Origin of the sequence: Pseudomonas sp. Q2-TVG4-2 (assembly GCF_013620795.1) — a bacterium.
Classification (GTDB): domain Bacteria; phylum Pseudomonadota; class Gammaproteobacteria; order Pseudomonadales; family Pseudomonadaceae; genus Stutzerimonas.
The window spans coordinates 57,526-103,498 of sequence record NZ_LGLW01000010.1 but is presented as its reverse complement, the minus strand read 5'-3'; the positions used below and the strand labels follow the sequence as shown (position 1 = coordinate 103,498).

41 protein-coding genes, 1 tRNA gene and 1 pseudogene (1 of these 43 cut by a window edge) are annotated in these 45,973 nt (G+C 60.3%); 33 read left to right on the top strand and 10 right to left on the bottom strand.

All coding sequences use genetic code 11. From position 1 onward, the window contains the following. Positions 1-78: 78 nt before the first annotated feature. Entirely contained in the window at positions 79-264 is a 186-nt protein-coding gene (locus tag H3028_RS19085) for a hypothetical protein (protein WP_181298798.1), read from the bottom strand. A gap of 166 nt (positions 265-430) precedes the next feature. Between H3028_RS19085 and H3028_RS19080 the strand changes: the two genes are divergently transcribed. The 3 genes from H3028_RS19080 to H3028_RS19070 all read left to right on the top strand — a co-directional run bounded on the left by H3028_RS19080 (position 431) and on the right by H3028_RS19070 (position 2,142). Continuing rightward, complete coding sequence (locus H3028_RS19080; protein WP_181298797.1) at positions 431-754, top strand: hypothetical protein; 324 nt, start codon at positions 431-433, stop codon at positions 752-754. A gap of 29 nt (positions 755-783) precedes the next feature. Next, entirely contained in the window at positions 784-1,086 is a 303-nt protein-coding gene (locus H3028_RS19075) for a hypothetical protein (protein WP_181298804.1), read from the top strand. An 81-nt stretch (positions 1,087-1,167) separates the two neighbouring features. Further along, positions 1,168-2,142 carry a tRNA-dihydrouridine synthase gene (locus tag H3028_RS19070; RefSeq protein WP_181298796.1) on the top strand — a complete coding sequence of 325 codons (975 nt, stop codon included), beginning with the start codon at positions 1,168-1,170 and terminating at the stop codon, positions 2,140-2,142. Here the strand turns inward: H3028_RS19070 and H3028_RS19065 are convergent. Further along, on the bottom strand, positions 2,139-2,885 hold the full coding sequence (locus H3028_RS19065) for an SDR family oxidoreductase (protein WP_181298795.1): 747 nt from the start codon (positions 2,883-2,885) through the stop codon (positions 2,139-2,141). The two genes, H3028_RS19070 and H3028_RS19065, sit on opposite strands and share 4 nt — an antisense overlap. Positions 2,886-2,999: 114 nt before the next feature. On the opposite strand from H3028_RS19065, the gene H3028_RS19060 reads away from it, so the two are divergent. Further along, positions 3,000-3,446 (top strand): Hsp20 family protein, encoded by a 447-nt coding sequence (locus H3028_RS19060; protein ID WP_181298794.1) that lies wholly within the window; start codon positions 3,000-3,002, stop codon positions 3,444-3,446. A 51-nt stretch (positions 3,447-3,497) separates the two neighbouring features. On the opposite strand, the gene H3028_RS19055 is transcribed toward H3028_RS19060, so the two are convergent. After that, complete coding sequence (locus tag H3028_RS19055; protein ID WP_181298793.1) at positions 3,498-6,434, bottom strand: GGDEF domain-containing phosphodiesterase; 2,937 nt, start codon at positions 6,432-6,434, stop codon at positions 3,498-3,500. 128 nt (positions 6,435-6,562) lie between these two features. Next, complete coding sequence (locus tag H3028_RS19050) at positions 6,563-7,429, bottom strand: LysR family transcriptional regulator (RefSeq protein ID WP_181298792.1); 867 nt, start codon at positions 7,427-7,429, stop codon at positions 6,563-6,565. Between the two features lie 183 nt (positions 7,430-7,612). Between H3028_RS19050 and leuC the strand changes: the two genes are divergently transcribed. The 14 genes and pseudogenes from leuC (at position 7,613) to H3028_RS18985 (ending at position 23,697) form a co-directional block, all read left to right on the top strand. Then, positions 7,613-9,040 (top strand): 3-isopropylmalate dehydratase large subunit, encoded by a 1,428-nt coding sequence (leuC, locus tag H3028_RS19045; protein WP_181298791.1) that lies wholly within the window; start codon positions 7,613-7,615, stop codon positions 9,038-9,040. Positions 9,041-9,050: 10 nt separating this feature from the next. Then, positions 9,051-9,698, top strand: a complete 648-nt coding sequence (gene leuD / locus H3028_RS19040; protein WP_181298790.1) for a 3-isopropylmalate dehydratase small subunit — start codon at positions 9,051-9,053, stop codon at positions 9,696-9,698. A gap of 108 nt (positions 9,699-9,806) precedes the next feature. Continuing rightward, positions 9,807-10,889 carry a 3-isopropylmalate dehydrogenase gene (leuB, locus tag H3028_RS19035; RefSeq protein ID WP_181298789.1) on the top strand — a complete coding sequence of 361 codons (1,083 nt, stop codon included), beginning with the start codon at positions 9,807-9,809 and terminating at the stop codon, positions 10,887-10,889. 179 nt (positions 10,890-11,068) lie between these two features. Next, on the top strand, positions 11,069-12,181 hold the full coding sequence (gene asd / locus H3028_RS19030) for an aspartate-semialdehyde dehydrogenase (protein ID WP_181298788.1): 1,113 nt from the start codon (positions 11,069-11,071) through the stop codon (positions 12,179-12,181). Positions 12,182-12,591: 410 nt separating this feature from the next. Then, positions 12,592-12,689 (top strand): annotated as a pseudogene (locus H3028_RS21665) (N-acetyl-gamma-glutamyl-phosphate reductase); the annotation flags it as partial. Positions 12,690-12,837: 148 nt separating this feature from the next. Next, complete coding sequence (locus H3028_RS19025) at positions 12,838-15,549, top strand: FimV family protein (RefSeq protein WP_181298787.1); 2,712 nt, start codon at positions 12,838-12,840, stop codon at positions 15,547-15,549. Between the two features lie 2 nt (positions 15,550-15,551). Beyond that, the gene (gene truA / locus H3028_RS19020; protein ID WP_181298786.1) at positions 15,552-16,415 is read left to right on the top strand and encodes a tRNA pseudouridine(38-40) synthase TruA; all 864 of its coding nucleotides are present in this window, start codon (positions 15,552-15,554) and stop codon (positions 16,413-16,415) included. Positions 16,416-16,549: 134 nt separating this feature from the next. After that, complete coding sequence (locus tag H3028_RS19015) at positions 16,550-17,173, top strand: phosphoribosylanthranilate isomerase (RefSeq protein ID WP_181298785.1); 624 nt, start codon at positions 16,550-16,552, stop codon at positions 17,171-17,173. Positions 17,174-17,396: 223 nt separating this feature from the next. Beyond that, complete coding sequence (gene accD / locus H3028_RS19010) at positions 17,397-18,290, top strand: acetyl-CoA carboxylase, carboxyltransferase subunit beta (RefSeq protein ID WP_181298784.1); 894 nt, start codon at positions 17,397-17,399, stop codon at positions 18,288-18,290. Further along, positions 18,287-19,591, top strand: coding sequence for a bifunctional tetrahydrofolate synthase/dihydrofolate synthase (gene folC / locus H3028_RS19005; protein WP_181298783.1), 1,305 nt, complete (start codon positions 18,287-18,289; stop codon positions 19,589-19,591). Before accD ends, folC begins: the two co-directional genes overlap by 4 nt. Continuing rightward, the gene (locus H3028_RS19000) at positions 19,575-20,201 is read left to right on the top strand and encodes an SPOR domain-containing protein (RefSeq protein WP_181298782.1); all 627 of its coding nucleotides are present in this window, start codon (positions 19,575-19,577) and stop codon (positions 20,199-20,201) included. The genes folC and H3028_RS19000 overlap by 17 nt, the downstream gene beginning before the upstream one ends. Before the next feature lie 131 nt (positions 20,202-20,332). Then, a complete protein-coding gene (locus H3028_RS18995; protein ID WP_181298781.1) occupies positions 20,333-20,845 on the top strand; it encodes a CvpA family protein in 513 nt (170 codons plus the stop codon). An 87-nt stretch (positions 20,846-20,932) separates the two neighbouring features. Continuing rightward, positions 20,933-22,438: an amidophosphoribosyltransferase gene (gene purF / locus H3028_RS18990; RefSeq protein ID WP_181298780.1), complete on the top strand. Its 1,506-nt coding sequence runs from the start codon at positions 20,933-20,935 to the stop codon at positions 22,436-22,438. 47 nt (positions 22,439-22,485) lie between these two features. Beyond that, positions 22,486-23,697 (top strand): O-succinylhomoserine sulfhydrylase, encoded by a 1,212-nt coding sequence (locus tag H3028_RS18985; protein WP_181298779.1) that lies wholly within the window; start codon positions 22,486-22,488, stop codon positions 23,695-23,697. Between the two features lie 117 nt (positions 23,698-23,814). On the opposite strand, the gene gspD is transcribed toward H3028_RS18985, so the two are convergent. Both gspD and H3028_RS18975 read right to left on the bottom strand, forming a co-directional pair. Further along, the gene (gspD, locus tag H3028_RS18980) at positions 23,815-26,085 is read right to left on the bottom strand and encodes a type II secretion system secretin GspD (protein ID WP_181298778.1); all 2,271 of its coding nucleotides are present in this window, start codon (positions 26,083-26,085) and stop codon (positions 23,815-23,817) included. 3 nt (positions 26,086-26,088) lie between these two features. Then, positions 26,089-26,733, bottom strand: coding sequence for a type II secretion system protein N (locus H3028_RS18975; RefSeq protein WP_375154434.1), 645 nt, complete (start codon positions 26,731-26,733; stop codon positions 26,089-26,091). Positions 26,734-27,070: 337 nt separating this feature from the next. On the opposite strand from H3028_RS18975, the gene H3028_RS18970 reads away from it, so the two are divergent. From H3028_RS18970 to H3028_RS18955, 4 genes are all read left to right on the top strand, one after another. Continuing rightward, positions 27,071-27,147: transfer RNA gene (locus tag H3028_RS18970), tRNA-Asp, on the top strand. 416 nt (positions 27,148-27,563) lie between these two features. Beyond that, complete coding sequence (locus H3028_RS18965; protein WP_181298777.1) at positions 27,564-29,003, top strand: cytochrome ubiquinol oxidase subunit I; 1,440 nt, start codon at positions 27,564-27,566, stop codon at positions 29,001-29,003. A 3-nt stretch (positions 29,004-29,006) separates the two neighbouring features. Beyond that, positions 29,007-30,014 carry a cytochrome d ubiquinol oxidase subunit II gene (gene cydB / locus H3028_RS18960; protein WP_181298776.1) on the top strand — a complete coding sequence of 336 codons (1,008 nt, stop codon included), beginning with the start codon at positions 29,007-29,009 and terminating at the stop codon, positions 30,012-30,014. A 24-nt stretch (positions 30,015-30,038) separates the two neighbouring features. Next, positions 30,039-30,197: a DUF2474 domain-containing protein gene (locus H3028_RS18955; RefSeq protein WP_181298775.1), complete on the top strand. Its 159-nt coding sequence runs from the start codon at positions 30,039-30,041 to the stop codon at positions 30,195-30,197. A gap of 283 nt (positions 30,198-30,480) precedes the next feature. Here the strand turns inward: H3028_RS18955 and H3028_RS18950 are convergent, their stop codons facing one another. After that, complete coding sequence (locus H3028_RS18950) at positions 30,481-31,518, bottom strand: AraC family transcriptional regulator (protein WP_181298774.1); 1,038 nt, start codon at positions 31,516-31,518, stop codon at positions 30,481-30,483. After that, positions 31,515-32,519, bottom strand: coding sequence for a carbon-nitrogen hydrolase (locus H3028_RS18945; RefSeq protein WP_181298773.1), 1,005 nt, complete (start codon positions 32,517-32,519; stop codon positions 31,515-31,517). Before H3028_RS18945 ends, H3028_RS18950 begins: the two co-directional genes overlap by 4 nt. Positions 32,520-32,736: 217 nt before the next feature. On the opposite strand from H3028_RS18945, the gene H3028_RS18940 reads away from it, so the two are divergent. From H3028_RS18940 to H3028_RS18920, 5 genes are all read left to right on the top strand, one after another. Beyond that, positions 32,737-34,767: an NADPH-dependent 2,4-dienoyl-CoA reductase gene (locus tag H3028_RS18940; protein ID WP_181298772.1), complete on the top strand. Its 2,031-nt coding sequence runs from the start codon at positions 32,737-32,739 to the stop codon at positions 34,765-34,767. Between the two features lie 54 nt (positions 34,768-34,821). After that, positions 34,822-35,253, top strand: coding sequence for a nuclear transport factor 2 family protein (locus H3028_RS18935; RefSeq protein ID WP_181298771.1), 432 nt, complete (start codon positions 34,822-34,824; stop codon positions 35,251-35,253). Positions 35,254-35,448: 195 nt separating this feature from the next. Then, entirely contained in the window at positions 35,449-36,810 is a 1,362-nt protein-coding gene (locus H3028_RS18930) for a chromosome partitioning protein ParA (protein WP_181298770.1), read from the top strand. Positions 36,811-36,859: 49 nt separating this feature from the next. Then, a complete protein-coding gene (locus H3028_RS18925; protein WP_258237849.1) occupies positions 36,860-37,768 on the top strand; it encodes a 1-aminocyclopropane-1-carboxylate deaminase/D-cysteine desulfhydrase in 909 nt (302 codons plus the stop codon). A gap of 22 nt (positions 37,769-37,790) precedes the next feature. Continuing rightward, a complete protein-coding gene (locus tag H3028_RS18920; RefSeq protein WP_181298769.1) occupies positions 37,791-38,900 on the top strand; it encodes a cyclic nucleotide-binding domain-containing protein in 1,110 nt (369 codons plus the stop codon). Positions 38,901-38,921: 21 nt separating this feature from the next. Here the strand turns inward: H3028_RS18920 and chrA are convergent, their stop codons facing one another. Next, positions 38,922-40,142 carry a chromate efflux transporter gene (gene chrA / locus H3028_RS18915; protein ID WP_181298768.1) on the bottom strand — a complete coding sequence of 407 codons (1,221 nt, stop codon included), beginning with the start codon at positions 40,140-40,142 and terminating at the stop codon, positions 38,922-38,924. A gap of 93 nt (positions 40,143-40,235) precedes the next feature. Beyond that, the gene (locus tag H3028_RS18910) at positions 40,236-41,165 is read right to left on the bottom strand and encodes a DUF1853 family protein (protein WP_181298767.1); all 930 of its coding nucleotides are present in this window, start codon (positions 41,163-41,165) and stop codon (positions 40,236-40,238) included. 208 nt (positions 41,166-41,373) lie between these two features. On the opposite strand from H3028_RS18910, the gene H3028_RS18905 reads away from it, so the two are divergent. The 6 genes from H3028_RS18905 to pepN form a co-directional block, all read left to right on the top strand. Then, positions 41,374-42,270, top strand: coding sequence for an NAD(+) kinase (locus H3028_RS18905; protein ID WP_181298766.1), 897 nt, complete (start codon positions 41,374-41,376; stop codon positions 42,268-42,270). Next, the gene (locus H3028_RS18900; protein WP_181298765.1) at positions 42,260-43,219 is read left to right on the top strand and encodes a metallophosphoesterase; all 960 of its coding nucleotides are present in this window, start codon (positions 42,260-42,262) and stop codon (positions 43,217-43,219) included. The genes H3028_RS18905 and H3028_RS18900 overlap by 11 nt, the downstream gene beginning before the upstream one ends. Then, entirely contained in the window at positions 43,220-44,077 is an 858-nt protein-coding gene (locus H3028_RS18895; RefSeq protein WP_181298764.1) for a rhomboid family intramembrane serine protease, read from the top strand. Positions 44,078-44,209: 132 nt separating this feature from the next. Beyond that, a complete protein-coding gene (locus H3028_RS18890; protein WP_181298763.1) occupies positions 44,210-44,485 on the top strand; it encodes a YeaC family protein in 276 nt (91 codons plus the stop codon). A 267-nt stretch (positions 44,486-44,752) separates the two neighbouring features. After that, complete coding sequence (locus tag H3028_RS18885; protein ID WP_181298762.1) at positions 44,753-45,586, top strand: DUF2797 domain-containing protein; 834 nt, start codon at positions 44,753-44,755, stop codon at positions 45,584-45,586. Positions 45,587-45,704: 118 nt separating this feature from the next. Continuing rightward, positions 45,705-45,973, top strand: the 5' portion of a protein-coding gene (gene pepN, locus H3028_RS18880; protein WP_181298761.1) for an aminopeptidase N. The gene runs 2,389 nt beyond the window's last position; 269 of the gene's 2,658 nt are visible here — the first part of the coding sequence; its start codon is at positions 45,705-45,707; its stop codon lies beyond the right edge, outside the window.

Here is a 45,973-nt window from a genome sequence, read left to right as displayed (position 1 = left end):
CATCCCGCGTCTGTGAGGCGGCATTCTACAGCTTTCGGCCGTCCTGTCACGGCTTAATTGCGTAAAGCTTCTTTTTCTTCAAGCGCTTAGCGAAACGTTGATGCCTGACGCCGTCTTCCCGGCCGGAAGTTGCCGGCACTGGGGCGCTTCCGGAGCGGGCTTGTGATGATAACGAGCGATCCGCAACATCCCCCACAGCATCGCGAAGGCCGCGGCGCCCCAGCCGATGATGATTAATAGGATTACCAGTGCCGGTGTGATCATTGTTGGATTCCTTTCTAACCTGACAATCAACTGCTCTCTGTCAAGTGGGACCCCAGCCCTGGGCTAACGGTTCCGCTTGCCATTGGTCGGCCACCTGGATCGACGGGTGCACGGCTGGAGCGTCCAGCTGCCTAAAGACTGTCGCAAACTCTGTAAAGGAGGAGGTATGCGGACTTATCTGCTGATCGCGCTTGGATCCGTGGCTGGGCTCTTCGCGATGACAGGCGCTGCTGCCGAGCCAATTGATCCTGCAGTTTCCAATGGCACTCAGTTGACGCAGAACACTGGCGCGGCCGATCGCACCTTGGGCAATAGCTCCATGGGCCTTGGCGAGGGGATCAAACGACTACCCGAACGCCCCGACGAGGATCGCGACGAAGGCGGGGACCAGCGGACGCATAAGACCTATGACGAATCGGGTCATGGCGACAACGACACTGATATGGAGCATCGCCCGCGTCGGACCCTGAATGATCGAAACGACGATTGATCGAATCGATAGAAGCGGAGGAGCACGTAATGAACAGAATCCTGTTGATGGGCGCCGGCCTGATGTTTGCCTCTGGCGTTACGTTGGCTGATGCTGATGGCGACCTGACCAACCCGTCCACCACCGGAACCGAGGCGATGGAACAACCATCCTCAGAAATCCGGGATGCGGGGCTGGGCGAGCCGGGCAACGTGAATGACCGACCCGGGGAAGACGGGGCCGAGGCTGGAGTCGGCACGATGGGTACCGGAACCACCGGAACCACCGGCGGTATGGGTGCAACAACCGGAACCGACACCATCGAAAACCGCGAAGACGAGACGGAACAGTAGCCTTCCAGAAGGCATGCGCGGAACGTTCCTAAGCGCGCCATGGCTCCGTACAATGCGGCCTTTTTCCGATGGGCCGATCTGATGCAAATTGCCTTGGCGCCGATGGAAGGGCTGGTGGATGAGATCCTTCGCGACGTCCTGACCGGAATCGGCGGAGTCGATTGGTGCGTGACTGAGTTTATTCGCGTCTCGGATCGATTGCTGCCGGCGTCCAGCTTCCACAAGCTCGCGCCGGAGCTCGATAGCGGCGCCGTGACCCGAGCCGGCACGCCGCTGCGTGTCCAATTGCTGGGCTCTGATCCGCTTTGCCTGGCCGACAATGCCGCCTTCGCCTGTACGCTCGGTGCGCCCGCCATCGACCTCAACTTCGGTTGCCCGGCCAAAACTGTCAATAAGTCGCGTGGTGGTGCTGTGCTGCTCAAGGAGCCCGAGCTGCTGCACTCGATTCTGCGGGAAGTGCGCAAGGCGGTACCCGCGCATATTCCGGTTACGGCCAAAATGCGGTTGGGTTTTGACAGTCCAGATGGCGCGCTCGACTGTGCCCGCGCATTGGTCGACGGCGGCGCCGAGCAGCTGGTGGTGCATGCTCGGACCAAGGTGGATGGCTACAAGCCCCCCGCGCACTGGGAGTGGATCGCCAAAGTTCAGGAAGTGGTCACGATACCCGTGTTTGCCAATGGCGATATCTGGTCGCTGGAAGACTGGCGTCGCTGCCGCGAGGTCAGTGGTGTCGAGGACATCATGTTGGGTCGCGGATTGGTCTGCCGGCCGGACCTGGCCCGTCAGATCAGTGCAGCGAAAAGCGGTGCAGCCGTCGAGCCGATGAGCTGGGAAGAGTTGCAGCCGTTGCTCGCCGATTTCTGGCTACAGGCGCGCCGCAAGATTTCCCCGCGCTATGCTCCGGGCCGCCTCAAACAGTGGCTGTCCATGCTCACCCGCAGCTACCCGCAAGCGGTTTCGCTCTTCGCCCTGTTACGGCGGGAGAACGATTGCGAGCGACTCGACGCACTGTTGGGTATCGACAGCAAGGCGCCGGGTTTCGACGCGGCCATCTAGCGCCCGCCACTAACGTCCAACAGAGCGCCGCTGATGTAACTGGCCTTTTCGCTGGCGAGCCAGAGAATCGCTTCAGCCACTTCTTCGGCCTCACCACCACGGCCCATGGGCACGCTGACCTTGACGCGTTCAACGCGCCCGGGCTCACCCCCGCTGGCGTGGATCTCCGTGCGGATCACCCCAGGCCGCACGGCGTTGACCCGAATACTTTCGGCGGCCACCTCCTTGGCCAGGCCAAGGGTCATGCTGTCGATCGCGCCTTTGGCGGCTGCGTAATCGATGTATTCGTTGGGCGCGCCGAGTTTCGCTGCGATCGACGAGACGTTGATGATGGCTCCGCCGTCTCCGCCGTAGCGGGTCGACATGCGTTTTACTGCCTCACGCGCGCAGAGAAAACTGCCGGTCACATTGACTGCGAACACCCGCGCCAGCCGCGCCGCATTCATTTCGTCCAGGCGCATCTGGGGCTCCAACATGCCGGCATTATTGACCAGCACGTCGAGCCTGCCGAACTCGTCATCGATCGCGGCGAACAGGCTCGCGACTTGCGCCTCGTCAGCAACGTCGGCGGCGATCGCGATGGCTCGGGTGCCGTTACGTTGAAGCTCTTCGAGCAGTTGCTGTGCGGCGTCCTGGCGGTGGTGGTAATTCAGACACAGCGCATAGCCTTCGCTCGCTGCAAGCCTGGCAGTGGCGGCGCCTATCCCTCGGCTGGCACCCGTGATTAGCATGACTCTGGACATAGAAAACTCCGACGAACGGTCTTGAAAATCTACGGGCGGTTCCTATTTAGGGCATCACAGGATGCCAAATTCGGGTCCTGGATGAACCACTCGCTGATATCAGGAGATAGCAAGATGACTAGTTTTTCGATGGCTCCACTGTTTCGCCAGTCCATTGGCTTCGATCGTTTCAATGACCTGTTCGAGTCGGCTCTGCGCAACGATGCGAGCAGCTCATTTCCACCTTACAACGTGGAAAAGCACGGCGATGATCAGTACCGCATCATCGTAGCAGCCGCCGGTTTCCAGGAATCTGATCTGGACTTACAGGTTGAACGTGGCGTACTGACCATCAGTGGCGGCAAGCGCGAGAACGGCGGTGACGATGTCACCTACCTGCACCAGGGCATCGCCCAGCGGGCCTTCAAGCTCTCGTTCCGCCTCGCCGACCATATAGAGGTCAAAGGCGCGGCGCTCAACAACGGCCTGTTGAGTATCGCACTCGAACGCGTCGTGCCGGAGGAGGCCAAGCCTAAGCGCATCCCGATCAACGGTGAGCACCTGGCGCTGGAAAAGGCCTGATCTGGCAAGTGAGGGCGTCGTAAAGCGCCCTCCGGCTGATGACGAACCCCGCTACCCGGCGGGGTTTCGTTTTTCAGGTTCAGTCATTGCCGAGCGGTCGTCTGTATGGCGTCTCAGGAGGTGAGTGAACTCGGCCAACGGCAGCGGACGGCTGAATAAATAGCCCTGATACAAATGGCATCCCTGCAGTTGCAACAGATCGAGCTGCGCCTGTTGCTCGACACCTTCGGCGATCACTTCCAATCCGAGGCTCCGGGCCATTGCAACGATTGCGCGAATGATCTCGGCGTCATTGGGGTCCTCCAGCGCGTCTCGAACGAAGGACTGATCGATCTTCAGTAGATTTACCGGCAGGCGCTTCAGATAGGTGAGCGAGGAGTAGCCAGTGCCGAAATCGTCCATCGCAAAGCTCACCCCGTGTCGGCAGAGGCGTCGCATCTTGGCAATCGTGTCGTCCAGGTTCTGAATCACGATGCCTTCGGTGATTTCAAGCTTGATCATCTTGTATGGAAACCCGGCGGCCTTCAGCGCCTCGAGGGTGCGTTCGACAAATTCGTTCTGACGGAATTGGCGCGGGCTGATGTTGACGCAGAGGCTGAAAGTGTCGGGATGCACAAGCCCGCCGGCTAACAGCGAAGCCCCGATTCGGCAGGCTTCCTTTATCACCCAGTCGCCGACTTCGACGATCAGGCCGCTTTCTTCCAGCACATCGATGAACTGGGCAGGCGAACGCACGCCATGTTCCGGGTGCTGCCAACGCAGGAGGGCCTCGGCGCCAATCACTGCACCTGAGCGCGCATCTACCTGGGGTTGCAAATGCAGTTCCAACTCGTTGCGTTGCAACGCCAGGCGCAGTTCGCTCTCCAGCATCAGACGCGCGCTAGCGGCCTCCTGCATCGTCGTACGAAACAGCTGGATGGCGTTGCGTCCGGCGTCCTTGGCCCGGTACAGCGCGATGTCGGCCCGCTTCAGTAGATCGGCCGGGGTGTCGCCGTGGTCCGGCATCAAGGCAATGCCGATGCTTGGGGTGACCTGCAGCCGGTTGCCCTCGAACACCATGGGCTCGGCGAGCAGGGTACGCAGCTTTTCAGCGACCTGACGAACATGGCGCTTCACCTCCGAGCGCTTGCCGCTCAGCCCGGTCAACAGCACGACGAACTCATCGCCACCGAGGCGGGCGACGGTGTCCTCTTGGCGGGTGCTGGCTTCGAGGCGGGCGGTGATCATCTTCAACACGGCATCGCCGACGGGATGCCCGAGCGAGTCATTGATGTGCTTGAAGTGGTCAAGATCGAGAAACAGCAAGGCGCCACGCAAATCGTGACGTTTGTGTAGCGCGGTCTGCTGGGTCAAACGATCCATCAGCAGTGCACGGTTGGGCAGGTTGGTCAGTGGGTCGTGATAGGCCAGGTGTTGAATCTGCGCGTGAGCAGCCTTCAGCTGGCTGATATCTCGTGCTGACAACAGCAGGCAATCAACGTTGTTGAGTTCAATCGGCTCGACCGATACTTCGATGTGCTTGGGTCTGCCATAACGATCCTGGCCAACCATCTCCCAGTTGGCTACCCGACCGTCGCGCTCCAACAGTGCGAGCAGTTCCTGACGTTGGGCGCCAGGCCAGACGCCCAGCTCGGCGGAAGTCCGACCGATGGCCTCCTCTGGACGGTAGCCGGAGAGGCGGTGGAAACCCTCGTTGACCTCGATGAAACGCCCCGTGCTGCGCTCGCTGATGATGATGGCGTCGGGGCTGGAGTGAAACGCTGTCGCGAACTTGGCTTCGCTGACCTTCAGCGCCGCCTCGGCCTGCTGGCGCTTGGTGATGTCGCGAAAGGTCGTGACGATGCACAGCCGCCGATCGATTCGGATGAAACGGCTTGAGACCACGCAGGTGACGTACTGACCGCTCTTGGTGCGAAACTGCGCCTCGGCGTTCTCCAGGCGCTGATCGCGAGTCAGCTGCTGGTAGAGCGCCTGTCGCTGTGCCTCATCGCGCCAGATTCCCACTTCGGGGGCTGAGCGACCTACGATCTCACTGCTCTGCCAGCCGAACACGGCGCTGAAGCTCGGGTTGATGTCGATGAACATGCCGTCGCGGATGCGCGAGAGCGAGATGGGATCAGGGCTGCCCTGGAACAAGGCGGAGAACTTGGCTTCGGATGCGGCAAGGTGTTGTTCGCGAAGGACCCGCTCGGTGGCGTCGATGATAATGCCGGCCATCCGCAGCGGCGCGCCGTGTTCATCACGGTACAGTTTGGCGGTGCTTTCCAGATGCCGTGCCGTGCCGTTCGGATGTTCCGCCTGGTAGGTAGCCTGATATGTCTGGCGCCGCCCGGCGAGCAGGTCGCTGTAGGCGTCGCGCATGGTCTGCCGGTTGTCGGCCGCGACGCTGCGGAAAAATTCGCGAAACGACCCGTCAAAGGGCCCGTCGACGATGCCATGCAATTCAGAAGCCCGAGCCGAGGCATAGAGTCGGTCGCCGGGGATATGCCACTCCCAGTGGCCCAGCTCTGCCGATGCCAGCGCCAGTTCCAGGCGCTCTTGGCTGTCTTCGAGGGCTTGGGCCTGGACATGCTGATCGGTGATGTCGCGAATGATGCCCACCAGCATCGAGGGCTTGGTGCCGCTGTTCTGTTGTTGGCCTTCAATCTCCAGCCAGCGCTCGCTCGAGTCCGGCCAGCGTACCCGGTGGCGAAAGCGTAAACGCGACTCGCGGCCCTTGAACGCGGAGCGGACGATGGCCTCGATCAGGGGGCGGTCTTCCGCCGCGATGAGGCTCAGGTAAAAATTCTCGGTAATTTCGACGAGTGGTTCCGTGAGTCCGAAAAGCCTGCCGGTGCCGAGGGACCAATGCACGATGCCGCGTTGAAGGTCCCAGGACCAGACGCCGAGCCCTGCATCGTCGAGTACCGACAGCAGGCGGGCGGCATCCTGCCAGGGCGTCGCTGCTTCGTTTGCGCTGGCGTTGTGTCGCGGCTCAGGAGGCAGCATGAACGGCCTCGATCGGGTGGATCAAGAAAGCGCGGTTTGGTCGATGACAGACGATGCTCATGGAATTCGGATGACCTTGTTGTTATGTCCCGAACTTATCCGTTGCTAATGGCAAAGTGCAAGTGCGGTTAGTCGGCATCCAACAATGACATGAAGGCCTTGGCCGCATTCGATAGGGTGCGCTCGGTATGCGTGATGTAGCCGAGCTGCCTTGATAGCTGGATTCCCGGCAGGGGCAAGCGCACCACCTGTTCGTCGAGCATGGTGCGGGGCAGCACGCTCCAGGCGATGCCAATGGATACCATCATTTTGATCGTCTCCATGTAATTGGTGCTCATCGTGATGTTCGGCGTAAGGCCCTCGCGCTCGAACAGCCGATGAGCGATATGGTGGGTGAAGGTGTTGCCGCCCGGGAATACCGCGGGATAATCGGCAATGTCCGCCAGGCTGATACTGGCTTTTTGCGCCAATGGATGTTCGGGCGCCACGACGAAGTCCAGCGGATCGTCCCAAACCTTCTTGGCACGCACCGGCGCCGCCGTTTGTGGCGCCAGGGTGATCACCGCGAGCTCGGCGCGGCCATGCAGAATTTCTTCGTAGGCGATTTCCGAATCAAGAAAGCGGATATCCAGATTCACGTCCGGGTAGGCGCGGGTGAACGCCCTCAGCAATGGCGGCAGGCGATGCAGACCGATGTGGTGGCTGGTTGCCAGGCACAGCCGCCCGCTGACGTCACCGTTGAGGTTGGTCAGCGCACGGCGGGTATCGTCCAGTACATTGAGAATCTGATAGGCGCGAGGAAGCAGTGCTCTGCCTGCCTCGGTCAGCCCGATCTCACGCCCCAGTCGATCGAATAGCCGGACATTCAGCTGTGATTCCAGCGTCGCCAGGCGTTTGCTTACGGCAGGCTGAGTCAGATGCAGGCGCTCGGCAGCCAGCGAAAAGCTGCCCATCTCGGCGATGGCGATAAAGGCGTTGAGGCTGGCGAGGTCCATCAGCTTAGCTCCGGGCGGGTCGGTTTGGCGCATGTTTGCGACGACGTCGGAGCAGCATAGAGCTATTCCAGTATGGAATGCATCGAATGAAAAATATGAATTTGAGTAATTCGACGCTAGCCCATAGGATCAACCCCATAAGCAAAAGGGCCATTGCCCAACGCACTGATGAGGAAACGTCCGATGGCCGGCAAAACGCTCTACGACAAGCTTTGGGAAATGCATGAGGTCAAACGTCGCGATGATGGCTCGTCGCTGATCTATATCGATCGTCATATTCTCCACGAAGTGACCTCGCCACAGGCCTTCGAGGGGCTGCGTCTGGCCGGCCGCAAGCCGTGGCGCATCGACGCCAATATCGCGACCCCGGATCACAACGTGCCGACCACCAAGGCCGAGCGTCAGGGCGGCTTAGAAGCCATCGCCGACGAGGTCTCGCGTATTCAGGTGCAGACGCTGGACGAGAACTGCGATGACTTCGGCATCCTTGAATTCAAGATGAACGACGTACGCCAGGGCATCGTCCATGTCATCGGCCCGGAGCAGGGCGCGACGCTGCCGGGCATGACGGTCGTCTGTGGCGATTCGCACACCTCAACGCACGGCGCATTCGCCGCGCTGGCCCACGGCATTGGTACTTCCGAGGTCGAGCATGTGCTCGCCACCCAGTGCCTGGTCGCCAAAAAAATGAAGAACATGCAGGTGCGCGTCGAGGGCAAGTTGCCCTTCGGCGTGACGGCCAAGGACATCGTCTTGGCAGTGATCGGCAAGATCGGAACCGCTGGCGGCAACGGCCATGCGCTGGAGTTCGCCGGTAGCGCGATCCGCGACCTGTCGATGGAAGGCCGCATGACCATCTGCAACATGTCCATCGAGGCCGGCGCACGCGTGGGTGTGGTGGCAGCCGACGAGAAGACCATTGCCTATGTCGAGGGACGCCCCTATGCACCCAAAGGGGCCGATTGGGAGCGCGCCGTGGTGGCCTGGAAGGACCTGGTCTCCGACGAAGATGCGGTATTCGATACCGTTGTCGAGCTGAAGGCCGAAAACATCAAGCCGCAAGTGAGCTGGGGCACCTCGCCGGAAATGGTCCTGGCAGTCGATCAGAGCGTGCCGGATCCGGCTGCCGAGGCTGACCCAGTCAAGCGCGACTCCATCAGCCGTGCGCTGAAGTACATGGGCCTGCGCGCCAATCAGCCGATCACTGATATTCAGCTCGATCGCGTATTCATCGGCTCATGCACCAACTCGCGCATTGAAGACTTGCGCGCTGCTGCCGAAGTGGCCAAGGGCCGCAAGGTCGCTGCTACGGTCAAACAGGCGATGGTCGTGCCGGGTTCGGGGTTGGTTAAAAAGCAAGCGGAGGCGGAAGGGCTGGACAAGATCTTCCTCGAAGCTGGTTTCGAATGGCGCGAACCGGGTTGCTCCATGTGCCTGGCCATGAATCCGGACAAGCTGGGGAGTGGCGAGCATTGCGCCTCCACGTCCAATCGCAACTTTGAAGGCCGCCAGGGAGCTGGTGGCAGAACGCATCTGGTGAGCCCAGCGATGGCTGCCGCGGCTGCCGTAACCGGCCGTTTCATCGATGTACGTGAACTGATCCAGGCCTGAGGAGACCGACATGAAAGCATTCACCCAGCACACCGGTCTTGTCGCGCCGCTCGATCGCGCCAACGTCGATACCGATCAAATCATTCCGAAGCAGTTTCTCAAGTCGATCAAGCGCACCGGCTTTGGTCAGAACCTGTTCGACGAATGGCGTTATCTGGACGTCGGGCAGCCCAATCAGGACTGCTCGAACCGCCCGGTGAATCAGGAATTCGTGTTGAATTTTCCGCGTTATCAGGGCGCCAGTGTCCTGCTCGCGCGCGAAAACTTCGGGTGCGGCTCCTCCCGTGAGCACGCACCCTGGGCGCTCGAAGAGTATGGCTTCCGCACGATTATCGCGCCGAGCTTTGCTGACATTTTCTACAACAACAGCTTCAAGAACGGCTTGTTGCCCATCGTGCTGGAAGAAGAAGAGGTCGACGAGCTGTTCGAGCAGGCCGAAGCCGCTAAGGGTTATCAGCTCACCGTGGATCTGGCAGCGCAGACCGTAACCCGACCGGATGGAAGGCAGTACAGCTTCGAAGTCGATGCGTTCCGCAAGCATTGCCTGCTCAATGGCTTGGACGATATTGGCCTCACACTGCAGGACACCGATGCCATCAGGGCCTTCGAGGCCCGGCATCAGCAGAGTCAGCCCTGGCTGTTCGGCGCTATTAAGTAAGCGCAAGTCGAACCCATAGGTAGGTGGGCTTCAGCCCACCAGTCACCAAAATACCGCACGGTGGGCTGATGCCCACCCTACGACGCATCACTTTTCAAAGGACAACAAATGTCTAAACAGATTTTGATCCTCCCCGGCGACGGTATCGGCCCTGAGATCATGGCCGAAGCAGTCAAGGTGCTGGAGCTGGCTAATGACAAGTTCCAGCTCGATTTCCAGCTGAGCTATGACGAGCTGGGTGGGGCTGCGGTCGATAAGTACGGCGTGCCGCTGGCCGATGAGACTCTGGAGCGCGCTCGCGCCGCGGATGCCATCCTGCTAGGCGCGGTCGGCGGGCCTAAGTGGGACACGATAGACCCAGCCATCCGCCCCGAGCGCGGTCTGCTGAAGATCCGTTCGCAGCTGGGGCTGTTCGGCAATCTGCGTCCGGCGCTGCTGTATCCACAGCTGGCCGAGGTCTCCAGCCTGAAGCCGGAAATCGTGTCCGGTCTGGATATCCTCATCGTTCGTGAGCTGACCGGCGGTATCTACTTTGGCCAGCCACGCGAGAGCAAGCTGTTGGAGAACGGCGAGCGCATGGCGTACGACACACTGCCCTACAGTGAAAGCGAGATCCGTCGGATTGCCAAAGTCGGTTTCGATATGGCACGGGTCCGCAGTAAGAAGCTTTGCTCAGTGGACAAGGCCAATGTACTGGCATCTAGCCAATTGTGGCGCGCGGTGGTCGAGGAGGTCGGCAAGGATTACCCGGATGTCGAACTCAGCCACATGTACGTCGACAACGCAGCGATGCAGCTGGTACGTGCACCGAAGCAATTCGATGTGATCGTCACTGACAACATGTTTGGCGACATCCTGTCGGATGAGGCTTCCATGTTGACCGGCTCCATCGGCATGCTGCCGTCCGCGTCCCTCGATTCCAACAGCAAGGGTATGTACGAGCCTTGCCATGGGTCGGCTCCGGACATCGCGGGCAAGGGCATCGCCAATCCGCTGGCGACGATCCTCTCGGTTTCGATGATGCTTCGCTACAGCTTCAACCAGATCGCTGCCGCCAATGCGATCGAGCAGGCTGTCAGCAACGTGCTCGACCAAGGGCTGCGCACCGGTGATATCTGGTCCGAAGGCTGTCAAAAAGCCAATACCCAGGCGATGGGCGACGCAGTAGTCGCGGCGCTCTCGAAGTTGTAATCTCTCTGGCCCCGGTGCACCGGCCGTTGATAGAGCTTGCGGGGCGACGGCTAGGCGGAAACGTCGAGTGAGGCGAGGCGTAGCTGGCTAAGCAGCATGCTCTCGCTTTCGAACCCGAAAGCGTATCTTGTTATCGACGGCCTGCCAGGCGGGCCACATATATATAGGTGTAGTTTGTGATGAAACGTGTAGGTCTGATCGGGTGGCGCGGCATGGTTGGTTCCGTCCTCATGCAGCGGATGCTGGAAGAGCGGGATTTCGACCTGATCGAGCCGGTGTTCTTTACCACTTCCAACGTCGGCGGTCAGGGCCCTTCGATAGGCAAGGACATTGCTCCGCTGAAAGATGCCTACAGCATCGATGAACTGAAAACCTTGGACGTGATTCTCACCTGCCAGGGTGGCGATTACACCAGTGAGGTCTTCCCTAAGCTGCGTGAAGCCGGCTGGAAAGGCTACTGGATCGATGCGGCGTCGACGCTGCGCATGGCGGACGATGCCGTCATCGTGCTCGATCCGGTCAATCGCAAGGTCATCGACCACCAGCTGGACGCGGGTATCCGCAACTATATCGGCGGTAACTGTACCGTCAGCCTGATGCTCATGGGCCTCGGCGGTCTCTTCGAGAATGGTTTGGTCGACTGGATGAGCGCCATGACCTACCAGGCTGCCTCCGGTGCCGGTGCGCAGAATATGCGCGAGCTGATCAAGCAGATGGGCAGCATTAATGCGTCGGTTGCCGATGAGCTTGCAGATCCGGCCAGCGCTATCCTGGAAATCGATCGCAAGGTAGCTGAATGCCAGCGCTCCGAAACATTCCCGGTAGATAATTTCGGGGTTCCGCTGGCTGGTAGCCTGATCCCTTACATCGACAAGGAACTGCCGAACGGGCAAAGCCGTGAGGAGTGGAAAGCGCAGGCGGAAACCAACAAAATTCTCGGTCGATTCAAGAGCCCAATTCCGGTCGATGGAATCTGCGTGCGCGTCGGCGCGATGCGTTGCCACAGCCAGGCACTGACCATCAAGCTGAACAAGGACGTGCCCATCTCGGATATCGAAGGCATGATCAGTCAGCACAATCCATGGGTTAAGCTCGTCCCGAATCATCGTGACGCGAGCATGCAGGAGCTGAGTCCGACCTCGGTAACCGGCACCTTGAGTGTTCCGGTGGGCCGACTGCGTAAGCTGAACATGGGCTCGCATTACCTGGGTGCGTTCACTGTGGGTGATCAGCTGCTCTGGGGCGCGGCCGAGCCGTTGCGCCGTATGCTTCGCATCCTTCTGGAGCGATAAATCCGGAAGAAGTCTGGAAGCGCCCCGGCGATGCTGCGGCGCTTTTTTTACGGCCGCCAAAAGGCATTCGGCTTGCAAGGTCACGATGCAGCGAAAGGATCCTCGTTATATCGCGCGACTCGTCGGGTTAAGCCTTAATTGCTCTGCCGGGCGAACGGTTTCGGCTACAGTGTCAGCCTTTCGGTTGCCGACGATTCATCTGCGTTCGATTGTTTATAGGCTCGCGCTTGTCGTGCTGCTATGGCGTCGCGCAATTGCTGGAAAGTGGCGGGACTTCGTTCGCTGCCGACATCGCGCTGGCTTGGCGGGCGAATTTCGACTCTAGTGCTGACTTCGTCTACAGCGAGCCTTTTTTAACGGCAATGATGCCCGAGACTGCTCGACGATCGCATTGGACTTGCCCGAAGCGGTGCGAACGTAATTTGTGGATTGAGTCTGATAACTGCGAAAAGGCGCGGCGGGCAATGCCGCGCGGTCGGGTGAGTTGTTGATAAAACACTATCTGTAAAAGATACTTACTGGAAATTCGAAGAACTATTCTAGCTGACAACGCTGTTTAGGCTTATCGCTGACGGGGGACCGCCACCTGGCGGGCGCAGGCAGTGACTATAAGACCCTCTCGAAGATCCGAGAAAAGTTAAACAAGGGATTACATAATGGTTCGGGTTCGCAATCTGGTGCTGGCAATCGCGGCTGCTACCGCGCTGACTTCCGAAATGGCTTACGCGCTGGGGCTGGGAGAGGTCACGCTGAAATCCGCATTGAATCAACCATTGGTAGCGGAAATCGAACTGCTGGACGCGAAGACACTGGCACCGGGTGAAGTGGTCCCGGTTCTGGCATCCGCGGAAGACTTCAATCGGGCGGGGGTTGATCGCCAGTACTTTCTGACAGACCTCACCTTTACCCCTGTTTTGCGACCTGATGGAAAAAGCGTCATTCGGGTGTCATCGACCAAACCGGTTCGTGAGCCCTATCTGAATTTCCTCATCGAGGTGCTCTGGCCCAGCGGCCGCCTGCTGCGCGAATACACGTTGCTGCTCGATCCGCCGCTCTATTCCCCGCAGATTGCGGCGTCTGTTGCGCCTCAACTGCCGGTTGCGGCCCCGGCTTCTCGTCCTGCCTCGACGCCTCGCCAGACGGCCCGGCCGGCACCGGTGTCATCCGGCGCTTCTGCGCAACAAGGCGAATACAAAGTCACACCCAATGACACGCTCTGGGAGATAGCCGAGCGAGCGCGTCAGGGTGGGGCCGTGCACCAGGCCATGCTGGCGATCCAGGACCTGAATCCGGACGCTTTCATCGGCGGCAATATCAACCGCATGATGAATGGCCAGGTGCTTCGCTTGCCGAACGCCGAACAAATTGGCCGTCGGTCGCAGGCGGAAGCGATTCAGCAGGTCGCACAGCAGAACGCTAGCTGGCGCCAAGCTGCTGGTTCTGCGGCAACGGGTACTCGTCAGCTCGATGCCACCCAGCGTGGTTCGGCCGGGGCGGCGCCCTCTCGTAGCGAATCGGGCGACAATCTCCGCTTGGTCGCGCCGGAAACCGGTGAGTCCACCACCGGTAGCGACACCGGGACTGGAAATGACGCGAACGCGTTGCGTGACAAGCTAGCGGTTACGGAGGAAAGCCTCGATTCCAGCCGTCGCGAGAACGTCGATCTCAAGGATCGTCTAAATGACCTGCAGGGCCAGTTGGACAAGCTGCAGCGCATCATGCAACTGAAGGATGACCAGCTTGCCAAGTTGCAGGCTCAACTTGCGGCAGGGGCAGAAGCGGGTGCAGACACTGGAGCGCCGGTAAGCCCCTCGGACGAAGGGGTTGGCTCAAGCACAGCCGTAGCGCCGGAAGCCATCGAAACCGCACCAGAAACAAGCGTCGATACGGAAGCAACTGCGGCAGAAGCCTCGAAGCCAGCCGCCGAGACGCCCGCAGCTCCCCCAGTCGCAGCGCCGGCCGCTGCTACACAAGAACCTGAGGGCGATAGCTACGTCGACGAAGTGTTGGCCAACCCCGTACTGCTTGGTGTTCTGGGTGGCAGTGCGCTGCTGCTGTTGCTGGTCGGGTTGATGGCTTTGTCTCGCCGCAACGCCATGAAAGAGGCGGAACTACAGGAAAGCCTAATGGCTGACAATGCGCCGGACGCTTTCTACGTGGCGCAACGGGACCTCGAGACATCGAACAGCGAGTCCGTTGATCAAGGCGTTGGGCTGGATGCCGATGGGCATTCGTCCGAGTTGCCTGCCGGTGCTGGCAGCGATCCGCTTGCCGAGGCGGACGTTTATATCGCTTACGGTCGTTTCAATCAGGCCGCCGATCTGCTGCAGAACGCATTGAACGATGAGCCGCAGCGCAGTGATCTGCGTCTGAAACTCATGGAGGTTTACGCCGAGCTCGGTGATCGTGATGGTTTCGCTCGGCAGGAAGCAGAGCTTCGCGAAATTGGCGGTTCCTTGGCTGCTATCGAGCAGACGAAGGCTAGATATCCCGCGATGGCCGTTGCGGCAGGCGCTGGCGCCGCCGCGGCAGCATCGGCAAGTGATGATGATTTCGAGAGTTTCAGCCTGGACGATCTGGAGCTTGAAGAGCCTACCTCTGCTGTCGAGCAAGATAAGGACGATTCCTTTGATCTGAGTCTGGACGATCTGGCGCTGAATGACGCGCTGGCTGACACTGCGCGGCCGCCGGCTGGTGAGGCCGGGTCGGAGCTGGGTGAGTTTAACTTTGATGAGTTCAGTCTCGACGCTGAAGCTCAGGAACAGACCAGTGGTGACTTCTCTTTCGATCTGGATGAGTCGCCTAAGTCGAACGAAGTCTCCCTTGAGGACGAATTGGCCGGCTTCTCGCTCGATCTGGACGATCAGCCGACGACTTCTACCGTGGACGACGAACTGCTGCTGAGTCTTGAAGACGAGCCGTCGAAGCCCGCCGCGATCGATCCGGCTGATGATTTTGACTTCGAGCTCTCCGAGTCGGTGCAGCCGGCTAGCATGCCGGAGGAATTCGACCTGTCGCTGGATGGCGAAGCAAGCGAAGAAGAGGCCTCAGGAAACCTCGCCTCGGAACTGGATGAAGTCGAGGCTGAACTTGACGATCTGTCGCGAGACCTTGAGGAGTCGTCCGATCAGCCGGTAGTGGCACCAGCGGCTGCGATCGAACCTGTAGATTCGTCCTCCGAGGCGCTGGATGATGACTTCGATTTCTTCTCGGATACTGATGAAACCACCACCAAGCTGGATCTCGCTCGCGCCTATATCGATATGGGCGATGCGGAAGGTGCTCGCGATATCCTCGATGAGGTAATGAACGAGGGTAGCGATACTCAACAGCAAGAGGCGCGCGAGATGATCGCCAAACTAGCCTAGCCATGACTGATGCAATACCTGAAGCGGCAGCCCCATTGGCTGCCGCTGACGTTTTTAGAATCGCCCTCGGGGTTGAATACAAGGGCTCTCGCTATCGGGGGTTTCAGCGACAACGCGATGGCGTGCCGTCTATTCAGCTCTCACTAGAACGCGCATTAAGCACGGTGGCCGGCGGTCATCCAGTAGTGCTGAGTTGTGCAGGACGCACCGATGCGCTCGTTCACGCGTGCGCGCAGGTCGTGCACTTCGATACGCCGGTGACACGCTCCATGCACGCTTGGGTCATGGGTGCGAACATGAATCTGCCCGGTGATATCAGCGTGACTTGGGCCAAGGAAATGCCGAAAAGCTTCGATGCACGCTTCAGTGCCATGGCGCGTCGTTATCGCTACGTTATCTACAATGACCAGATTCGACCCGCACACCTCGCCGAAGAGGTGACCTGGAACCATCGTCCGCTGGATATCGCCCGAATGCGCGAAGCGGCCAGGGCCTTCGTTGGTACTCACGATTTCAGTGCCTTCCGGGCGCGCCAGTGCCAGGCCAAATCGCCGATCAAAACCATCCATCATCTTGAGCTGCTCGAGCATGGGCGGCTTATTGTGATCGACGTTCGAGCAAATGCCTTTCTGCATCATATGGTGCGCAACTTCGCGGGGGTGTTGATGACCATCGGCGCGGGGGAGCGTCCAGTGGAGTGGGCTCAGGAAGTGTTGGAGTCGCGGATAAGAAGAACTGGCGGCGTAACGGCGCATCCCTACGGGCTGTATCTCGTCCAGGTGGACTACCCGGACCAGTTCCAGCTACCTGAGCGCTATCTCGGGCCGCACTTTTTATCTGGCCTGCCGGATGTTCGAAACCCCTGAGCTGATACCGCGCCCATGGCAAGCCAGCGGGAGTGCGGTTGGCTCGTTCGGCTTGCCACCTTGCAGAACGATGCTGGTTGCAGCCTGTGGCGCTTTTGTTACCATCCGGGATCTTTCATCGAAGGTGCCTGCCGTTGCCTATCGTTCGTAGCAAGATATGTGGGATCACCCGCGTTGAGGACGCGCTCGTTGCGGCTGAAGCCGGAGCGGACGCAATCGGCTTGGTGTTCTATGCAAAGAGCCCGCGAGCGGTAAGTGTCCAGCAGGCGCGCATGATTATCGCTGCGCTGCCGCCTTTCGTGACGACTGTTGGCTTGTTCGTCAACGCCTCGCGTTGCGAAGTCAACGAAACCCTCGATGCTGTGCCGCTGGATATGCTCCAGTTTCATGGCGATGAAGCACCCGCCGATTGCGAAGGTTTTCATCGCCCTTGGTACAAGGCGCTCAGAGTCAAGGCTGGTGAGGATATTCGGATGCAGGCCGCCCGCTATGCTGGGGCCAGTGCGATTCTTCTCGATACGTTCGTCGCCGGCGTTCCCGGTGGGACGGGCGAGGTATTCGACTGGTCGTTGATCCCAGCGGATCTGCCCAAGCCACTGATCCTAGCGGGCGGGTTAACCCCGCGGAATATCCAGCAGGCTCTGGCCAGCGTGCAACCCTTTGCCGTTGATGTAAGCGGTGGAGTAGAGATGAGCAAGGGCATCAAGAATGCCGAAGACATTCGTGAATTCGTTCGGTTGGTAAGAGCGGCGATGTGACGAACGGCGGGTCATTGCCGTCCAGTTACCATTCGCTGGATAGGCGGACCCGCCATCGATGCCGTCCCATGACCGGACGATAGTCGAGTTTCAGCGACAGCGCCCTTTGGGCTATCGCATGCGCGACGCAGTGAGCTCCGACTGGAGACCGGTCGCAATAATGATTTTCGCCGGTGCGTGCAGTCGTTACGCGCGGGACTGACAAGCTGTGGAGAATAAAAGCATGAGCAACTGGCTGGTAGACAAGCTGATCCCTTCGATCATGCGCTCGGAAACGCAGAAAAGCTCAGTGCCCGAAGGCCTGTGGCACAAGTGCCCGTCATGCGAGGCGGTGCTGTATCGTCCGGAGCTGGAGAAGACACTGGACGTCTGCCCAAAATGCCAGCACCACATGCGTATCGATGCGCGCGCGCGTCTGGATATCTTTCTCGACAAGGAAGGGCGCGAAGAGATCGGCGCCGACCTCGAGCCTGTCGACCGTCTGAAGTTTCGTGACAGCAAAAAGTACAAGGATCGCCTCGCTGCGGCACAGAAGCAGACCGGTGAAAAGGATGCGCTGATCGCCATGCGCGGGACCTTGATGCACATGCCAGTCGTGGCCTGTGCGTTCGAGTTCTCCTTCATGGGTGGCTCCATGGGCGCGATCGTCGGCGAGCGCTTCGTTCGCGCGGCCAATGCTGCGCTTGAGCAGCGCTGTCCGTTGGTCTGTTTCGCCGCTTCTGGCGGTGCCCGGATGCAGGAAGCTTTGATCTCTCTCATGCAGATGGCGAAGACGTCCGCGGTGCTGGCCCGGATGCGCGAAGAGGGATTGCCCTTCATCTCCGTGCTGACGGACCCGGTTTATGGTGGCGTGTCGGCTAGTCTGGCCATGCTCGGCGATGTCATCGTCGCGGAGCCCAAGGCGTTGATCGGCTTTGCTGGGCCTCGGGTCATCGAGCAGACCGTGCGCGAGAAGCTTCCGGAAGGATTCCAGCGCAGTGAGTTCCTGCTTGATCATGGTGCGATCGACCTGATCATTCCGCGCGCTGAGCTGCGCGCTCGTCTGTCACGTCTCCTGGCGCAGCTGCAGCAGCTGCCAACCCCTGGGGAACCTGCTCGGGTGACGGCTGGCGCATGATCCGGCGGAGCCTGCAGGATTGGCTCGATTATCTCGAGCAGCTGCATCCTACCGCGATCGATATGGGCCTCGATCGCTGCCGCATGGTGGCGACAAGGCTTGGACTCACCCGTCCGGCTCCACAAGTCGTAACTGTCACCGGTACCAACGGCAAGGGATCGACCTGCGCTTTTATCGCCGCGATGCTGGCAGAGCAGGGCAAGACCGTGGGCGTCTACAGCTCACCGCATCTGTTGCGCTACAACGAACGCGTGCGTCTCAATGGAACCGATGCCAGTGACGATGCGCTGTGCGAGGCGTTTGAAGCGGTTGAGTGCGCCCGCGGCTCCGTTTCCCTGACCTATTTCGAGATGGGCACCTTGGCCGCTTTTTGGCTTTTCGAGCGTGAGGCACTGGACGCCGTGGTGCTGGAGGTCGGCCTCGGCGGGCGTCTCGATGCGGTGAACCTGATCGATGCGGACGTGGCGGTGGTCACCAATATCGGCCTGGATCACGCCGAATGGCTGGGCACTACGCGCGAGAGCGTGGCGTTCGAAAAAGCCGGAATATTCCGTTCCACAAAGCCTGCCGTATGCGGTGATCCTGCCCCGCCGGCTATCATGCTGGACTATGCAACTCAGTCGGCTGTCCCCTTGCTCGTGCGTGGGCGCGATTTCGATCTTGAAAAAGGAGCAGGCTGTTGGCACTGGCACGGCAGGAACGGGGCTGGTCATCCGCTGACACTCAGAAATCTGCCGATGCTCGTGTTACCGCTAGAAAACGCGGCGTTGGCATTGCAGGCATTTGCACTGCTCGAGCCATCCTGGCAGCCGGAGCGGTTAATCGAGGCGTTGCGGAACACCCGGGTTGCCGGGCGGCTGGATCGCCGAGCGATCCGCTGGAAGGGTCGTGATCTGTTGATACTGCTCGACGTCGGGCACAATCCGCACGCCGCCGCCTATCTGGCCCGGCAACTTCAGTTGCAGGCGAAGCCTGGACGCAGGCTCGCGGTGTTCGGTCTATTGGCAGACAAGGATCTGACTGGCGTGCTCGATGAAATGCTGCCGGTTGTGGATATCTGGGCGGTTGCTCCGCTGCGGACATCTCGCTCGCGCACTTCGGCCGAGCTAAGTTCGGTGTTGATGGAGAGGGGTGCGGACGTCACTATCTACCCGGGAATAGCTCAGGCGCTCGAGCGGCAGTGTGATCAGGCTGTCGAGGGGGACGAGATAGTGCTGTTCGGATCTTTTTATTGCGTGGCTGAAGCGCTGGCCTGGCTTGATCTGCACGCAGCGAGTGGAGGGCATGGTCATGGTGGATAAAGGATTGATGCAGCGTATCGTTGGTGCGCTTGTGCTTGTTGCGTTGGCAGTTATATTCGTTCCGATGCTTTTCAATCGTGAAGATGCCAACCAGCAGATTGCTGTGGATGCGCCGGCAATGCCCGAAGCGCCTGCTGCGCCGGCGATCGAGATGCAGCCTGTCGAGGTGCCCGAGCCGGAGGTTGAGCCTATCCCGGAAAAGTTTGAGATCATTGAGGAGGGACCGGTAGCCGAGCCTGACGCGCCCGCCGCGCCCATCGATCCTGCCCCGGTCCTTGTTGAGCCAGAGTCCGAATCTGAACCGGCTACTGTCCAGATGCAGCCGGCTACACGGGAAGCGACTAAAGAAAAGCGACTGGATACGGCGAACCTTCCAGTCAGCTGGTCGGTTCAGCTGGCGAGCCTGTCCAATCGAGAGAACGCCGAAAAGCTGCAGAAAACGCTGCGTTCCCAGGGCTATAACGCCTATATACGCACTGCGGACGGGATGAATCGTGTGTTTGTTGGGCCGTTAGTGGAGCGGGCAGAAGCCAATCGCCTTCGTGATCAGTTGCAGCGACAGCAGAAATTGGACGGCTTCGTTGTGCGCTTCAAACCTGAGCAGGGCTGAAGCTGGTCCGCCGTCCAGGCTGGTTTTCAGTCTCCTCGAATCCGCCTGCCAGTAAGAGCAAGCTCGCAATGCTTACTCCTTGGCAGGTGCTCTGCTAAAATGTGCCGCCTTTCTCATGTGCAGGAAACCCTGTGACATTCACCTGGGTCGATTGGGCGTTCATCGCCGTTGTGGTCATCTCCAGCCTGATCAGTTTGAAGCGCGGTTTCGTCAAGGAAGCGCTTTCCCTGCTCACCTGGATCATTGCTGGCGTCGTCGCCTGGATGTTCGGTGGTGCGCTGTCTCACCATCTTGCCGACTTCATCAGTACGCCCTCGTTTCAAGTCATCGCGGCATGCGCGATTCTGTTCGTCGTAACCTTGTTGGTCGGCGCGTTGATTAACTTTCTCATCGGAGAGCTGGTTCGGGTAACCGGCCTGTCTGGCACGGATCGCTTTCTCGGAATGGTGTTTGGTGCGGCTCGAGGTGGGTTGCTAATCGTGGTGCTGGTTGGTCTGCTCAGCCTAGCACCTGTCCAGCAGGACCCCTGGTGGCGTGAATCGACACTGCTGCCGCATTTTCTGTTGGTTGCCGACTGGTCAAAGAACCTGATCCTCGGGTTTGGAAGCCAATGGGTGGCCGGCTCGCTCGATGCTTCCGGCTGAGACGAGCTTTACTACGACGGGCGTGCCTAGGGCCTTCAAGCCTGCCCCATGTCCGGATCAGCCTGTAACAACTGAGAGGTTCCTTGCATGTGTGGCATTGTCGGCATCGTCGGTAAGTCGAACGTCAATCAGGCGTTGTATGACGCGCTTACCGTACTGCAACACCGTGGGCAGGACGCAGCCGGAATCGTGACCAGCGACGGCGGCAAGCTGTTCCTGCGCAAGGATAACGGGCTGGTCCGCGACGTGTTTCAGCAGCGTCACATGCAGCGTCTGGTCGGCAACATGGGGATTGGTCACGTGCGCTATCCCACCGCGGGCAGCTCCAGCTCGGCGGAGGCGCAGCCGTTCTATGTGAACTCGCCTTATGGCATCACACTGGCGCATAACGGCAACCTGACCAACGTCGATCAACTGACCAAAGAGATCTACGAGTCGGACCTGCGTCACGTGAACACAAATTCCGATTCGGAGGTACTGCTCAACGTGTTCGCGCATGAGCTGGCCGTGCGTGGCAAGCTGCAGCCCACCGAGGAGGATGTGTTCGCGGCGGTGGCAAAGGTGCATGAGCGTTGTGTCGGTGGCTATGCGGTGGTCGCCATGGTGACCGGTTATGGCATTGTCGGCTTCCGCGATCCGCATGCAATTCGCCCAATCGTGTTCGGCCAGCGTCATACTGACCAGGGCGTCGAATACATGATCGCGTCCGAAAGCGTTGCGCTGGACGTGCTGGGCTTCTCGCTGATCCGCGATCTAGCGCCGGGCGAGGCGGTCTACATCACTGCGGATGGCAAGTTGCATACCCGCCAGTGCGCACCCAATCCTCACTATGCGCCCTGCATTTTCGAGCATGTTTATCTAGCGCGTTCCGACTCCCTGATGGACGGCGTTTCGGTGTACAAGGCGCGCCTGCGCATGGGTGAGAAGCTAGCTGACAAGATTCTCCGTGAGCGCCCTGATCACGATATCGATGTTGTCATCCCGATTCCCGACACTAGCCGCACGGCGGCGCTGGAACTGGCCAACCGCCTGGGTGTGAAATTCCGCGAAGGCTTCGTCAAGAACCGTTATATCGGTCGGACCTTCATCATGCCGGGTCAGGCAGCACGCAAGAAATCGGTGCGACAGAAGCTCAACGCCATCGATCTCGAATTTCGCGGCAAGAACGTCATGCTGGTGGACGACTCTATCGTGCGCGGTACCACCTGTAAGCAGATCATTCAGATGGCCCGCGAGGCGGGCGCGAAGAATGTCTATTTCTGTTCCGCTGCGCCGGCGGTCCGCTACCCGAACGTCTATGGCATCGACATGCCCAGCGCGCATGAGCTTATCGCCCATAATCGCAGTACCGAAGAAGTCGCCGAATTGATTGGCGCCGACTGGCTGATCTATCAGGATCTTCCTGACCTTATCGATGCGGTTGGTGGCGGTAAGGTGAAGATAGAGAGCTTCGATTGCGCTGTATTCGATGGCAAGTATGTGACCGGCGATATCGATGATGCCTACCTGCATAAAATCGAGCAGGCACGCAACGACCTGAGTAAGAACAAGGGCGTTGCGAGCAATGCCATCATCGACCTATACAACAACTGATCGATAACTCGGCGGCATCGCCGCCTCGGCTCAGGATGGGAACGACTATGACAACCGACTGGGACGCTGGCCGGCTGGACAGTGATTTGTCTGGCGTAGGCATGGATACCTTAGCCGTGCGTGCGGGCCAGCATCGCTCACCAGAGGCTGAGCACGGCGAACCGCTTTTCTTTACGTCCAGCTATGTGTTTCGCAGTGCCGCCGACGCCGCTGCGCGCTTTGCCGGGGAAATGCCCGGGAATGTCTACTCGCGCTATACCAACCCCACCGTGCGCACGTTCGAAGAGCGTATCGCTGCCATGGAAGGTGCCGAGCAGGCCGTGGCGACTGCTTCTGGCATGGCTGCGATCCTGGCAACGGTGATGAGTCTGTGCTCGGCCGGTGACCATGTGCTTGTGTCGCGCAGTGTCTTCGGTGCGACGGTTTCCTTGTTCGAAAAGTACCTGAAGCGCTTTGGTCTCGAAGTCGATTACGTCCCGCTCACGGACGTGGACGTTTGGGAGCCCGCATTCAAACCCAACACCCGTCTGGTCTTCGTCGAGTCTCCATCCAACCCGCTCGCTGAGCTGGTCGACATCGAGGCTTTGGCCACGCTCTGTCACACCAAGGGCGCCATGCTGGCGGTGGATAACTGTTTCTGCACGCCAGTGCTGCAGCAACCATTGGCGCTCGGGGCCGATATCGTCATCCACTCGGCGACCAAATATATCGACGGGCAAGGTCGTTGCTTGGGTGGGGTGGTTGCCGGCCGAGCCGAGCAAATGAAGGAAGTGGTGGGTTTTCTGCGCACAGCGGGCCCTACACTCAGTCCGTTCAACGCCTGGGTATTTCTCAAAGGGCTGGAAACCCTGCGGCTGCGCATGCAAGCCCATTGTGCCAGTGCGCAGGCATTAGCCGAGTGGCTTGAGCAGCAGGCGGGCGTGGAGAAGGTCTACTACGCCGGGCTGCCCGGCCACCCGCAACATGAGCTAGCCAAGCGGCAACAGAAAGGCTTCGGTGCGGTGCTTAGCTTCGAAGTGGCGGGGGGTAAGGAGGGCGCGTGGCGTTTCATTGATGCGACTCGATTGATCTCTATCACGGCCAATCTTGGCGACAGTAAGACCACAATCACTCATCCGGGCTCGACCACACATGGGCGGCTCTCGCCAGAAGACCGTGCGAATGCTGGTATTCGCGACAGCCTGATCCGTGTGGCGGTGGGCCTGGAGGACGTGACCGATCTGAAAGCCGATCTCGCTCGAGGGCTGGCCGCGCTCTGATGCCGGTTCGAGTGGCCCGCGAGGGCCACTTTGAACCAGCGGCGCACTCTTGCCATCTGCCGAGGTTTCGCTTTCGCGCTCAGCTCTCGCTCCTGAATTGCCCGCCTCGGAGAGCAGTCAGTTGTCCGCACCTTCGAAGTTCACCACGAAGCCGTCCAGGCGTTGTTCCTCGGAAAGCTGCTCGCGGAGTCGATTGGCTTCCTGTCGCTGATCGATGGGCCCCACGAAGACGCGATGAGTGCGGCCCGTGGTTCTGATATAGGCATCGAAGCCTTCAGCGCCTAGCTTTTTCTGCAGCGCCTCGGCGCTATTGCGATCCTGCAGGCTGGCGACTTGTACTGCCCAGCCCGAACGTATCGACGTCTGTTCGCGGGGTTGCGCCTGCGGCGTGTAAGTGTCCGGTGCGCGTCGAGTTGCCGGAGCGTCGGGGACGGCACGCCGCTGAGCCGGTTCGTTGGAGCGGAGGTCGATGGCCGGCGCCGGCTGCCCCTGGCCGTCGAACAACCGCTCGGGGGTGGCGGGAAGGATGCTCGGGCTGTCCGACCCGGTTTCGATCACCCGAATGTCGCTGTACTTCTTGCCGGAAAGCGCCGCCAGTCCCGCACGATCCCGGATGACGGTCGGGCGGAGGAACACCATCAGGTTGCGTTTGACATGGGTTTCCTGAGTGGAGCGGAACAGCGCGCCGAGCCACGGTATGTCTCCCAGCAGCGGCACCTTCGATTCGGTCCGGGTTACGTCGTCCTGAATGAGGCCGCCCAGCACGATCACCTGGCCATCCTCGGCAAGAATGGTGCTTTTGATCGAACGCTTGTTGGTCACCAGGTCGACGGCCTGCGCCGACAGGCTTGCCGATGGGGCGATCGATGAGATTTCCTGCTCGATTTCCAGGCGCAGGGTTGCGCCGTCATTGATATGCGGCACCACCTTGAGCGTTACGCCGATATCCTCCCGCTCGATGGTCGTGAACGGGTTGTTGGCTCCGGACGAATCGGTCGTGTAGCTGCCAGTCTGAAACGGAACGTTCTGCCCGACGAGAATTTCTGCTTCCTGGTTGTCCAGCGTCAGCAGGCTTGGGGTCGATAGCAGGTTGCTCTTGCTGTTAGCGGAAAGTGCAGTGATCAATGCGCCGAAGCTACGCGTGCCCAGGCCGATGATGGCGCCGTCGGGAAGCTCGTTGGGGATTTCATCCTCTCTGATCGCATTGAGCACACTACCGACGGAAATGCCGGTGTTGCCGAAGCTAACGCCGCCAGCGCCACCCGTGCTGCCGCGAGCGTCTACCGCCCACTGCACGCCGAGCGCGTCGGTGATATCGCCGGAGACTTCGACAATGGCAGCCTCCACCATGACCTGCGCGCGGGGGATATCGAGCTGGCGCACGATGGACTCGAGCGTGCCGATCAACTCGGGTTCGGCGAGCATCACCAGGGCATTGAGGCTCTCGTCTGCGCGAATGAGTATGTCCTGCTGCCTTCCGCCCTGAGTCTCGCCATCAGCAGGTGCCGCGAGGCCCTCGGAAATATCGCCAAGGGTCTCGGCCAGCGACTTAGCGTCGTTGTGGCGCAGACGGATGACTCGCGTGTTGGCCGAGCGGGTACTCGGCGTATCGAGAGTTTTTGCCAGGCTGGCGAGTTTCTGCCGCGCCTGTTCCGGTCCAGTGAAAATAAGCCGGTTGGTGCGCGAATCGGCGATGATCTGCGCACCCGCCGTGTCTCGCGCTTCGCCGCGAGCCAGGGTGTTACGCAGCACCTCGGCAATGTCCACGGCCCAGCCGTATTGCAGGTTGACCACGCTGTGGTCGTCGGTCTGGGCTCGGTCCAGCTGGCGAACCAGATCCTCGATGCGAGCGATGTTGGCGCTGCGGTCGCTGATAATCAGTGCATTGGCAGAGCCGACGGCGGCGAGATGGCCATATTGCGGCACGAGCGGGCGAATCAGCGGAATCAGCTCGGTGGCCGAAGTGTGCTGAACCTGAATCACCCGGGTTTCCAGTAGGTCACCGCCTGTTGGCCCGCCACCGGCCTCCGATTTCGCTTCGGCGTTAGGCACGATTCGCGCGACTTCCCCTTGCGTCAGCACGCTGTAGCCGTGGGTCGCCATGACTGACAGGAACAGCTGATACACCTCGGATAGCGAAAGGGTCGTCGACGACACTACGCTGACCTGCCCCTTCACGCGTGGGTCCACGATGAAGGTCTGCCCGGTCAGCTGGCTGATCTGATCGACGAAGGCCCGAATATCGGCGTCCTTGAGATTGATCGTCCAACCGTCCTGTTGGGTTTCGCTCGGCTCAATTCCGGGATCGGCCGCCAACAAGGGCAGGGGAGCGGCAAGCAGACCGGCGGCGAGCAATGCAATGAGCGGGCGGGAGGAAAAAGGCAGCATCAGTCAGTTGTCTTCCGTGGGCTGTTCGTCGGTGGGCATGGATTCTGGCGGGCTGGTGGCCCCTTCCATCTGTTGGCGGAGGGCTTCCATCTGTTGTTGGAGCATCTCCGCTTGCGGATCGAGTGGTTCCATTTCTGCTGGTTCACTGTAGTCCGGCAGGTTGTCGGGCACAGCTGTCGCGGAGCGAACACTCGGAAAATACAGGCTTTCGAGGCGACCGCCGCGCATTACTTCGACTCGGTCCGGGTGAACGCTGTGCAGGCTCACGCCCGATTCCAGTTCCTCTTCGACCCGATAGAGCTGCGGTGGTTGGCCGCTCAGCTGGATGATCGCCGTTGACCGAGATGGATCAGCATGAACGAAGCTGCCCAGCAAGGTTAGATCAGAACTCGATGCACCGGGTGCATAGCTTTGGCCGGCTGAGGTGGTTGTACCGAACAGGCTCTCCATACGTTGCAGGTCAGGAGCGACTCCAGCGGGTTGGCCGCTGTCCGTGGTCGCCGCAGGCGGTGTCTGGGTAAGTTGCAACCAATCGCTGATCTGACCGGCAAGATAGAGCCCGAAGAGCACGACGATGGCAACGCTGACGATCAATGGCGCATGCTGGCGAACTTTCTGCAGTGCTGCGGGGGAAGCCAAGCGAGGCACTCCGTGAAGCTGAATGATGATGGTCTTATCGCGGGAGCAGCATCGGCCACCTGCGAACGATCGGGCCTCCAGGCAGTCTAGACCGGGACCATGACAAAGAAGCACCTGAGTATGCAGTGCAACTGACTGTTTTTCAGGCGAAAGGTGCCCGGCGGATCGCGATTTCCAAGTGTGATTGCAATTGGCCGTTTTTTTTTAACAAAAAACGCAGCGTGCAGTTGACTTGGTTCCAGGGGCTGCGTAAATTGCGCGCCTCGCAAGGTGATCAGCCAGTTGGCTTTACGGTAGGTCGCTGCAATTGCAGGCTTTGCGAATCGGACGAAAGTCCGGCCGACGCGCAGCGGTAGTTCAGTCGGTTAGAATACCGGCCTGTCACGCCGGGGGTCGCGGGTTCGAGTCCCGTCCGCTGCGCCATATATTTCTTCCAGGCAACTGAACGCCAGGAAGTCTCGCTGAAAGCGGCCTTAGGGCCGCTTTTTTCGTTTCTGGTTCTCCGTTCACTGCCGCTCCTCATTTTCAGGCTGTCCTGGCGGCCTTGTCTGGTTCCTTTTCGCGTCAGTAGGCGGCAGGGCCGCCTACATCGCTTCGAAACATCTGTTCGAGAGCAGCCCCAGCCATCTTCGTCCTCGAATCGCTAAGGCGAAACGCAGCTCTGCGTGCGGTTGGGGTTCATCTTCGCGTCCGCGATGCGTGAGTGCCCCCTCTCTTTTTAGTCGCCCGCGGCGACCGGTCACGGCGATCAGAGCGCACCCTTGTGCTTTCCTGCTGTCCTTAATGCGTGACGACATCAACTAGCCAGGGGCACGCGGCTAACTGACGAGGGGTTTTTAATGTTCGGCTTGGAAGCTCTTGAGCTTGCGCGAATCCAATTCGCATTCACCATGTCCTTTCACATCATCTTTCCCGCAATCACCATCGGGCTGGCCAGCTTTTTAGCTGTGCTGGAAGGGTTATGGCTTAAAACCAAGCGTCAGATTTATCGCGACCTTTATCATTTCTGGCTAAAGATTTTCGCGGTCAATTTCGGTATGGGAGTGGTGTCCGGCATCGTCATGGCCTACCAGTTCGGTACAAATTGGAGTGCTTATTCGGAGTTTGCGGGCAGTGTCACCGGACCTTTGCTGGCCTATGAGGTGCTCACCGCGTTCTTCCTGGAAGCTGGGTTCCTCGGGGTCATGTTGTTTGGCTGGAACCGAGTCGGTCCCGGATTGCATTTCTTTTCCACCCTGATGGTGGCGATAGGCACGCTGATCTCCACGTTCTGGATCCTCGCGTCGAACAGCTGGATGCATACCCCTCAGGGTCACGAGATCATCGATGGCATCGTGGTGCCGGTGGACTGGTTCGCCATCGTGTTCAACCCGTCCTTCCCATATCGGCTAACGCACATGGCGATTGCGGCGTTCCTCACCACGGCGTTCATCGTCGGTGGCTCTGCGGCCTGGCACTTATTGCGCGGGCGGGACAATCCGGCGGTTCGCAAGATGCTTTCGATGGCCATGTGGATGGCGTTGCTGGTGGCGCCGATCCAAGCGGTGGTCGGTGACTTCCACGGCCTCAACACACTGGAGTACCAGCCGGCGAAAATCGCCGCAATGGAAGGGCATTGGGACAATTCCTCGGGCGAACCGACGCCACTCTTGGTGTTTGGCTGGCCGGACATGGAGCGTGAAGAGACGCGATTCAAAGTAGAGATTCCCTACTTGGCCAGCTTGATACTCAACCACAGCCTGACCGAGCCGATTCCGGCGCTCAAAGATTTTGCTCCTGAAGACAGACCCAATTCGACGATCGTGTTCTGGACCTTCCGGGTGATGGTTGCGCTGGGCTTCCTGATGATATTCACGGGCCTATGGAGCCTATGGCTGCGGCGTGGAGGGCGGCTGTACCAGTCCCGCCCGTTCCTTCGGCTGGCCGTGTGCATGGGGCCGTCAGGAGTCATCGCAGTTCTCGCTGGCTGGTTTACCACCGAAATCGGCCGGCAACCGTGGGTGATCTACGGGGTTATGCGCACTGCAGACGCGGTATCCAATCACGGTGCCGACCAGCTGGGCCTGACGTTGGTCATGTTCGTTCTGATCTACTTCGCCGTGTTCGGCATCGGTTTCGTCTATGTGCTGCGGCTGATTGCCAAGGGGCCGGTGATCAACGAGGGCAACGAGAAGGGCGCCGGCGGCCCCGGTGAAAAGCGCACGCCGATGCGGCCGCTATCCGCCGCCGACGAGGCGATTCCCCACGAACACGGCGATCAACTGGGCGAGAGGAATTAAAATATGGGTGTCGATCTTTCGCTGATCTGGGCCGTCATCATCATCTTCGGCATCATGATGTACGTGGTGATGGATGGCTTCGATCTGGGTATCGGAATTCTTTTCCCGTTTCTGGCCGACAGTTCCGAACGTGACGTGGCGATGAACACGGTGGCGCCGATCTGGGATGGCAACGAAACCTGGTTGGTGCTGGGTGGGGCCGGGTTGTTCGCCGCCTTTCCGCTGGCTTACTCGGTGGTGCTTTCCGCCCTGTATCTACCGATCATCTTTATGTTGATGGGGCTGATTTTCCGTGGTGTCGCCTTCGAGTTCCGCTTCAAGGCGAGCGCCGCGCGCCAGCACATCTGGGACAAGGCGTTCGTCGGTGGCTCGCTGGCGGCGACGTTTTTTCAAGGTGTCGCGCTAGGGGCTTTCATCCACGGGTTTCCGGTAGCTGACCGCGCCTATGCCGGCGGTCCATTGGATTGGTTGACACCTTTTTCGGTGTTCTGCGGCCTGGCCTTGATCGCCGCCTACGCCCTATTGGGCTGCACGTGGCTGATCATGAAAACGGGCGGTGAATTGCAGAAGCGTATGCACGATATTGGCGTTCCGTTGGTTTGGGCGGTGCTGGCGGTGACCGGGATCGTAAGTATCTGGACACCCTTGACGCATCCGGACATCGCCGAGCGCTGGTTCAGCATGCCAAATCTGTTCCTCTTTATGCCGGTGCCGGTTCTCGTGCTGCTGTGCACCTTCGGGCTGCTACGGTCGATCGCGCGCTACGCTCACTATTCGCCGTTCCTGTTCACACTGGCGCTTATTTTCCTGGGCTACAGCGGCTTGGGTATCAGCCTTTGGCCGAACATCATTCCGCCGTCGGTCAGCATCTGGGAGGCCGCATCGCCAGCGGCGAGCCAAGGTTTCACGCTGGTCGGGGCGCTGCTGATTATTCCGTTGGTATTGATGTACACCGCGTGGAGCTACTACGTGTTCCGCGGCAAGGTAAGCGTTGAAGATGGCTACCACTGAGTTGGTCTCGTTATGGAACGTTTTATGCGGAAGAAGCACGAAAGCGGAGCGCCAGCGCAAAAGCCGTTATGGAAGCGCATGACCTGGCTCGTACTGATCTGGTCCGCTAGCGTGCTGGCGCTTGGCATCGTCGCCTGGCTGCTGCGTCAGTTCATGTCCGCCGCTGGCCTGGCGACGCCATGAGCTGCACCCGTAGGCTCTGGAACGAAGGTTGTGATCTAGTGCGGCGATTGGGCGCGTTGAGTCGGTTAAGCGTTTGGGCTATTCAACCCAACGTCAGCGTGACGCGGTTCATGGTTTCGTCATGAATCCTCGTTAGCTTGGCTGGCATGGACTTTGTTTGCACCTGTAGACCCCAGCAAGAGGAGCGCTCCTATGGATGACTACCAGGACGAGATACTTGAATGGCATGCCGCGGAGCAGGACGGCCCCGAGCCGGCCGAAGACGCGTTCGAGCTTTAAGTGATCACTCAGCGAGCCGCTGCGCACGCCGGTATTCTCCAGGCGTCTGCCCGCTCCAGCGCTTGAACGCGCGCTGAAACGCTTCCGCCGAAGAGAAACCCAGTAGCCAGGCGATCTCACCGAAAGCCGATTCGGTATCACGAATGTAGGCCATGGCCAGATCACGTCGCGTGTCGTTGAGGATGGCACGGTAGCTGGTGCGTTCTTCTTCTAGCTTGCGGCGCAATGTCCAGGGCGGCAGCTGCAGACGGCTGGCGATCTGTTGCAGGTCGGGCTCCTGCCCCTTGAGCATCGGCCCCAAGAGTTGTGTGACCCGCTCGCGAAGGCTGCGCGTACGGGTGCGCTGTTCCAGTTCTGCCTCGCAGAGCTCCAACAGCTGGCGCCAGGTGCTGGGACAATGTTCTGGGTTGCGCAGTGCCAGCGCAGCCTTGTCCAGTCGCAACTGATTGTGTTCGGCTGAAAATTCCACTGGCTTCGCTAACAACGTCTCGTAGCGCCCCGCGTACTCAGGTCGATCGAACTCGATATGAACCGCGACGGGCACCAGCGGATATGCCGCAACCGCGCTCAGCTGCGTTATCCAACTGGCCAGTACGGTATCCACGACGAACCGGTTGTAGCTGTTGTAGGGGCTGATCGAATAGAACCGCAACCAGGCGCCACCAGCATCCTCATGAAACGTTGAGGCGCCACGGTAGTTGGACGCGTACAGCGGCTCGTAGCGAATCAACGCACGTGCCGCTTCGCGTACCGTCGGCGCCTGAGTGGACGTCACACCCACTAGCCCAAGGTGGCCGGCCTTGCGTAGTCGTCCCATCTCCAAGCCTAGGCTTGGGTCACCGGTCAGCTGAATGGCTGCATGACCCAGGCGCATGTAACGTGGAATCGAAAGGCGCGCGCGTGGTTCGGACAGGCGTGCCAGGTCCAGCCCGTAGGCATCCAGCAGCGGCTGCGGATCGATCTGTTTTTCCTGCAGGGCACTACTCAGGCTGTGCACGAAGCCGACCGAGAGGTCACCGAGTCGCACCCGTTGGCGGTTCATGGGCGCTCCGGTAGCCAGAGGTTATTCAGTTGTACCGGCTCGCTGTGATGTGGCGCAGGTCTGCGGGGTGATCCGACGAGGTTCCAGGGCAACCCAAAGGTGCGTACCTCCATGCGCGGCAGTGCCGTTTCCGGCTGGGTATCAACCGCGCAGCTTGTGGGCGGATCGTGCCGTGCCCCCGGTATGGCGAGAAGTTCGGCATCGGCTGGTGGCGATTGGACATACGCATCGCAGCCGATCAGTACGGCGAGGCGTCCGGCGGGGGTCGGCAGCGTGGCTGCAGACGCGTCTGAGGCCTCGCTGTAGCGGCGCTCATAGCGGCTGAGCGTGTTCTTGTACTGTAAGGGGCCGATCGGCTGCCCGTTCGAGGCGAAGCTCAAACTGACCTGCCGGAGTGGGCCATTGCCGGTTAGCAGGCGACCGTTCTCGAGCCGCGGTTCGGGCAGCACGATAGACCCGGCCACCATGGTCACCCCATACGTCTTCGCCAGGCCACCGAAGATGAGCTGATAGTCATCGGCCATCTGTCTTCCCTTGATCCTTAGAACGGCCTCGGTACGACGGTCGTCGCTCTCATTGCTCAGCAGTGCCCGCAGGTAATCCCAGGGATTGCTCAGGGCCATCCACTGCATGGCGTCGCGCAGCGTGCGTGCCTGTTGAACCTCGGGTTTCTCGCCGAGAGCAAATAGCCCGGTGCCGACATGCTCTGGCAGCACCACAACCGTGCGTGAGCCCAACAGACCGGCAGTGCGCGCCTGGTCCAGGTAGGTGGTGAATTTCAACTGCAGCCGCTCCCGGCTCTGGTAGTCGGCCGGCATCAATCGGGCCTCCATGCCGAGCAGGTTGCCGGCTGTTCCCGGTTGCCCCTGGCTGTTGATTGGCAGCGTTCGTAGATCGGACAGAAGGGGACCGCTACGCCGGTCAACGGCCCAATTCAGGTAGATGATGAGTGCGGCGACGGCGAGCGCCGTCAGACCGAGCAATTTGCTGTAAGTACGCATGGATGAAGTTGCCGGCAAGTGTGCGAAGAGACTAGGCGCAGAGCCATTGGTTGCCAAGCATTTTTGAGCGATAAGGTCAGGCAGTTGTAAGTTTCGATCATTGAGCGAGTCTCTGCGCCTGTTTATCTTCGCTGCATAGCGACCACGGCCCCATGAGCGCGTGGCGATCCTACCGCTGACTACAGGGCACCGCGTGCCATCTGATAGAGGAACGAAGATGACTGCTTTTCCGCACCTGCTGGCCCCGCTGAACCTGGGCTTCACCACGTTGCGTAACCGCACCCTGATGGGCTCGATGCACACCGGCCTCGAGGAAATGCCCAACGGTTTCGAGCGCATGGCCGCATTCTTCGCCGAGCGTGCGCGTGGCGGTGTCGGCCTGATCGTCACCGGTGGCGTGGGCCCCAACGAGGAAGGCTCGGTACGTGCGGGCGCTGCCAAACTGTCGACCGTCGAGGAAGCCGAGGAGCATAAGGTTGTTACCCAGGCCGTTCACGAGGCGTGCGGCAAGATCTGCATGCAGATCCTCCATGCTGGCCGTTATGCCTACAGTCCGCAGTTGGTGGCGCCGAGCGCCATCCAGGCTCCCATCAACCCCTTCACGCCGCGCGAGCTGGACGAAGAGGGCATCGAGAAGCAGATCCGTGACTTCGTCAATTGTTCCAGCCTAGCGCAGCGGGCCGGCTACGACGGCGTTGAGATCATGGGTTCGGAAGGCTACTTCATCAACCAGTTCCTGGTCGCCCACACCAATCATCGCAGCGATCGCTGGGGCGGCAGCTACGAAAACCGCATGCGTCTGCCGGTGGAAATCGTGCGCCGCGTGAGAGAGGCGGTGGGGCCGGAGTTCATCATCATCTACCGCTTGTCCATGCTTGATCTTATGGAAGGCGGCAGTACCTGGGACGAAGTCGTGGTACTGGCCAAAGCCATCGAGAAAGCCGGCGCGACGCTGATCAATACTGGCATCGGCTGGCACGAGGCGCGTATTCCAACCATCGCAACCAAGGTGCCGCGTGCGGCCTTCACCAAGGTGACGGCCAAGCTGCGTGGCGAAGTCAGCATCCCGCTGGTGACCACCAACCGCATCAACACACCGGAAGTCGCCGAGCAGGTGCTGGCCGAAGGCGATGCCGACATGGTCTCGATGGCGCGCCCGTTCCTCGCCGACCCGGATTTCGTTAACAAGGCGGCAGCTGATCGCAGCGACACCATCAATACCTGCATCGGCTGCAACCAGGCCTGTCTCGACCATACGTTCAGCGGCAAGCTAACCACCTGCCTGGTCAATCCGCGTGCCTGCTACGAGACTGAGCTGAACTACATTCCTACCGCGGCGGTGAAGAAGATCGCTGTGGTGGGCGCCGGTCCCGCAGGATTATCGGCGGCAACGGTGGCAGCGGAACGTGGCCATCAGGTGACCCTGTTCGACTCGGCCAGCGAAATCGGCGGCCAGTTCAACGTCGCCAAACGTGTGCCGGGCAAGGAAGAGTTCTACGAGACCCTGCGCTACTTCAACAGCAAGCTCGAGAGCACCGGCGTCGACGTCCGCCTGAACACTCGCGTCAGTGCGGCGGACCTGCTGGCTGGCGGCTACGACGAGATCATCCTCGCCACCGGCATTGCGCCGCGCACACCGGAGATCCCTGGCATCAAGCACCCGATGGTGATCGGTTACCTCGATGCGATCCTGCAACGCAGACCGGTGGGGCAGCGCGTCGCGGTAATTGGCGCCGGCGGCATCGGCTTCGATGTTTCGGAGTTCATCACGCACCAAGGCCAGTCGACCAGCCTGGACCGGGAAGCGTTCTGGAAGGAATGGGGGATCGACCTCGGGCTCGAAGCGCGCGGTGGCGTCGCCGGGATCCAGCCGGCACCGCATGCACCGGCGCGCCAGGTCTACCTGCTGCAGCGCAAAAAAAACAAGGTCGGCAATGGTCTGGGCAAGACGACCGGCTGGATTCACCGTGCCGGTCTTAAGAACAAGCAGGTGCAGATGATCAGCGCGGTGGATTATCTCAAGGTGGATGACCAGGGTTTGCATATCCGTGTCGGAGAAGGCGAGCCGCAGGTGCTTCCGGTGGACACCATAATCGTCTGTGCCGGGCAGGATCCGCTGCGTGAGCTGCGGGCCGAACTCGAGGCCGCGGGTGTCAACGTGCACCTGATCGGCGGAGCGGATGTTGCGGCTGAGCTGGATGCCAAGCGCGCGATCAATCAGGGGTCCCGCCTCGCTGCACAGATCTAAGCACCCAGGCCCCGCTTCGAGCGGGGCTCTTTTCTTGTTGCACTGGAGCTTCGCATGACCGTTTCTTTCTCGCTGCAGCCGACCGTCGCCGCCACGCTGGAACGCTGGCATCAGATGATTGAATCCCAGGATCTCAGCCTTCTGCCGGCACTGCTGCACCCGCAAGCAAGGTTTCGCTCGCCGATGGCCTTCAAGCCGTACGAGGGTGCTGCGGCAGTCAATCTGATCCTCAACACCGTGGTGACGGTATTCGAAGACTTTTCTTACCACCGTGAGCTGGCCAGCGCCGACGGTTCCAACGTCGTGCTGGAGTTCAGCGCACGCGTGGGTGATCGACAGCTCAAAGGCATCGATATGATTTGCTTCGACGAAGCTGGCCTGATCACCGATTTCGAAGTCATGGTGCGCCCGATGAGCGGACTGCAGGCACTCGGTGAGGAGATGGGCAAGCGTTTGGCGTCTCAGCTTGCAGTACTGAAGCGTTGATCGGTTTTCCAACTCCGTCACAGTTCTCTGGCTGTGCATCTCTGCGGTTATGAATGCCGAACTCGCTGCCAACCCAGTCACATCGCTGCTTTCGGTTTTTCCCCTAAACTTGCGTCGACCAATGGGATAGCGGCTTCGACGTGATCGCTGTCTCGGAAATATTCGCTGGCCGATCAAGCCGTTGAGGGTGCGAGCATGCAGATCAAACCGCAGACGGTCGAAGCCGTGCTGTTCTTCAATAATGGCGGCGTCTGCAAGGAAATGCTCTATCCGGAATTCGAGGCCGTGCTCGATGGCATGGTGAGCATGCCCGAGTTCGCCGATCAGCAAATGCGCGTTGCTTATGTATTGATCAACACCCGTCTGCAGATCCGTGCGGCGGTGTTCTTCTATCTCGATTTCAACGAAGACGGTTCAGCTGACAGTGGCTGGAACATTCCGCTGCGCAGCTTGGCCGAACGCACCGGGCGCGGCCCGGATCTAGGCGCCGGACCGATTCGCCTGGCCTGTCGCAGCCAGTGTCCGGTGTCCTGGCATCAGATGCACCTCTGGGATCCGGAGCTGACGCAGGGCACGAATCACCTCGTCATGTTGCGCGATCGGGTCAAACGCAACCAACTCGGCCTGCTGGTCGAAGAGGATGTTCCTCAGGCAGTACCGGCCGAGCGGCTGCAGATGGTGGCTGAGGACACCTGGTACGCGGCCGATCCTGCCAAGCAGATCGCCACCCGGCGGGCTGAGAAGCTTGAGCAAGAGCAGCGACTCAAAGCCGCGCAACTGATCAAGCAGCAGCGTCTGCGCATCGCCAGTCTCGAGCAGCAGCGCGAAGCCGATATCAACAGGCTCCGTGAATTGGCGGCGCAGCAGCAGTCCAAATTGCAGGACGAGATCGCCCAGCTGCGTCACGAACTGCTTCAAAAGGAGCAGCTCTCCGCAGAGCTGCACTCGCAGCTCAACGCTCAAACCGAGGGATTCCAGAAAACCCGCGAGGAGATGAGCCGACAGCTGAGGGCGCTGGAGCAGAACAGCCGCGCCGAAGCGCAAGCCTCACGCGCGCAGTTCGATGAAGAGTTGAAGATACAGATTGCAGCAGCGGTGGCCGAGTACAAGGAACAGGTATCCATTCGTGACGTAGAACTGGCGTACCGCAACGAGCTGGACAGCCAGCTGCAGGAGGAAATCGAGCAGCTCCAGAAGCAACGTGATGCACTTATCGAGCACAGTGGTGATCGTGTGCTTGAGCGTCTTTCAGCGCTTGGCGTGGCGTTTATGGCCTATCATCCCGGCGCAGGTCATCTGACCATTCCACTTTCGGACATGGCGCGCTATCAACAAAACCCACTTGCTTATGCCGCGGCCAAATGCGCCGTCTCCGAGGAACAGTACGGTCAATGGGTACTGCATTACCAGCAGCCCACCTGCATCGCCACGCTGACCAGTGGAGAACGCTGCAATATGCCACTGGACAAGGTGGACGCACCCGGACGCTTCCTTATCGGTGAATCCAATTGCTGCGCCAGGCATAGATCGCAGGAACGGCTGCGCACGGGTAGCTGACGACTTGCCTGGATTTCTACCGTTTCTGCCTGGGTTACAACCAGCGCCGTTGCAGCTCGTCGACCTGCCCTGGCTGCAGCAAGCGCGCGTGCAGCTCGCCGTACTGCGTCTGGATCTGATCGACGCCGAATTATCGGGAAACAAATGGTTCAAGCTCACCCACCACCTGCAAGCCGCACATAACGCCGGCGCGGCAGGCCTCATCAGTCTCGGCGGTCCGCATTCCAATCATCTTCACGCGCTGGCGGCTGCGGCCAAACGCCTCGGCCTCGATAGTGTAGGCCTGCTGCGAGGTCATCCACAGCTGACCGCGACTGTGGAGGATCTGCAACGCCTCGGCATGCGGCTGCACTGGCTGGGCTACGGCGGTTACCGGGAGCGGCATCAGCCGGGTTTCTTCGATACTTGGCGCAAGCGCTATCCAGGCCATTACTGCATACCTGAAGGTGGTGGGGGCCTTGCCGGCGCAATGGGCTGTGCATCCTTGGTCACACAGGTACGGGAACAGCTTGGCGCGCTTGGCTGGGACGATCATGACGGTTGGTGGTTGGCCGCCGGTACCGGTACGACGCTGGCCGGGTTGGTGATCGGTGAAGCGGAGCAGGGCGGCCGCCGGGTATATGGGGCGTTGGCTGGTCCGCCGTCCCATGGCGTAGCGCAGCAAGTCGACCGACTGCTGAGCGAGTCCGGAATCGACTGCGCCAACTACCAGCTGATCGATGCGAGTCGGGGCGGCTTCGGCCGGTTTGACGAGGCGCTTGCCCGCTTCATGTTCGAAACCGAGCGAGCGGCCGAGCTACCGCTCGAACCGGTCTATACGGCGAAAGCGATGATGGCATTCCGGCATCTTGTCCGTGACGGTTATTTTAGCGTCGGCACGCGGCTCATATTCGTCCACACCGGTGGCCTGCAAGGTCGGCGGGATGCCCAGGCGCAGCTGGATGAGCTGCTGCGCTGACCTACGTATTTGGAATTCATGGATGAACAAGCCGCTGCTTCCCAACCAGCTACGCAGTCTGATTCCGCTCAATGCGCTTTCGCCCCGCCGCTTGCAGATGCTCCGCGAGCAGCCACTGGTCCCTCGGCCCTTGCTCGCTGGTCAGCTGCTATTCGAGGGTAAGACCGGCGCCAGTTCGAGCTACTTCCTGCTAACCGGCGCTTTGTCCATGCAAGGGGCGGATGGCGCGCAATGGCAAATGACCGCTGGCTCCCCCGAAAGCTGCCATGCGTTCAGCGCGGGTAGCCGGCTGATTCAGGTGCGGGCGCTGGAAGATTCCAGCGTGCTGGCGCTCGACAGCGCCTTGTTGGATGGATTGCTGTCCTGGCAACAGGCCAATGCCGATCTGCTGTTGGAACTGGTCACCGCTGGCGAACTGACCGATTGGCTCGAGGAGTTGCTGGAAACCCCGTTGTTCGCCAAGGTTCCGCCGGAAAATGTGCGGAACATGTTGAGCAAGCTTGAACCAATCGAATTGCCGGTCGGGCACGTGCTGCTGCGTGAAGGTGAATCCGGTGACTGCTGCTATTTCCTCAAGAGCGGCCGCGCCGAGGTCATGATCGGCTTGGGTCGAGACGAGCAAGTGGTCGCCGAGTTGGGCGTCGGTAGTTGCTTCGGTGAAGAAGCCTTGCTGACCGAGCATGCTCGCAACGCCACCGTGACAATGCTCGAAGACGCCTGCGTATTGCGTCTGGCGCGGCAGGACTTCATCACCTTGCTGAGTGCGCCGGTGATCGACGAGCTAGACCTTGCGCAGGCGAATGGACTGCTCGCGCAAGGCGCGCAATGGCTGGATGTTCGCCTGATCGACGAATACCAGCGTGGCCATGCGCTGCAGGCGCTGAACATGCCATTGCATCTGTTGCGGCTGAAGACGCGGCTGCTAAAACAGGATCGGGTCTATCTGTGTTACTGCGACAGCGGCAAGCGTAGCGCCAGCGCAGTCTTTCTGTTGACCCAGCTGGGCTTCACTGCCTACCCGCTGCGCGGTGGCCTCGATGCGCTGTCGGCCGAGGAATACGCGACCCTGCTCTGTGAGCAGGGCAGCGGCTACCTTGCCCGCTCCGGTGGCCGTACCGAGCGTAGCGGCTGATCGTACCCTGGCACGACGCAGTCAATAGAGCGCAGCGAGTGCCCAACCTGCGATGCCCCCTGCCAACACCACCAGCCAGGGCGACAGCTTCCAGACCAACAACGCGACCAGCGCGATCAGTGCCAGAGCAAAATCGCCGCTGCTGAAGATGGCGCTGGTCCAGACCGGATCGTAAAGCGCCGCCAGCAGCAGGCCGACCACCCCTGCATTCACACCCGTCAGCGCCGCTTGTACATGACGGTTGGCACGTAGCCGATCCCAGAACGGCATGGCGCCGAACACCAGCAGAAACGAAGGGATGAATATCGCGACGAGACATACCGCTGCACTTATCAGACTGGTTATCCCGTTGTTCATCGATCCGCCGAGAAACGCGGAAAAGGTAAACAGTGGCCCCGGCACCGCTTGGGCGGCGCCGTAGCCTGCGAGAAAGGTGTCGTTGCTGACCCAACCGTTGGGCACGACCTCGGCCTGCAGCAGCGGCAACACCACATGACCACCACCGAAGACCAGCGCGCCGGCTCGATAGAACGTATCGAGCAATACCAGCAGCTGGTTAGTCGAGGTGGCGGCCAGTGCCGGCAGCGCCACCAGCAGAGCAAAGAACAGCAGTAGAAACAGGCCGGCAACCGATTGGCCTCCGGGCGGCTCGCCGGGCGCGGTTGAAGTTTTGATAGCCGGGCGAAACAACATCAGCCCGATCAAGCCTGCCAGTGCAATGATCCCGAGCTGTGCCCAGGCGCTGGGCAGAACCAGTACTCCACAAGCCGCAAGCAGCGCAATGGTGGTGCGCATTCCGTCGGTACATAGATTTCGCGCCATGCCCCATACGGCCTGAGCCACGACCGCCACCGCGACGATCTTCAGACCATGCAGGAACCCCTCCGGAACGGCGTCTCCCCAACTGGCGATGCCCAGGGCGAACAGTGTCAGCGCGATTGCTGAGGGCAAGGTAAAACCGGCCCAGGCGGCTAGCGAGCCGCGGTAACCGCCACGCAGCAATCCAACGGCGATTCCGACCTGGCTGCTGGCCGGCCCCGGCAGGAACTGGCAGAGCGCAACCAGATCGGCATAGCGCGTTTCATCCAACCAGCGGCGGCGGGTGACGAACTCCTCACGGAAATAGCCGAGATGGGCGACCGGGCCGCCAAAAGAGGTCAGTCCCAGGCGCAGGAATACCAAGAAAATGGTCCAGGCGCTCGAATGCTGTGGGGGGACTGAATCGGATGGTAAAGAGGACATCTGTGGGCCGTTTCGGTTACCGGAGGATCAGTTCGGCTGACGCGATAGTGTGCACCAGGATGATGACAGTTCAATGAGCCAAGGCGGCGCTGTTCACCTTGGCCAGCTGTCAGGCACCACGAACAGGCGTGCGCGCTCGACCCAGCGACCATTGGTATCGGGTTCGAGGCGCGCCAAAAGCCTTGCCTGTTTGCCATCGGCTCCGGCAATCCAACGCTCGACGTCCTCGGCTGGCCAGACCTGGCTGTCGTTCAGGTGCGCCGGGGCCAGCCAGGCTTGGCGGGGTAGAGGCTGCCAGCGCACAGCGCCACCGGCGAAAGCCGAATGCGCCCAATCACGTTGCCGCAGCCAGCGCCCACAAAGGTGCAGCGGATTGACACCAGCGGGTGGCTCGCAACCGGTCTGCCAGGGCTGAAACAAGTAGCCGCCGAGCCAGAGCGCGCTGTTTATTTCACAGCAGGTCAACTCGGCAAGGAGCGCCTTCGCGTGTGCGCTTGACGGAAGCTGCAGCTGGTGTTCACAGAGGCGCCGTAGCTTTATATCCAGCCGGTCATGGCTGCCGGGTCCCAGCCAATGATCATGCCGGCGACGGTCGCCCGCCTCGAGGCCCAGATAGAATTTCACCGCCAATTCGAGGTGATGCACGCCTTCGGCGTCATGCAGAATCAAATCCAGCTCGCCTAGAGTATGACCTTCGTGACGGATCGGTAGATTGGCCACCAGCAGTTCGACATCCGGAGCCTGGCCCAGCGCGAACTGCCAGAGACGTTCGTAATACAGGCCTAACCGGCGAATGCTGTGTTGTGCCAGCCAGGCCTGAAGCACGGTCGGCTGGCTGTCATGCGACAGCAGCCAATCCGCCAGTTCGCCGGGTCGAGAAGTCCAACGGCTGGCCGCGAGCGGGTAGCGCTGGGGCGCAAGCGCATCGCTCAATAGCGGCGGTGACAGTAACACCCACGCGAGATCCCGCACCTGAGGGTGCACTAACCTGGGCATCAATTCGGCAAGGCAGGGAAGGCTCATGCATCAAGCATAGCTGGGTTGGTTTGCTGCTACTTCCCGGTTTCGCTCATAATCCCTGCGCCGCACCGCAACGGGATTCCGGGCCAAGCGCGGCGTTGAACTCAAACACGCCCGCGCGACACCAACCTAGTGCCTGTTACGCTCCGGCCGGCCGCGAACCCTCGGCGCTCGCCTGCCCGTTACCAGCCACGCCTATCAGGGAGCTTCAATGGATCAGTTCCGTAATATCGGCATCATCGGTCGCCTGGGCAGTTCCCAGGTGCTGGATACCATCCGCCGGCTGAAGAGATTCCTTGTAGAGCGTCATCTGCACGTCATTCTCGAAGAGAACATCGCCGAGGTGTTGCCGGGCCATGGCATGCAGACCTCGTCGCGGCAAAGGCTGGGCGAGTCCTGCGATCTGGTGATTGTGGTGGGCGGCGATGGTAGCCTGCTCGGTGCTGCGCGGGCGATGGCCCGGCATCGGGTTCCGGTGCTGGGAATCAACCGTGGCAGCCTGGGCTTCCTCACCGACATCCGGCCCGACGAGCTGGAAGAGAAGGTCGCCGAGGTACTCAGTGGCCAGTACACGCTGGAGAATCGCTTCCTGCTCGAAGCTCAGGTACGGCGTTTCGAGGAGTCCATCGGGGAGGGCGATGCGCTCAATGATGTGGTGCTGCACCCGGGGAAATCGACGCGGATGATCGAGTTCGAGTTGTATATCGACGGCCAGTTCGTCTGCAGCCAGAAAGCCGACGGGCTGATCGTGGCGACGCCGACAGGCTCCACGGCTTACTCGCTCTCCGCCGGCGGGCCGATCATGCACCCGCGTCTGGATGCCATCGTCATCGTGCCGATGTATCCCCATACCTTGTCCAGCCGGCCGATCGTGGTGGATGGCAACAGCGAACTGAAAATCGTGGTCTCACCGAACATGCAGATCTATCCGCAAGTCTCGTGTGACGGCCAGAACCATTTCACCTGTGCGCCGGGCGACACCGTCACGGTGCGCAAGAAGCCACAGAAGCTGCACCTGATTCACCCACTCGACCACAATTATTACGAGGTCTGCCGTACCAAGCTTGGCTGGGGTAGTCGCCTCGGTGGAGGGGATAGTGATCGTTGATCCGGAGCGCAGCTACGATCTCATCGGAGACGTACACGGTTGCGCCCATACCCTGGCACGCCTGCTCGACCAGCTCGGCTATCGCCAGCGAAATGGCGTGTGGCAGCACACTCGGCGGCAGGTGATCTTTCTCGGCGACATCATCGATCGCGGTCCGCGCATCCGCGAAGCGCTGCATCTGGTGCATGACATGGTCCAGGCGAGCCAGGCGTACTGCATCATGGGCAATCACGAATTCAATGCGCTGGGCTGGTATACGCCAGCTCCGCCAGAAAGCGGCAAGGCCTTTGTCCGCGAACATACGCCGCGCTATGAAATGCTGTTGCAGCAGACCTTCCAGCAGTTCGAGCACTATCCGGCCGAATGGCAGGCGTTCCGCGAGTGGTTCATGGAGCTGCCGCTGTTTCTTCAGAGCGAGCGTTTCCGAGTGGTGCACGCCTGTTGGGACAACGCCGTGATTGATCAGCTGCGCCAGCGCTTGACCGAGGGGCGGGTCGATTCAGAGTTTCTCTGTGATGCGGCGTTTTCCGAGGGGTTTGCTGCCAAGGCGCTGGATCGTCTCCTGCGTGGCACAGACATGCCGCTGCCGGAGGGCCTGACACTGACGAGCGCCGAGGGATTTACCCGCAGCTTCTTCCGCACCAAATTCTGGGAAGAGAACCCCAAGACTTACGGCGATATCGTGTTTCAGCCCGACGGTTTGCCAGAAAAAGCGGCGTGTCTGCCGCTCAGCGATAGTCAGAAGAGTCGCCTGTTCCTTTATGGCCCTGACGACCCGTTGTTGTTCGTCGGGCATTACTGGCGTAGCGGTGAACCCGCACCGATACGCCACAACTTGGCCTGCCTGGATTACAGTGCGGTGAAATTCGGCAAGCTGGTCGCTTACCGGCTCGACCAGGAAACCCGACTCGACCCGGCGAAATTCGTCTGGGTGAATGTGGAGCGCTAGATGGCCGTAGTAGAGGCGTTGCGCCTGCCATTGTCAGAGGATCTGAGTGGTTTCATAGCCTTGCTGCAGCGGCTGCGGGTGCCCTGTCGGGTTTCCGAGGAGGCGGGTCAGCAGGTACTGCGTGTACCGGCGGAGACCGCCGAGCAGGTCCGCGAGCTCTATCAGCGCTATCCACATGGAGACGGAGCGGTGATAGCCGAGCAGCCGGCACGTCGCGGCGCGGGTTTCGTAGCGAGCCTGCGCCGCAGCCCGCTTACCGCTGCGGTCCTGTTGCTGACGCTGATAGCCGCTGCCATCACCATGCTCGGCGAGAATTTTGACACCATCCGCTGGTTCAGCTTCAGCGACTTTCGCATCGATGGCGAGTACGCCTATTTCGCGACCCTCGAACAGACCCTGGCAGAAGGGCAATGGTGGCGGTTGATCACTCCGATCTTCGTCCATTTCGGTTTCCTCCACCTGGCGATGAATGCAATGTGGTACTGGGAGCTCGGTCGGCGCATCGAGTATCGCCAAGGCGCCTTGATGCTGCTCGGGTTCACGTTGCTTTTCGGCATAATCTCCAACCTGTCGCAATATATCTTCGGTGGGCCTGGCATCTTCGGTGGCCTGTCCGGCGTGCTCTATGGGCTGCTGGGTCATTGCTGGTTGTTCCAGAAGCTGTCGCCGGACGAGGCTTACCGGCTCCCGCCCGGAGTGGTGGTGCTGATGCTGATCTGGTTGGTGGTGTGTCTGACTGGCGTGATCGAGGTGCTCAGTTTCGGCGCTCTTGCAATCGCCAATGCTGCGCATGTCGGTGGGCTGATCGCTGGCTGCGTCACTGGCATCATCGGTGGGCTACTGGCGAGAAGGGGCTAGCGCCAAGCGTCGAACCGCAAGCGACAGCACGCCGCCTTTACGGAAGACCTCTGTGCTTTTCTTGCAATTGAAGCTTGCGGCTTATAGCGGCGTCTTCCGTTAGAATGCGCGCTTGTTCACCGGGAGCCGGCCATGTCGTCCTTTATCGAAGCCATCGAAAACATCACCCCCGAAATCTACGAAAACTTGAAAGCCGCCGTCGAACTGGGCAAGTGGAGCGACGGTCGCAAGCTGACGCCCGAGCAGAAGGAAATCTGCCTCGGTGCGATGATCGCCTGGGAAATCCAGAACCTGCCGGAGGAGGAGCGCACCGGCTACATGGGCGGTCAGGAATGTGCCTCCAAAAGCAAAAACAAGGCGCCTATCGATACCAGCCTGTTCGCACCGGCTTCTGGAACGCGGCACTAAGGGTCTGCTCCCGTTTCGTTCGCGGCCGCGCCGGAGCCAGTTTTTGCGCGGGGCAAGGCATGAGGAGAGAAGTTTGGTTATTTCAAATAAACGACGAATAACGCAGCACCGCGCAAAAACTGGCCCGGCCCTGCGGGTTGCGCGTCAAATCGCGCCATGCGGCGTTGCGGGACTTGGCAAGGGAGTGACCATTACCCGCGTCCCGCGCCTTGCCTGGCGCAATTTGACGCTGCAACGCGGCTCGCGACGAAGCGGGAGCAGACCCTAATGCTTGAACTAGGACGCGGCGCCCTGAGCAAGATGTCGATTCAGCTGGGCGCGCAGGCACAGTACTCATTCCGTCTGAATGACCAGCTGGTGCCGGTCAATCCTCTGATCGGCAAGACGCTGCGGCTGGAATACCTTGGTGCCATTCATTGCAGCCACTGCGGTCGCAAGACCAACAAGAGCTTCAGTCAGGGCTATTGCTACCCCTGCTTCAAGAAGCTGCCGCAATGCGACATCTGCATCATGAGTCCGGAAAAGTGCCACCACGATTTCGGCACCTGCCGGGACCCGCAGTGGGGTCTGGACTTCTGCATGACTGATCATGTGGTCTACCTGGCCAACTCGTCGGGCATCAAAGTTGGCATCACCCGCGCGACGCAATTGCCGACTCGCTGGCTCGATCAGGGCGCGAGCCAGGCGCTGCCTATCATGCGCGTCGCCACCCGCCAGCAGTCGGGTATGGTCGAAGACCTGTTGCGCAGCCAGGTGGCCGACCGGACCAATTGGCGCGCGTTGCTCAAGGGTGATGCCGAACCGCTTGATCTGATCGAGATACGCGAGAAAATCTTCGATGCCTGTGCCGATGGGCTGCATGCCCTGCAACAGCGTTACGGGTTACAAGCGATTCAGCCGGTGGCGGACGCTGAAGTGCTGGAGATTCGTTATCCGGTCGATGCCTATCCAACCAAGATCGTCAGCCTCGATCTGGAGAAGACGCCGGTGGTTGAAGGCACCCTACGCGGCATCAAGGGTCAATACCTGATCCTCGATACAGGCGTGATCAACATCCGCAAGTTCACGTCTTACCAAATTGCCGCAAGCAGCACGTCATAAGCTTCAGGCGTGTCGCTATTGGGGGTAGGGTGGATCACGCTTGGTCCACCTACGAACGAACGCTATTCACCTGCAGCTTCAAGCTCGCTGCTTGAGCTGCCCCGAAGAGGCCTACCAGATGCGTACAGAACAACCGAAAGTCATTCATCTCAAGGACTACCAGGCGCCTGAGTACCTGATCGATGAAACCCATCTGACCTTCGAACTCTACGAGGACCGCACGCTGGTCCATGCGCAACTGGTGATGCGCCGCAATCCGGACGCTGGCGCCGGGCTGCCGCCGCTCGAATTGCATGGTCAGGATCTGGAGTTGCTGTCGCTGTCGCTCAATGACCGCCAGCTCGGTCTTGGCGATTACGCAATTGCTGATGAAAGCCTGACGCTGCA

What these genes read in the sequence shown, in the direction of transcription:
- H3028_RS19085 (WP_181298798.1), bottom strand. Translation starts at nt 264, where the DNA reads ATGATCACACCGGCACTGGTAATCCTATTAATCATCATCGGCTGGGGC.
- H3028_RS19080 (WP_181298797.1), top strand. Translation starts at nt 431, where the DNA reads ATGCGGACTTATCTGCTGATCGCGCTTGGATCCGTGGCTGGGCTCTTC.
- H3028_RS19075 (WP_181298804.1), top strand. Translation starts at nt 784, where the DNA reads ATGAACAGAATCCTGTTGATGGGCGCCGGCCTGATGTTTGCCTCTGGC.
- H3028_RS19070 (WP_181298796.1), top strand. Translation starts at nt 1,168, where the DNA reads ATGCAAATTGCCTTGGCGCCGATGGAAGGGCTGGTGGATGAGATCCTT.
- H3028_RS19065 (WP_181298795.1), bottom strand. Translation starts at nt 2,885, where the DNA reads ATGTCCAGAGTCATGCTAATCACGGGTGCCAGCCGAGGGATAGGCGCC.
- H3028_RS19060 (WP_181298794.1), top strand. Translation starts at nt 3,000, where the DNA reads ATGACTAGTTTTTCGATGGCTCCACTGTTTCGCCAGTCCATTGGCTTC.
- H3028_RS19055 (WP_181298793.1), bottom strand. Translation starts at nt 6,434, where the DNA reads ATGCTGCCTCCTGAGCCGCGACACAACGCCAGCGCAAACGAAGCAGCG.
- H3028_RS19050 (WP_181298792.1), bottom strand. Translation starts at nt 7,429, where the DNA reads ATGGACCTCGCCAGCCTCAACGCCTTTATCGCCATCGCCGAGATGGGC.
- leuC (WP_181298791.1), top strand. Translation starts at nt 7,613, where the DNA reads ATGGCCGGCAAAACGCTCTACGACAAGCTTTGGGAAATGCATGAGGTC.
- leuD (WP_181298790.1), top strand. Translation starts at nt 9,051, where the DNA reads ATGAAAGCATTCACCCAGCACACCGGTCTTGTCGCGCCGCTCGATCGC.
- leuB (WP_181298789.1), top strand. Translation starts at nt 9,807, where the DNA reads ATGTCTAAACAGATTTTGATCCTCCCCGGCGACGGTATCGGCCCTGAG.
- asd (WP_181298788.1), top strand. Translation starts at nt 11,069, where the DNA reads ATGAAACGTGTAGGTCTGATCGGGTGGCGCGGCATGGTTGGTTCCGTC.
- H3028_RS19025 (WP_181298787.1), top strand. Translation starts at nt 12,838, where the DNA reads ATGGTTCGGGTTCGCAATCTGGTGCTGGCAATCGCGGCTGCTACCGCG.
- truA (WP_181298786.1), top strand. Translation starts at nt 15,552, where the DNA reads ATGACTGATGCAATACCTGAAGCGGCAGCCCCATTGGCTGCCGCTGAC.
- accD (WP_181298784.1), top strand. Translation starts at nt 17,397, where the DNA reads ATGAGCAACTGGCTGGTAGACAAGCTGATCCCTTCGATCATGCGCTCG.
- folC (WP_181298783.1), top strand. Translation starts at nt 18,287, where the DNA reads ATGATCCGGCGGAGCCTGCAGGATTGGCTCGATTATCTCGAGCAGCTG.
- H3028_RS19000 (WP_181298782.1), top strand. Translation starts at nt 19,575, where the DNA reads ATGGTCATGGTGGATAAAGGATTGATGCAGCGTATCGTTGGTGCGCTT.
- purF (WP_181298780.1), top strand. Translation starts at nt 20,933, where the DNA reads ATGTGTGGCATTGTCGGCATCGTCGGTAAGTCGAACGTCAATCAGGCG.
- H3028_RS18985 (WP_181298779.1), top strand. Translation starts at nt 22,486, where the DNA reads ATGACAACCGACTGGGACGCTGGCCGGCTGGACAGTGATTTGTCTGGC.
- gspD (WP_181298778.1), bottom strand. Translation starts at nt 26,085, where the DNA reads ATGCTGCCTTTTTCCTCCCGCCCGCTCATTGCATTGCTCGCCGCCGGT.
- H3028_RS18965 (WP_181298777.1), top strand. Translation starts at nt 27,564, where the DNA reads ATGTTCGGCTTGGAAGCTCTTGAGCTTGCGCGAATCCAATTCGCATTC.
- cydB (WP_181298776.1), top strand. Translation starts at nt 29,007, where the DNA reads ATGGGTGTCGATCTTTCGCTGATCTGGGCCGTCATCATCATCTTCGGC.
- H3028_RS18955 (WP_181298775.1), top strand. Translation starts at nt 30,039, where the DNA reads ATGCGGAAGAAGCACGAAAGCGGAGCGCCAGCGCAAAAGCCGTTATGG.
- H3028_RS18950 (WP_181298774.1), bottom strand. Translation starts at nt 31,518, where the DNA reads ATGAACCGCCAACGGGTGCGACTCGGTGACCTCTCGGTCGGCTTCGTG.
- H3028_RS18945 (WP_181298773.1), bottom strand. Translation starts at nt 32,519, where the DNA reads ATGCGTACTTACAGCAAATTGCTCGGTCTGACGGCGCTCGCCGTCGCC.
- H3028_RS18940 (WP_181298772.1), top strand. Translation starts at nt 32,737, where the DNA reads ATGACTGCTTTTCCGCACCTGCTGGCCCCGCTGAACCTGGGCTTCACC.
- H3028_RS18935 (WP_181298771.1), top strand. Translation starts at nt 34,822, where the DNA reads ATGACCGTTTCTTTCTCGCTGCAGCCGACCGTCGCCGCCACGCTGGAA.
- H3028_RS18930 (WP_181298770.1), top strand. Translation starts at nt 35,449, where the DNA reads ATGCAGATCAAACCGCAGACGGTCGAAGCCGTGCTGTTCTTCAATAAT.
- H3028_RS18920 (WP_181298769.1), top strand. Translation starts at nt 37,791, where the DNA reads ATGAACAAGCCGCTGCTTCCCAACCAGCTACGCAGTCTGATTCCGCTC.
- chrA (WP_181298768.1), bottom strand. Translation starts at nt 40,142, where the DNA reads ATGTCCTCTTTACCATCCGATTCAGTCCCCCCACAGCATTCGAGCGCC.
- H3028_RS18910 (WP_181298767.1), bottom strand. Translation starts at nt 41,165, where the DNA reads ATGAGCCTTCCCTGCCTTGCCGAATTGATGCCCAGGTTAGTGCACCCT.
- H3028_RS18905 (WP_181298766.1), top strand. Translation starts at nt 41,374, where the DNA reads ATGGATCAGTTCCGTAATATCGGCATCATCGGTCGCCTGGGCAGTTCC.
- H3028_RS18895 (WP_181298764.1), top strand. Translation starts at nt 43,220, where the DNA reads ATGGCCGTAGTAGAGGCGTTGCGCCTGCCATTGTCAGAGGATCTGAGT.
- H3028_RS18890 (WP_181298763.1), top strand. Translation starts at nt 44,210, where the DNA reads ATGTCGTCCTTTATCGAAGCCATCGAAAACATCACCCCCGAAATCTAC.
- H3028_RS18885 (WP_181298762.1), top strand. Translation starts at nt 44,753, where the DNA reads ATGCTTGAACTAGGACGCGGCGCCCTGAGCAAGATGTCGATTCAGCTG.